Source organism: Streptomyces sp. DSM 120436, from assembly GCF_055778765.1.
Genome location: NZ_JBSKBS010000001.1, coordinates 741,786 through 798,566 on the forward strand (window position 1 = coordinate 741,786; position 56,781 = coordinate 798,566).

A 56,781-nucleotide genomic window follows, 5' to 3' on the forward strand; every position below is an offset into this window, starting at 1 on the left:
CAGCCCGGCCGCGCGTTCCGCCTCCTCCCGGGCGACCTCGTCCAGCCGCCGCGCCTGCGCCCTGGCCTCCTCGGCGAGCAGCTCCGAGGTGCGCTCCCGCGCCCGCCGCACCTGGGCCAGCGCCTCGGCACGCCGCTCCTTCACCTCCAGCCGCGCCTCGATGCGGATCTCGTCGGCCTCCTCGCGCGCCGCGGCCAGCCGGTCACGGGCGTACGCGTCGGCGACGGCGCGCAGCGCGGCCGCGTAGGCCCGTGCGGCCTCCTCCACCTCGGCGGCGTCGTCCCGCGCCAGGTCGGTCAGGTCCTGCGCGTACTGCCGCGCCGACTCCCGTACGGCCGTGACCTCCTCCAGCGCCAGCAGGAACAGCCGCCGGGGGCCGTCCCCCAGCGACTCGTACGTCTGCTCGGGCAGCCCGGCCACCCGCACCCGCAGCCGCTCCAGCTCCTCCTCCATCTCACGGGCCAGCACGGTGAGCCGCGCCGCGCGCTCCCAGGCGGCGTCTCGGTCGTCCGACAGCGCCTCGACGTACGCGATCACCTGCAGCGGGCGGTACCCGCGCCCCCTGACGACCTCGAAACCCCGTGACGACACCGATGCGCTGCTCACCCTGGAACCCCTTCCACCGACGGACATGAAGCCCAGCACGACGACCGAGCACAAAAAGGGATGAATCGCGCACATCTTGATCGATGGCAAGGAAGTGTTCATAACGCGACACTCCGCCGGTGGGCGCGAAGGCGGCCGACAGACGTGAGCCGGGCCCGGTCGTCGCACGACCGGGCCCGGCTCACGGGTCACGCCTTCAGCGGCGGCGGCTCACAGCAGACCGTCCCACATCTGCTCCAGCAGCACCGACCACCAGGTCTCCGGCGACCCCAGCGCCGCCGGGTCGAGGGCGGCCAGCTGCGCCTGGAAGTCGACGGTCCAGCGGCCCGCCTGCTCCTGGTTCAGCCCGAACCGCAGCCGCCACATCCGGCCCAGCAGCGCCAGACACCGCGCGAACTCCGGCAGCCCGGTGTTCACGAACTGCGGCGCCACCGCCGTACCGCCCGGACCGGCCTCCACCGGCACCGCGACGATGTTCGCCGTGCCGTACTGCACACAGACCGCCTTGCCGAAGTCGCTGCCCATCACCAGGTACGAGCCCGCGTCCGGCGCCGGCCGCACACCCCGCTCCACGGCCAGCTCCGCCAGCGTCGGCACCGGACGGCCCGGCTGCGCCTGCGCCCAGAAGAACGGGCCCATGTCCAACGGCAGGCCCGCCACGACCAGCGTGTGCGCCACGATCGGCGGCACGCCCTGCCGGGACACCGCCGCCTGCTCGAACCGGAACACACCCGGCCCGAACGCGGCCGCCAGCTCCTGCCCGATCGCCTCCGGCGGGATCGGCGGGGCCGGCGGCACCGGCGGGATCGGCGCCCGCACCGGAGCCGGACGCGCGGGACCGTCCGCCACCTGGTGCAGCTCGCCCTGGTGGGCGAGGAGCTGCCGCATGCCCTGCTGCCGGCTCGCGTGGTCCGTGCCGTACGGCGCGATCGACGTGATCCGCGCCTGCGGCCACTGCTCGCGGATCATCCGCGCGCAGTACGCGCCCGGCAGCTCGCACGACTCCAGCTCCGTGTGCAGCTCCAGCACCTGGTTCGGCGGCACGTTCATCGCGCGCAGCTCGTGGAAGATCTGCCACTCCGGGTGCGGGGTGCCCGGCGCGGAACGCCGGATCAGCTGCTGCTCGGAGCCGTCCTGCGCGCGGTAGCGCAGCACGGCCTGGTAACCGGGGCCGACGGTCGGCTGACCGGGCGGCTGCTGCGGATAGCCGTACGCCGGCGGCTGCCCCGGCGCGGGGACACCCGGCGGGGGCGTACCCGGAGGCATGGCGCCGGGAGCCATCGGCGGCGGGCCGGGCGGCCCCGGCGGCGGAGGCGTGCCCGGACCGCCGACCGGCGGCGCGGCCAGCACCGTCTCCGCGTGGTGCACCTGCGGAGCGCCGGGGGCGCCGGGGGCGCCAGGCGGCCCCGGCGGCGTGCCGGGCGCTCCAGAGGCACCGGGCTGACCGGAAGCACCAGGGGCGCCCGGCTGACCGGGCGGCTGGGGCACGCCGGACACACCCGGAGCACCCGGCTGCCCCGGAGCACCCGGCTGACCGGGCGCACCCGGGGCGGCCGGGGGCGGTCCCGGAGGCGTGGGCGCGCCGGCGCCCGAGCTGTCGGGGCCGGCGAGCATCGTCGCCGCGTGGTGCACCCCACCCGGCGGCGTGCCGGGCGGAGGCGGCGCCGGGGTCCCCGGAGCCGGTGTGCCCGGAGCCGGTGTGCCCGGAGCGGGCGTCCCCGGCGGGGGCGGCGTCTGCGAGCCGGAGGCGCCCTCCGGACCCAGCGACGACACCAGCTGCGTCGGCACGTAGCCGCTCGCCCCGCCCTGCGCGGGCGTGCCGCCCGGCCGCGCGCCCGGCGTGCCCGGGGCGCCCGGGGGCGGCGGGGTCGTCGGACCCTGGCCGCGCTTCGGCGGCGGCGTCGCCTTGCCGGTCGCCGCGTCGGCGATGTCACCGGCGTCCGGCGCGCCGCCCGGCGCGCCCGGAGCCGCCGGCGGCGGCACGGGAGCACCCGGCGCGGGAGTGCCCTGCGCCGGGGTACCGGGGACACCGGCCCGGGCCGAGGCCGACGGCGGCGTCGCGGGAGTCCCCGCCTGGGTCGGGGCCGGCGGTGCGGCCCGGCCCGGCCCGCCCTCCGGGACCGCGGGCGCGACCGCCGTCGGCGGCAGCACGCTGCCGCCCGACATCAACGTCGTCTTCGCGTCGGACGTCGCCGCGCCGTCCTCGCCCGGCTCCCTCACCTGCGGTGCGTACACGGTCTGCGGCAGCGGCACCGAACGGTCCTCACCGCCGTCCGCCGTGGTGTCCGTACCGGCCCACGGCGTCCCCTCGTCCGCACCGCCGCCGGCCGCCGGCCACGCCGACCCGCCACCGTCGGACGCGGAAGCCGCCGCACCCGGACTCGCGGACGTCTCCTCGGACCCGGACCCGGACCCGGACGCGTCGCCGCTCCGCCCCGCACCCGCCGCCGACGCCCAGCTCGCGTCCGGCGCGCCCGCCTGCCCCGGCACCGCACCCGACGCCGCCCCGGCACCAGCACCAGCACCAGCACCAGCACCAGCACCGGCGGACGCCCCCGAGGCCACCCCGCCGGCACCCCCCGACGTCGCCCCGCGCCGGTCCGGGATGCCCAGCCGGTCCGCCGCCTCCTGCAGCCACTCCGGCGGACTCAGCAGGAACGACGTCTGGTTCAGGTCCACCCGCGCCGCGGGCGCCGGCGCCGGCTCCTCCGCCGCCGCCTCGTCCCGCCCGTACTCCTCCTCGTACCGGCGGATCACCTCACCCACCGGCAGCGCCGGCCACAGCGTCGCGTCACCACTGTCCCGGGCGATCACCAGCCGCTGCCCGCCGCCGTCCGACCGCGGGCCCTCCGCACGGTCCTCCGCCCACACCACGAACCCGAGACCGAACTCCCGCACCCGCACCTCACGGTGCTGATACGCGGGCACGTCCCCGTTGACCCACTCCTCCGCGCGCTCCTGCGCCTGCGCGAACGTCACCATCGCTACGACTCACTCCCCCGCGGAAGAAACCGGAACGGCACGCGCGAACCCGCCGTCCACCATCAGATGCGCCACCGTCTCCAACTCCGGAGGAGACCCCGCGAGCCGCGACAGGAACACGTCGAAATCCTCACCGCACGAGAGCAGCAGCCGCTCCACCCGCTCCGCCTGCGACCACGACGGATCCACGTCCCGCACGTCGTCGTACGCGCAGAACCACACCGAACCCCGCCGCTCGCCCCTCACCTTCACGGCCAGCAGACCGCCCTGCACGAACGCCACGCACAGATAGTCCTTGGTCAGATGGTCCCGCAGGCACTTGTTCACATACACCAGGTCGTTGACCGCGGCCTCGTCCCGCACCGTGAAGAACGGCTGGTCCACCAGCAGACCCAGCTCCGCGTCCAACGCCGTCCCCACCGGCGCACAACCGCCCGCCGCCTTCAGGAACGACCGGTACGCACCCGGCAGCCGGTACCCCAGGTCCTCCTCGACCCCCAGCACCTGCGACTCCGTCACCGCCACACCCGACTTCGGCAGCCCGAAGTGCGCCGGCCGCGTCTCCTGCAACGGCCGCGTGCCCCGCTTGGCGTGGTCCACCACCGCCGTCGCCACACCACCGTGATGCCGCAGCAGCGCCTTCACCTCGACCGGCACCAGCTCCAGCCGCCGCGTCCCCGCCACGTGATGCCACGTCCACCCGTGCGGCGTCGCCACCGCGGGCACCGTGTCCCACCACTCGTGACCCGTCGCCGCCAGCGCCGCGTTCGCCGACACGTAATCCGTCAGCCGCAGCTCGTCGACACCGAAACCCTCCGGCGGGTCCGCGATCTCCACGGCCGCGCGCGCGTAGGGCGAGAAGTCGGGATAACCGCGCTCGTCCACCCGCACCCCCCTCGGGTGACGGGCCGCCCGCACCGGATCCGGGAAGTGCACGACCTGCCCGGCATAGGCCGCGTTCGGCGGCGCGGAAGTGCCCCCAGCCTGACGGCCGGGAGGTGCCCCCAGCCCGAGCCGACCTGTCGTCATGGCGGTTGCCCCCTGCGGCACTCTGTACGCCCCACCGCCCCTCCATCAGGACCGTCACGGAGCGTATTCGACTGTCACGTCTGCTTCACCCGTACGACCCCACGGCGCCCGCACACGGAACACCGCCGGATCGCGGTGCCGACAGCCTATGCGGTACACCACCGCCGGTCACCGGGCACCGCCCACCAGCCCCTCCGCTTCCGTGACCCCGCGTCACCCTCCCGTGACGGTCCGCCCCCGCCCTGGCGTGTCGCCCCGCCCCAGCTTTCCCACCCGCCACGCGATTTGGCACTCTGTGACCACCGGGGGGATGCTCGGGAGGGGATGACGATCATGAACGCGACGCAGACGGGGACGCACACCGGGCCGGCCGGCGCCCCCCGCTCCGACGACCCCCGCATCGGCTGGAGCACCACCGACACCACCCCCGCACCCCTCCTCCGGCACCGCCGCGACGGCATCCTCCCCACCATCGCCGCCGCCCTCTCCGTCCGCGGCACCACCCTCACCGGCACCCCCGCCCGCGGCGACACACCCCCCGCGCTCCACCCGCTCGTCCAGGACTTCCTCGACACCCTCACCAGCGACCAGCGCGACCGCTTCACCGGACGCTGCGCCGAAACCATCCTCATCTCCCGGCACATCGCCACCGCCGACGCCGCCCGCAGCAAACGCGCCGCCCGCAGACCCATGACCAACGGCGAAGCCCGCAAAGCCCTCAAACACGCCAAACTCACCACCCGCCGCATCCGCGAGGACGGCGACCCCCTCCACGGCAGCTACGCCACCCCCTGCCGCGCCTGCGCCGCCCTCACCGCCCACTTCGGCGTCCGCCTGGTCGACCCCGCCGCCCGCACCAGCGGCTGAACCACCCCCGCACCACCACACGACCTAGACGAACGAAGGGCAGATGCACACCGACCGCACCTCGACCACTCGGTTCGCCGTCCCCGTCGACGCCGCACTGCGCGCCGCCGGATGGCAACCCGGACGCTGGGACATCCGACAGGCCGAGATCTGGGCCGACACCCTCCGCGACCACACCTCACCCGCCGGACACCGCCACACCGTCTTCCCCGCCGCCGTCGAAGCCTGGGCCGAATTCGGCGGACTCCACGTCCGACCCGGCGGACCCGGCCGACAGATCGCCCCCACCACCCTCCACCTCGACCCCCTCCACGGCCTCCACCTCGCCCGCACCCTCAACGACCTCGGCCGCGCCCTCGGCACCGAGGTCTGCCCCCTCGGCGCCGAGACCGACACCCAGGCGCTCCTCGCCATCGACGCGCCAGGCCGCGTCTACGCCCTCGACCACACCGGCGACTGGTACCTCGGCCCCGACATCGACCACGCCCTCACCACCCTGATCACCGGCGTCCAGCCCCAACGCCTCACCGCCGGCTGACCCGCCCCCCACAGCGCCCTACGACGCCGGAATCACCGCCGACACCCGGAAACCCCCCGCATCCGTCGGCCCCGACACGAACACCCCGCCCAGCGCCGACACCCGCTCCCGCATCCCCACCAGACCATTGCCCCCCGACGGCAACCCCGCCGCCGACCCCGCACCCGACGGCGGCTCGTTCTCCACCTGCATCGCGATCTCCGACACCCGGTGCGCCAGACGCACATACGTCTTCGCACCCGCCGCGTGCTTGTGGACGTTCGTCAACGCCTCCTGCACCACCCGGTACGCCGTCGCCTCCACCTCCGGCGCATACGACCGGTACTCCCCCTCCACCGACAGATCGACCACCATCCCCGCGGCCGCCGACTGCCCCACCAACTCGTCGATCTCCGCCAGCGACGGCCCCTCGACCGCCTCCTCCTCCACCACCCGCGACGCCGCGGCAGCCGCCGCCGCACCCACCGCGGCCAACGGCACCGACCCCCCTGCCGCCCCGGACCGCACCGCGCCCGACCGCAGCACCCCCAGCATCTGACGCAACTCGGTCAACGCCTGCCGCCCCATGTCCCCCACCAGCGCGGCGTTCCTCACCGCCTTCTCCGGATCCTTCCGCGCCACCGCCTGCAACGCCGCCGCGTGCACCACCATCAGACTCACCCGGTGCGCCACCACGTCGTGCATCTCCCGCGCGATCCGCGTCCGCTCCTCGTTACGCGCCCACTCCGCACGCTCCTCCGCCCGCTCCGCGAGCAGCTGCAGCTCCCGCTCCAGACTGTCCGCCCGCTCCCGCAGACTCTCCATCAACCGCCGCCGCGCACCCACGTACAGACCCAGCAACAACGGCGGAGCCGTCACCCCCAGCGCCATCGTCACCGACGCGAACGGCACCAGCCAGTCACCGACCTCCACGTCCCCCCGCGCGACGTCCTGCCGCATCCGCACGAACATCACGATCAGCACGCCCACCAACTGCATCCCCGCCAGCGAACCGATGATCTGCCGCGGCAGATCCGATGCCGCCAGCGAATACAGCCCCACGACCCCCAGCAGGAACCCCATCGCCGCCGGCGTCACCGCGATCGCCACCAGCACCACCGCGATCGGCCACCGCCGCCGCACCAGCAGCACCGACCCCGCGGCCAGCCCGAACACCACCCCCACGGCCACCGGGAGCCCCGCCTCCCACGCGAACGGCACCCCCTCGATCCCGCACTCCAGCGCGGACACCACCGCGAGCCCCACATCGAGCACGGCACCGCGCCGCCGCTCCCACCACCACGGCCCTCCCCGGGCCGTCACATGATCTTCCCCCGCCGTGGTCATGCCTCCCAGCCTAAAGGCGCTCCCAGCCCGTTTTCCGAGGAGTTTTCACCTCGGCACCGGACCACACCGACCGACCGATCGGCCGCGGTACGCCCGAGATTCCCTCGAACTGCTGAATCGGACACCGTTCGAGGGGGAACCTGCCATTCCTCCCGGACGGTATGTCCATGGCACATCCGACCGGCAAGTACGCCGACTTCGAAGGCCTGCGCGAGCAGGCGGTCACCCTGCGACGCGCGGGACTGAGCCGACGCCAGATCCGCGACCGGCTCCACGTCGACAACAACGACCTCCTCAACCGCCTCCTCCAGGGCGAACCCGCCCCGGACTGGACACGGCGCCCCAACGCCAAGGACGACCTGCGGGCGAAGGCCCGCGAGCTACGCCTCCAGGGCTGGACCTACGACCGGATCCAGGTCGAGCTGGGGTGCTCCAAGGGCTCGATCTCGCTGTGGGTGCGAGATCTGCCCAAGCCTGAGCGGAAGCGCACCCGCGAGGAGGCCTCGGCGATCGCGAAGCGCGGCTGGGAGGCCACACTCCGGCGGCGCGAGGAGGAACGGCAGCAGACGAAGGCGGCCGCAGCCAGCGAGATCGGCACGCTGACCGATCGTGAACTGTTCGTCATCGGCGTGGCCCTGTACTGGGCCGAAGGCTCGAAGAGCAAGCCGTACAGCCGCCGGGAGCGGATCACCTTCGTCAACAGCGACCCGGACATGATCACACTCTTCCTGCGCTGGCTCGCACTCCTCGACGTGGACTCGACAACCCTCAGGTTCGCGGTACAGATCCACGAGACCGCCGATGTGGCAGCCGCGGAGGCGTTCTGGGCCCACCATGCAGGCATCGACACAGGCAGCCTCATGAAGACCACCCTCAAGAAGCACAACCCACTCACCAACCGGAAGAACACCGCTGACAGCTACCGCGGATGTCTTCGTGTCGACGTCCGGGACGGCGCCGAGCTGTACCGCCGTATCGAAGGGTGGTGGAGCGGTATCGTCGCGCACGCGCAAGCACGCCTCCGGTAAGGTCTGACGCGCGGTCCCCCGTGGTGTAACCCGGCAGCACACCAAGTTTTGGTCTTGGCAGGTCAAGGTTCGAATCCTTGCGGGGGAGCTCACAGCGCACAGCGTCCAGGTTCGGGTCCTGACCGGTAACCGGTCAGGACCCGCGCTCATGTCGCCCCGGAAACGCCCCGGTATCCTGCGGATGTCCATCCCCCACCTCCACACAGCCGAAGGGCATCCCGTGAGCGCCAACCGCCCGGCAGCCGTCGTCGTCCTCGCAGCGGGTGAGGGCACCCGTATGAAGTCGGCCACACCGAAGGTCCTGCACGACATCTGTGGCCGTTCCCTGGTGGGCCACGTCCTCGCCGCCGCCGGTGAGCTGGAGCCGGAGAACCTGGTCGTCGTCGTGGGTCACGCCCGCGAGCAGGTGACCGCCCATCTCGCCGAGGTCGCCCCCGCCGTCCGCACCGCCGTGCAGGAGGAGCAGAACGGCACGGGGCACGCCGTGCGGATGGGGCTGGAGGAGCTGGGCGGTTCCGTGGACGGGACCGTGGTGGTGGTGTGCGGTGACACTCCGCTGCTGACCGGTGAGACGTTGCGCCGGCTGTCGGAGACGCACGGGGCGGACGGCAACGCGGTGACGGTGCTGACGGCGGAGGTGCCGGACGCGACCGGGTACGGCCGGATCGTGCGGGACGGCTCCGGTGCGGTGACCGCGATCGTGGAGCACAAGGACGCCTCGGACGAGGTGCGGGCGATCCGGGAGATCAACTCGGGTGTGTTCGCGTTCGACGGGGCGTTGTTGGCGGATGCGTTGAAGAGGGTGCGTACGGACAACAGTCAGGGTGAGGAGTACCTGACGGATGTGCTGGGGATCCTGCGTGAGGCGGGGCACCGGGTGGGTGCGTCGGTGGCGGGGGATCACCGGGAGATCGCGGGGATCAACAACCGTGTGCAGTTGTCCCAGGCGCGGCGGATCCTGAACGAGCGGTTGCTGACGGCGGCGATGTTGTCGGGTGTGACGGTGGTGGACCCGGCGTCGACGTGGGTGGACGTGTCGGTGACGTTCGAGCGGGACGCGGTGGTGCATCCGGGGACGCAGTTGCACGGTGCGACGCACCTGGGTGAGGGCTGTGAGGTGGGTCCGAACACGCGGCTGACGGACACCCGGGTGGGTGCGGGGGCGCGGGTGGACAACACGGTGGCGGTGGGGGCCGAGGTGGGTCCTGAGGCGTCGGTGGGTCCGTTCGCGTATCTGCGTCCGGGGACGCGGTTGGCGCGCAAGGGCAAGATCGGCACGTACGTGGAGACGAAGAACGCGTCGATCGGCGAGGGGACGAAGATCCCGCATCTGTCGTATGTGGGGGATGCCACGATCGGCGAGTTTTCGAACATCGGTGCGGCAAGTGTGTTCGTCAATTACGACGGACAGGACAAACATCACACGACGGTCGGGTCGCACTGCCGGACGGGGTCGGACAACATGTTTGTGGCTCCTGTCACGATCGGCGACGGTGCTTACACGGCCGCGGGTTCGGTGATCACGAAGGATGTGCCGCCCGGTTCGCTGGCGGTGGCGCGCGGCCAGCAGCGGAACATCGAGGGCTGGGTGGCTCGTAAGCGGCCGGGGAGTGCCGCCGCGAAGGCCGCGGAGGCGGCGTCGCGGGAGCCGGCCGGCGAGGAGTGACCGGGAGAGCGTTCCGTTCGGGACGGCGTACCGTGAGGGGTGCAGTGTGCACCCCCACCAGCTGAGACACCTCTGAGGAGACAGTGCTGTGACCGGGATCAAGACGACCGGCGAGAAGAAGATGATGTTCTTCTCCGGCCGCGCCCACCCCGAGCTTGCCGAGGAGGTCGCCCAGCAGTTGGGTGTCGGGGTCGTCCCGACGAAGGCCTTCGACTTCGCGAACGGTGAGATCTATGTGCGGTATCAGGAGTCGGCGCGCGGCGCGGACTGTTTCCTGATCCAGAGCCACACGGCGCCGATCAACAAGTGGATCATGGAGCAGTTGATCATGATCGACGCGTTGAAGCGTGCGTCGGCCCGTTCGATCACGGTGATCGTGCCGTTCTACGGGTACGCCCGGCAGGACAAGAAGCACCGTGGGCGTGAGCCGATCTCGGCGCGTCTGATCGCGGATCTGATGAAGACGGCGGGTGCGGACCGGCTGTTGACGGTGGATCTGCACACGGACCAGATCCAGGGCTTCTTCGACGGTCCGGTGGATCACCTGTTCGCGCTGCCGCTGCTGGCGGACTACGTGGGTGCGAAGGTGGACCGGTCGAAGCTGACGGTGGTCTCTCCGGACGCGGGCCGGGTGCGGGTGGCGGACCGGTGGTGCGACCGGCTGGGCGCGCCGCTGGCGATCGTGCACAAGCGCCGGGACAAGGACGTGGCGAATCAGGTCACGGTGCACGAGGTGGTCGGTGAGGTGAAGGGCCGCGTGTGCGTGCTGGTGGACGACATGATCGACACGGGTGGCACGATCTGTGCGGCGGCGGACGCGTTGTTCGCGCACGGTGCGGAGGACGTGATCGTGACGGCGACGCACGGTGTGCTGTCGGGTCCGGCGGCGGACCGGCTGAAGAATTCGAAGGTGAGCGAGTTCGTGTTCACGAACACGCTGCCGACGCCGATCGAGCTGAGTGAGAGCCTGGACAAGATCACGGTGCTGTCGATCGCGCCGACGATCGCGCGTGCGGCGCGTGAGGTGTTCCAGGACGGGTCTGTGACCAGCCTGTTCGACGAGCAGTAAGGGTTCTGCGCTCCGACGTCCGTTCGGATGCCGGTGATCGTTTTGGGTGCGGCCTTCCGGTCCGGGTAAACTGCTCGAGTTGCTCGGCGAGGGAGGCCGTACCGCTTTTTCGGAGGCTGGTGCGGCGGTCCGTAATCGACGCGCTCTTCGTAGCAGGCCGTTCGTGGCCGGGTGACCACGTCCGTTTCTGTTTTCGAGGAGTGTTCATGTCCGAGGTGAAGATCGCCGCCGAGACGCGCACCGAGTTCGGCAAGGGTGCCGCGCGTCGTATCCGTCGTGAGAACAAGGTTCCCGGCGTGGTGTACGAGCACGGCCTGGAGCCGCTGCACCTGACGCTGCCGGGTCACGAGCTGCTGCTGGCGCTGCGTACGCCGAACGTGCTGATCGAGCTGGTCATCGACGGTGAGAAGACCCAGCTGGCGATCCCGAAGGCCGTGCAGCGTGACCCGCTGAAGGGCTTCCTGGAGCACGTGGACCTGCTGATGGTGAAGCGCGGCGAGACCGTCACGGTGGAGATCCCGGTCCTCACCGAGGGCGAGCTGGCCCCGGGCGGCAACCTGCTGGAGCACGTGCTGGGCACCCTGACGGTCGAGGCCGAGGCCACCCACATCCCCGAGTCCGTCACCGTGTCCGTCGAGGGCCTGGCGGCCGGTGCCTCCATCCTCGCCAAGGACATCGCCCTTCCGAAGGGCGCCAAGCTGGCCGTAGACGAGGACGCGGTCGTCATCCAGGTCCTGGCCGCGCAGGCCGAGGAGGCGCCGGAGGGCGAAGAGGGCGACGAGGCCTGAGTCCTTCGGTACCGGTCACGGTGCCAGTCGTTCGTCGGCCGCTGCTCCCGTGCGGGGCGGCGGCCGACGCGTATGTGTGGGAGGAAGCGTGGGCGTGACGGAGGACGCGGCGGGTCCGTGGCTGGTCGCCGGGCTGGGCAATCCGGGGCCGGGGTACGCGATGAACCGGCACAACGTGGGGTTCATGGTGGCGGATCTGCTGGCGGAGCGGATGGGCGGCCGGTTCAAGCGGGCGGCGAAGGCTCAGGCGCAGGTGGTGGAGGGCCGGATCGGTCCGCCGGGGCCGGGCAGCCGGCGGGTGGTGCTGGTGAAGCCGGTGTCGTACATGAATCTGTCGGGCGGGCCGGTGAACGCGTTGCGGGAGTTCTACAAGGTGCCGCCGCAGCGGGTGGTGGCGGTCCACGACGAGCTGGACATCGACTACGGGACGCTGCGGCTGAAGCTGGGCGGCGGGGACAACGGGCACAACGGTCTGAAGTCGCTGACGGGGGCGTTCGGCCGGGACTACCACCGGGTGCGGTTCGGGATCGGGCGGCCGCCGGGGCGGATGCCGGTGGCGGACTTCGTGCTGAGGGACTTCTCGTCGGGGGAGCGCAAGGAGCTGGACTATCTCGTGGACCGGGCGGCGGACGCGGTGGAGTGCCTGGTGACGGAGGGTCTGGAGCGGGCGCAGAGCGCGTACAACTCCTGACGTGGCGACGGTGGTGACGTGGGCCGGCATGTCGTCCGGTGCCGCCCTGCGGAGTTGACCGGGCGCGAGGTCATGGCCAAGGATCGCGGCCATGCCTTCTGCGGTCCGTTCCTCACGCGGTTCCTCGCGCGGTTCCTCACGCGGTTCCTCCGCGCTGCGCTTCGGCCGGTTCGCGGTGATGGGGACGGTCACCGTGCTGATCCTGGTCGCCGGTGTGTGGGCGTCGTGGGGGACGGCGCAGCACGTGATGCTGACCAAGGGGCGCGAGCGCGGCACGGTGGAGGTGACGCGGTGCGCCGAGGACGCCTGCGAGGGTCCGTACGCGCCGTCGTCGCCGGGGTCGCAGCCGCGCGCCGGGGTGGTGCTGGACGACACGGTGGCGGTGGAGACGGGCCGCACGTACACGGTGGTGCTGAAGCCGGGCGGTGCGGAGGCGGTGCGCTCGGGTCCGGCGGGGGTGCTGTACGCGTGGGTGCCGCTGGGGGGCGCCTTGCTGCTGGCGTCGGTGGTGGTGGCGGGCGGCCTGCTGCGGACGCGTGCGGCGTGGGTGCTGGCGCTGGCGGGCGCGGGACTGCTGACGGCGGCGTTCGTGGCGCTGTAGGCCTCCCGGGCCGTGGACCTCCCGGGACGGGAAAGGGGCGGTGCCCTCCGGTGTGTACGAACCGGAGGGCACCGCCCCTTTGTGCGTCCGGTGGTCAGCCGGTGTTGCGCAGGCCCGCGGCGACGCCGTTGACGGTGAGCAGCAGGGCGCGGGAGAGCAGCGGGTCGGGCTGGTCGCCGGCGGCGGCCGCGTCGCGCTGGCGCTTGAGGAGGGCGACCTGGAGGTAGGAGATCGGGTCCAGGTAGGCGTCGCGGATGGCGAAGGTCTGCTTGAGGACGGGGTCGGCGTCGAGCAGTTCCTGTTCGCCGGTGACGCGGAGCACCTCGCGGACGGTCAGGTCGTGCTCGGCCCTGATGGTGTCGAAGACGTGCTTGAGCTCGTCGGGCACGAGGGTGTCGACGTAGTGCTGGGCGATCCGCAGGTCGGTCTTGGCGAGGGTCATCTCGACGTTGGAGATGAAGTTGCGGAAGAAGTGCCACCGCTCGTACATCTCGTCGAGCACGGTGTCGAGGCCGGCCTCGCGCAGGGCCTTGAGGCCGGAGCCGACGCCGAACCAGCCGGGGACGATCTGCCGGGACTGGGTCCAGCCGAACACCCACGGGATGGCGCGCAGGCCGTCGAGGGAGACGCCGGAGCCGGGGCGGCGGGAGGGCCGGGAGCCGAGGTGCAGCTCGGCGAGCTGGTCGACGGGGGTGGAGGCGAGGAAGTACGTCGGCAGGTCGGGGTCCTCGACGAAGGCGCGGTAGGCGGCGTGGGCGGCGTCGGAGACGACGTCCATGGCGGCGTCCCAGCGGGCGAGGGCCTCGACGGACTGGCGGGGCGCGGTGTGCAGGGCGGAGGCCTGCAGGGTGGCGGCGACGGTCAGCTCGAGGTTCTCGCGGGCGAGGGACGGGATGAGGTACTTGTCGGAGATGACCTCGCCCTGCTCGGTGACCTTGATCTCGCCTTCGAGGGTGCCCCAGGGCTGGGCGAGGATCGCGTCGTGGGTGGGGCCGCCGCCGCGGCCGACGGTGCCGCCGCGGCCGTGGAAGAGGCGCAGGCGGACGCCGTAGCGGTGGGCGACGTCGCGCAGGCGTCGCTGGGCGCGGTGGATCTCCCACTGGCTGGTGGTGATGCCGCCGAACTTGGAGGAGTCGGAGTAGCCGAGCATGACCTCCTGGACGTCGCCCCGGAGCGCGACGAGGCGCCGGTAGGACGGGTCGGAGAGCATGTCCTCGAGGATGGTGTCGGCGGCCTTGAGCTCGTCGGTGGTCTCCAGGAGCGGCACGATGCCGATCTTGGCCCAGCCGGCGTGCAGGTCGATGAGGCCGGCCTCGCGGGCGAGGACGGCGGCGGCGAAGACGTCGTCGGCGCCCTGGCACATGGAGATGATGTAGGACTCGACGACCTCGGGGCCGAAGACCTCCAGGGCGCGCCTGACGGTCTGGAAGACGCCGAGGGTCTTCTCGCCGGCCGCGTCGACGGGTGCCGGGCTGGGCGCGAGGGGCCGGCGGGAGCGCAGTTCCTTGGCGAGGAGCTTGGCGCGGTACTCGCGGGGCATGTCGGCGTAGCGCCAGGATTCCTCGCCGAGCCGGTCGAAGAGCTGGCCGAGGGCGTGGTGGTGGGCGTCGGCGTGTTCGCGGACGTCCATGGTGGCGAGCTGGAGGCCGAAGGCGGCGAGGGTGCGGATGGTGCGGGCGAGGCGTCCGTCGGCGAAGAGGCCGCCGCGGTGTTCGCGCAGGGATGCCTGGATGATCCGCAGGTCGGTGATCAGTTCGCTGGTGCCGAGGTAGTCGCGGCCGGGCTCGTGGGGGGTGCCCTTGGCGAGGCGGAGCTTGGTGTTCTCCAGCTTCTGCCGGATGCAGGTGGCCTTGAGCCGGTAGGGCTCCTCGGCGTTGAGGCGCTTGTAGCGGGGGCTGATCTCGGGGAGGGCCTCGAGGTCGGCCTGGAGGGAGGCGAGCAGTTCCTCGGTGGCTCCGGTGTAGCGGATGGAGTTGGAGAGGAAGCCGCGCAGTTCGTCGATCATCTCCAGGGCGTCGTTGATGCCGTGTTCGTGCTGGAGGATGAGGACGTCCCAGGTGACCTGGGGGGTGACGTTGGGGTTGCCGTCGCGGTCGCCGCCGATCCAGGTGCCGAAGGTGAGGGGGCGGGTGTCGTCGGGGAGGCGGACGCCGACGCGCTCGAGTTCGGCGGTGAGGTCCTCCAGGACGTCGCCGACGGCGCCGGCGTGGAGTTCGTCGAGGTAGTAGATGGCGTTGCGGGCCTCGTCGGCGGGCTCGGGGCGCACCACGCGCAGTTCGTCGGTCTGCCAGACGAGGTCGATGTTCTCCGCCAGGCGGGTGTCGAGGCGGCGCCGGTCGGAGGCGAGGACCGGGGTCTCCAGGAGGGCGGCGATGCGGCGGAGCTTGTTGAGGACGGAGCGGCGGGCGGCCTCGGTGGGGTGGGCGGTGAAGACGGGCCGTACGTTGAGGTGGCGGACGGTCTCCCGCAGGTGCTCGGGGTCGGCGTCCTTGAGGCGGTCGGCGGTGCGGGAGAGCAGGCCGCCCTCGGCGGCGCGGCGGGCGGCCAGTTCGCGTCCGCGGTGCACCTGTTCGGTGACGTTGGCCAGGTGGAAGTACGTGGAGAAGGCGCGCACCAGCTTGGCGGCCGTCTCCAGTTCGGTGCCGCGCAGCAGTTCGGCGGCGGCCTCGCCGTCCTCGCGGGTGAGGCGGCGGACCTTCTCGACGAGTTCGAGGAGCTCCGGGCCCTCCTGCCGGACGAGGGTCTCTCCGAGGAGGTCGCCCAGTCGGCGGATGTCGGCACGCAGTTCGGCGCTCGTCGTGGTGGTCTGGTCGTCGGCACTGCTCACAGGTGCGGCTCCTTGCAGTGATCGAAGGCGGGTGTCGCGCCAGCGACTCCTTGGAAGGGCGGTGGCGGGCGACGGGTAGGGATCGTCTGGAGGGGAACCCGGAGGAGCGTCTCGCACGGCGTGCGCCGCTGCGGGCCGGACGTCCGGGAAGAAATCAGAGCGGACCGCGCTGTCCGACCGACTTCCAAGGATAGGTGTCGAGCCGGACGCGCTGGTCCACGGGCTCTTGCCGCGGGGCGACGCACTGCCATACTTACGATGCCGTAGGTTACGGGACCGTAGGAAAGCGATGCGGTTCCGGCGGCCCGGCACCTTCCTCAAGTCCACATACCCCACAGGGGAACGCATGACCTCAACCTCCGATGTGCTCGACGAAGCCTCGAAGCGGTCCCGGCCCGACGACACCGCGTCCTCCGCCACGCTGGGCGGGGAGCGGAAACGGTCCATCGAGCAGATCACGCTGCTGCTCTTCATCGTGGTCCCCTTCCTCGCGCTGGTGGCGGCGGTGCCGCTGGCGTGGGGATGGGGGGTGAGCTGGCTGGACCTCGGCCTGCTGGTCTTCTTCTACTTCCTGGGGTGCCACGGCATCACCATCGGCTTCCACCGTCACTTCACGCACGGTTCGTTCAAGGCGAAGCGGCCGCTGAAGATCGCGCTGGCCATCGCCGGTTCGATGGCGGTCGAGGGGCCGCTGGTGCGCTGGGTGGCCGACCACCGCAAGCATCACAAGTTCTCCGACGCGGAGGGTGACCCGCACTCGCCGTGGCGGTACGGGGAGACGATCCCGGCGCTGCTCAAGGGCCTGTGGTGGGCACACATCGGATGGATGTTCGACGAGGAGCAGACGCCGCAGGACAAGTACGCGCCGGACCTGATCAAGGACCCCGCGATGCGGGCGATCTCCCGGCAGTTCGTGCTGTGGACGGCGGTGTCGCTGGCGCTGCCCGCGCTGATCGGCGGCCTGGTGACCATGTCGTGGTGGGGCGCGTTCACCGCCTTCTTCTGGGGTTCACTCGTCCGGGTGGCTCTGCTGCACCACGTGACGTGGTCGATCAACTCGATCTGCCACGCGGTGGGCAAGCGCCCCTTCAAGTCGCGGGACCGTTCGGGCAACGTGTGGTGGCTGGCGGTGCTGTCGTGCGGTGAGTCCTGGCACAACCTGCACCACGCCGACCCGACGTCGGCGCGCCACGGCGTGGAGCGCTGGCAGGTGGACTCCTCGGCCCGGCTGATCCGCTGGTTCGAGCAGCTCGGCTGGGCGTACGACGTGCGGTGGCCGTCACGCTCGCGTATCGATTCGCGCCGTATCGCCTCCGATGGCGCCGCCCGGCGGGGGAAGGAACCTGCCGAGGCGGCATGATGGTCGCCGTGGCGACCGACTCCAGCAGCACCCCCAGCAATGACAAGCCGCGGCGTGCGCGCCGCACCCGGATGACCGGTGCCGAGCGCCGCCAGCAGCTGCTGGAGATCGGCCGCACCCTCTTCGCGGCGAAGGGGTTCGAGGGCACGTCGGTGGAGGAGATCGCGGCGAAGGCCGGGGTCTCCAAACCCGTGGTGTACGAACACTTCGGCGGCAAGGAGGGCCTGTACGCGGTCGTGGTGGACCGTGAGATGCGGCGGCTGCTGGACATGGTGACCGGCTCGCTGACCGCCGGTCACCCCCGGGAGCTGTGCGAGCAGGCCGCGTTCGCGCTGCTGGACTACATCGAGGAGTACACGGACGGGTTCCGCATCCTGGTCCGTGACTCCCCCATCCCCCAGTCGACGGGGTCGTTCGCCTCGCTGATCTCGGACATCGCCACCCAGGTGGAGGACATCCTGGGCCGCGAGTTCAAGAGCCGCGGCTTCGACCCGAAGCTGGCCCCGCTGTACGCGCAGGCGCTGGTCGGCATGGTGGCGCTGACCGGCCAGTGGTGGCTGGACGTGCGCAAGCCGAAGAAGGCGGAGGTCGCGGCCCACCTGGTGAACCTCGCCTGGCACGGCCTGGACGGCCTGGAGCCGAAGCCGCGGCTGATAGGCCACCGCAAGTCCTAGGCGGGGTCCGGCTCCAGGAGCTCCAGGCGGTCGCCGACGGGGTCCTCGCTGAAGAAGCGGCGGCGCCCGGGGAGCAGGCCGTCCCAGGTGACGGGGGCGCCGTGACCGGCCGGGCGGCGAACGCGTCGATGCCGGTGACCCGCGGGCCGGGGTGGGCCTTGCGGGCGGGCCGGAAGTCCCGCTCGATCCCGAGGCGGAGGCGTACGCCGCCGGTCTCGGACCAGCAGCCGCCGCGCGCGGCCAGGGCGGGCGGTCCGGACGCCTCGGCCGTGCCGAGGGCGTCCACGGGGGGAGGCGCGCAGCCGGGCGGGGCCGCGAGCCGTGCACGGCCGACGGCGGTCGGCGGGGCTGTTTTCAGCCGTTCTTGACGGCGACGGCGAAGACGCGGCGGAAGCGGAACGGGGTGCCGTGCGCGGTGGCCGGGTAGGCCGCGCGCAGGGCGGTGCGGTACTCGGCGAGGAACGCCTCCCGCGCCTCCGGGTCGCCGTCGAGGGCGGTGAGGACGGGCCGCAGCCCGGCCCCCTTCACCCAGTCGAGCACGGCGTCCTCCCCCGCCAGCAGATGGACGTACGCGGTCTCCCAGGCGTCGGTCGCGCAGCCGAGGGCGGTCAGGCGGTCCAGGTACTCCTCGGGCGGCAGGACGGCGTCCTCGTGGCGCAGCACGCCGGACAGCCGGTCGCGCCACCGCGGGGAGGCGGCGAGGTCCCGCATCAGGGTGTGGCTGGGCGCGTCGAAGTTGCCGGGCACCTGGAGGGCGAGGACGCCGCCGGGCACCAGTCCGTCGATCCAGTCGCCGAACCGCTCCACGTGCCCGGGCACCCACTGCAGGGTGGCGTTGCTGACGATCAGGTCGTACGGCTCCTCCGGCGCCCACGTGCCGGCGTCGGCGTGGGCGAAGTCGAGGCGGCCGCCCCCTCCGGTGGGGCCCTCGTGGCCGGCGCGGGCCTTCTCGAGCATCTCGGGGGCGTTGTCGTAGCCGGTGACGCGGGCGGCGGGCCAGCGCTCGGCGAGGAGGGCGGTGACGTTGCCGGCGCCGCAGCCGAGGTCGGCGATGCGGGGCGGGTCGCCGGGCAGGGCGGGGATGCGGGCGAGCAGGTCGGTGAAGGGCCGGGTGCGGTGCCCGGCGTGACGCAGGTACTGGGCGGGGTCCCAGACGGGACGGGCGGCGGCAGCGGACACGGGACCTCCCGGCTCACGGATCGGCGTGACCCCAGCGTCACCCATCCATCCTCTCGGCGTCAAGATGCTTGATATCAAGAGACTTCACATCGACACAACCACTACACTGATCCTTATGGAGGACGAGGTCGATCGGCTGGTCGCAGCGTGGCGCCGGGAGCGCCCGGACCTCGACGTGGAACCGCTCGAGGTGCTCAGCCGGGTCAGCAGACTGGCCCGGCACCTGGACCGGGCGCGCCGCCTCGCCTTCGCCGAGCACGGCCTGGAGTCCTGGGAGTTCGACGTGCTGACCGCGCTGCGCCGCGCGGGCACCCCGTACCAGCTCTCTCCCGGGCAGCTCCTCACCCAGACGCTCGTCACCTCGGGCACGATGACCAACCGCATCGACCGGCTCACCAAGAAGGGCCTGGTGGAGCGGCTGCCGGACCCCAGCGACCGGCGCGGTGTGCTGGTGCGGCTGACCGAGGAGGGCAGGGACCGCGCCGACCAGGCGCTGGCCGGGCTGCTCGCCCAGGAGCGGGCCATCCTCGGGGAGCTCACCCGCGCCCAGCGGATGGAACTGGCCGGACTGCTACGCCAGTTGACCGCCCCGTTCGACAACATCCCCGGATAGGTCCACCGGCCCGACGCCCGCCCGCCGGGCGAGAGCCACCGCGGCCAGCGTGGAGTGCACGCCCAGCTTGCCGAGGACGTTCTGCATGTGGGTGCGCACGGTGTGCGGGGACAGGTACAGGCGCTCGGCGACCGCCTTGCGCCCCAGGCCCGCGACCATGCAGCGCAGCACCTCCCGCTCGCGCGGGGTCAGCGACTCCACGAGCCGCTCGCTCTCCGTGCGGTGCCGCCGGGCGGCGGTCAACTCCCGCAGGACGCCGGTCAGCAGGGCGGGAGGAAGGTGGGTCTCGTCGCGCAGCACACCGCGGATGACGGTGAGCAGCCGGCTCAGTGAGCAGTCCTTGGCGACCCAGCCGGAGGCGCCCGCCTGCAGGGCGAGGGCGGCGCGGGCCGGGTCGTCCTTCTCGGCGAGCACGACGACCCGCGCCTGCGGCTGGGCCGAACGCACCTCGCCCACCAGGGAGATGCCGTCCACGGAGCCGTCCTCGCCGACCGCCTGCACGGGCCCGGCCGGGCGTCCGTCCGGCACCGGGACGCCCAGGTCGGCGTCGACGAGCAGCACGTCGAACCGGCGCCCCTCGGCGGCCGCCCGCTCCAGACAGCGCAGCGCCGCCGGGCCGCTGCCCGCCGCGGACACCTCGACGTCGGGCTCCGCGGCCAGCGCCGCGGCCAGCGACTCGGCGAAGATCCGATGGTCGTCGACGACCAGGACTCGAACGCGAACCACGTAACCCCCTTCCCCGTGCTCTTCCCAAGAGCAGGGGACTACCCCGTCGCCTGTGGACGACACCGGCGCGGACACGGCGCCGAGGCCCCCGCGGCTTTCCCTCACCGGAGCGGGACGGGCCGGCGCCGTCCGCACGACCACCGCCGCGCGCCGGCCGCCACCCCCGCCCGGACACCGTGCCCGGCTGCCTCGCCCCCTGAACACGCGCCGACCCCCACCGGCGCTGCTCATCAGAGTACGGACGGGAGCCCGGAGCGGAAGCCGATTTGCAGAACTTGCGGCCTTGCGCGTTTATGGTGTGCCGCATGTTCCGTCTTGAGACAGAAGTCGACAAGGCCCGACGCGATCTGCTCCACAAACGGCTCCGGGACACCAACACGGCGGCCTCCCCCGTCCTGCGCGCCCTGCGCGGCACCCCCGCCGAGCGACAATCCCCTTTGCATGTGTGGGCGTCGGACGCGAACGGCGAACTCGCGGGCGGCCTGGTCGGCCACACCTGGACGACCTGGCTGCACGTGACCTACCTGTGGGTCGACGCCCCCCACCGCGGCGCGGGCCTCGGCTCCGCCCTCCTCGCCGAGGCGGAACGCCTGGCCGCCGCCGGACGCGCCTGCACGCACTCCCGCGTGGAGACCTGGGACTTCCAGGCCCCGGACTTCTACAGGAAGCAGGGCTACGAGGTGGTGTGCGTGATCCCGGACTATCCGCCGGGGATCACGGAGTACACGCTGACGAAGCGGCTGGGGTGAGCGTCAAGGGGGTTTCTCCGCAGGGCGGTTCGCCCTGTCCCGCCGGGCCTTTCCTCCCGCGCGAGCGAGGCGGGGTACGGCCGCGCCGCAGGACTGGGGACGCTGTCGACGGGGGATGCCGGTGACGAACGGGGGGAGCGACCGCCCTGCGCACCGATGTGTGGGCGGGCGCTCTCCGGACGGCGGGGCGGGAGGGCGCCCGACGGCGCTCCGTCGCACCTTCTCCGCCCAGACCGCAAAACCCTGTGCCGTCACGTCATGGGCGTACCGGTCCGCATCGGCGAGGACCGCGAGCAGCGCGCGTCGGCTGGGCTCGGTGAGCTGTGCGGCTGACGTGCTTCCTGGCCTGAAGTCCAGGGATTGCGGCCCGGGGCGTGTGCCCCTTCCGGGGGCTTCCTGCTTCACCGCGCCGCGCGGGCACGGGTGTCCGTCCGACAGCCAGAGAACTGGCGTGGTCATGCTCGGCTTCTCCGTAGGATCGCCGCATGCCCGCTGACGAACGCGTAACCCGGTCCACGTTCTCCGGCCGCATCCGGCCGATGTCCGTTCCTCGACCGCTGCCGCAGGTGCCCCGGCGGATCTGGTCGGACGAGGACTGGGAGCGGCTCCAGCGCGGTTACGCGTCGCGGGACATGGACGAGAAGTGGGACGTCTTCACAGAGGGCGAGGTCGTCTTCCTGCACCGGAGCTGGACGGGGAGGGGGATCTTCGCGGCGACCTTCGCGCCCGTCGGTGACGGTGGCCGGCGCATCGCTCGTGCCGAGGTGGAACGCGACCCCGAGCGCTACCGGGGCACGGACGACGACTACGACTGCTTGATGCTGGAGTTGGTGCTCAGTGCCGTCGTGCTGGGTGAACCGGCGACCGATCTCCGCGCACGCCTGGTGGAGTTGACGCGCCGGAGGTCCGGCTCCGCCGACGCGCCCGCCGGACTCGTGCAGCACAGTGCGCTGGGGCTGCGCTCGGGGTCCTGAACGACCGTTCGGAGCGGCCGGGCGGGGGAATGCCCCGCCCGGCGACGGCCGTGGGCGGGGCGTCCGACGCGAGCGCGGCGCCTACCGCACCCGCCGTGCCCCCGCCGAAGGCACCGCCTCGAAGACGCGGGGCGTCTTGTGGTTCGCCGCGGCGAAGGCTTCCTCCACCGCCTTCGTGAGGGCCGGGACGTCCGCCTCCTCCGCCAGGACGATCGCCGAGCCGCCGAAGCCGCCGCCCGTCATGCGGGCGCCCAGGGCGCCTGCGGTGACCGCCGTGTCGACGGCCAGGTCGAGTTCGGGGCAGGAGACGCGGAAGTCGTCGCGCAGGGAGGCGTGGCCCTCGGTCAGGAGGGGGCCGATGGCGCGGGTGTCGCCGGACTCCAGGAGGGAGACGACCCGCTCGACGCGGTGGTCCTCGGTCACCACGTGGCGGACCAGGCGGCGGACCTCCTCCTCGTCGCCGAGCCGTTCCAGCGCCGCGTCCAGGTCGTCGAAGGGCACGTCCCGCAGGGCGTCGACGCCGAGGAGGGCGGCGCCCTTCTCGCAGCCCTCGCGGCGCTTGCCGTACTCGCCCTCGCTGTGGCTGTGCTTGACCCGGGTGTCGACGACGAGCAGGCGCATGCCCTCGGCGGCCAGGTCGAAGGGGATCTGGCGCTGGGACAGGTCGCGGGTGTCGAGGAACAGGGCGTGGCCCGCCTCGCAGCAGGCGGACGCCGTCTGGTCCATGATGCCGACCGGCGCGCCGACGTAGACGTTCTCCGCGCGCTGGGACAGGCGGGCGAGCTGCCGGCCGGGCAGACCGAGGCCGTACAGGTCGTTCAGGGCGAGGGCGACCACGACCTCGACGGCGGCCGAGGAGGACAGGCCCGCGCCCGCCGGGACGGTGGACGCCAGGTGGACGTCCGCGCCGGTGACCGCGTGCCCGGCCTCGCGCAGCGCCCACACCACGCCCGCCGGGTAGGCGGTCCAGCGCTTGTCGGACCCGGGGGCGAGGTCGTCCGCCCGGAGTTCCGCGACCGGGCCGCCGATGTCGGCGGAGTGCAGGCGCAGCACGCCGTCGTCGCGCCGGGACACCGCCGCGACCGCGGTGTGCGGCAGGGCGAACGGCATGACGAAGCCGTCGTTGTAGTCGGTGTGCTCGCCGATGAGGTTGACCCGGCCGGGCGCCGCCCACACCCCGTCGGGCGCGCTCCCGTACAGCTCCTCGAACCGTTCGGCGACGGCTTCCGCGGCGGCCGCGCTGGACTCGCTCATGCCCTGGACCCCTGACCCTTCGTTTCCTTCCGGTCCTTCCGGTCGCCGTGCCGCTGCGCGAACTGCCACGCGTCCGCCACGATCCCCTCGAGGTCCGCGCGGGACGGGTTCCAGCCGAGCTTCTCGCGGGCCGTGGCGGCGGACGCCACCAGGACCGCGGGGTCGCCGCCCCGGCGGGGCGCGACGACCTCGGGGACCGGGTGCCCGGTGACCTTGCGGACGGTCTCGATGACCTCGCGGACGGAGAAGCCGTTGCCGTTGCCGAGGTTGCACACCAGGTGCTCACCGGGCGTGGCCGCCTTCAGCGCGAGCAGGTGGGCCTCGGCCAGGTCGGCGACGTGGATGTAGTCGCGGACGCAGGTGCCGTCGGGTGTCGGGTAGTCGTCGCCGTAGACGGAGATCGCCTCGCGCCGGCCCTGGGCCACCTGGAGGACGAGCGGGATGAGGTGCGACTCGGGGTCGTGGCGCTCGCCGTGGGCGCCGTGGGCGCCGGCGACGTTGAAGTAGCGCAGGGAGACCGCGCCGAGTCCGTGGGCCCGCGCCTCGCCGGTGATCATGTGGTCGACGGCGAGCTTGGAGGCCCCGTAGGGGCTGGTGGGGCGGGTGGGGGCGGTCTCCGGGATCGGGACCTGCTCGGGCTCGCCGTACGTGGCGGCCGTGGAGGAGAACACCAGGCGGCGCACGTCGGCCTCGCGCATCGCGCCGAGCAGCGCCATGGTGCCGCCGACGTTGTTGTCCCAGTACTTCTCGGGCTTCTGCACGGACTCGCCGACCTGGGAGAAGGCGGCGAAGTGCAGCACGCCGTCGTAGGAGGGGTCCAGCCACTTGGCCGCGTCGCGGATGTCGCCCTCGATGAAGGCGGCGTCCGCGGGGACGCCCTCGCGGAACCCGGTGGAGAGGTTGTCGAGCACGACGACCTCGTGACCGGCCTCGACCAGATGCTGGGCGACGACGCTGCCGACGTAACCGGCGCCCCCGGTGACCAGGTACTTCCCGCTCATGAACTCGCTACCTCCCGCAGTCGCTCGGCCGCGCGCTCCGGCGGCACGTCGTTGATGAACACGTTCATGCCGGACTCGGAGCCGGCGAGGAACTTCAGCTTGCCGGACGTACGGCGGATGGTGAAAAGCTCCAGGTGCAGGGCGAAGTCGTCGCGCGTGACGCCGACGGACTCCGCCGGCGGGCCGAACGGCGCCTGGTGCCAGGCGGCGATGTACGGCGTGGGCGGCTCGTTCTCCCCGAAGATCCGGTCGAAGCGCCTCAGCAGTTCCAGGTACATCCGGGGGAACTCCGCGCGCGCCGCCTCGTCGAGTCCCAGCAGGTCGGGCACCCTGCGCTTGGGGTACAGGTGGACCTCGTACGGCCAGTGCGCCGCGTACGGCACGAACGCCACCCAGTGTTCACCCTCAAGGACGACACGCTCGCCGGCGCGTTCCCGCTCGACCACGGCGTCGAACAGGTTCTCTCCGCCGGTCGCCTCCTTGTGTGCCGCCACTTGGCGCAGCATCAGGGCGGTGCGGGGGGTGGTGAAGGGGTAGGCGTAGATCTGCCCGTGCGGGTGCTGGAGGGTGACCCCGATCTCGGCCCCCCGGTTCTCGAAGCAGAACACCTGTTCAACGGAGGGCAGATGCGACAGCTCGGCCGTGCGGTCCGTCCAGGCGTCCAGCACCAGTCGCGCCTGCCGTTCGCTCAGACCGGCGAAGGAGGCGTGGTGGTCGGAGGTGAAGCACACGACCTCGCAGCGGCCGGAGTCACCGGCGAGCGAGGGGAAGCGGTTCTCGAAGACCACCACGTCGTACGAGGCGTCGGGGATCTCGCTCAGCCGGTCGCCCTCCGACGGGCACAGGGGGCACTCGTCGGCCGGCGGGTGGTACGTACGGCCCTGCCGGTGCGAGGCGATGGCGACGCAGTCGCCCAGCAGCTCGTCACGGCGGATCTCGGACGTGGTCACGGTGGCGTCCAGCGGACGGCGGTCGACCGCGTCGCGCACCGTGTCGTCGGCCAGGTCGTAGTAGATGAGCTCCCGTCCGTCGGCCAGCCGGGTCGAGGTCTTCTTCATGTGGCACTCCTCCGCACCCGCCAGTCACCCAACACAATCGAACATAACACATCACAACCCACCAGCAAGCGGTCTCATCACGAACGAACAAAGAACGTGCAGGAACGTGTTCGGTTATTGAACACGGAGGCGTAACTTCCGCATCGGATCAGTTCGCGAACGAAGCGAGTGCGTATGCATACCCCCACATACCTGGCCGCGGAGCTTCGGCTCCCCACCAACTGGCTGGACTACACGATCCTCGGGATCTACTTCGTCGTCGTGCTGGGCATCGGCTTCGCCGCCCGCCGCTCGGTCAAGACCAGCCTGGACTTCTTCCTCTCCGGCCGCTCCCTGCCCGCCTGGATCACCGGGCTCGCGTTCATCGCCGCCAACCTGGGCGCCACCGAGATCCTCGGCATGGCCGCGAACAGCGCGCAGTACGGCGTCTACACCACGCACTGGTACTGGATCGGCGCCATCCCCGCCATGGTCTTCCTGGGCCTGGTGATGATGCCCTTCTACTACGGCAGCAAGGTCCGCTCGGTCCCCGAGTTCCTGCTGCTGCGCTTCGACAAGGCGGCCCACCTGCTCAGCGCGGCCCTCTTCGCGGCCGCCGCCATCCTGATCGCCGGGGTGAACCTCTACGCGCTCGCCATCGTCGTCGAGGCCCTGCTGGGCTGGCCCCAGTGGGTGTCCATCGTCGTCGCCGGCTTCTTCGTCCTCGCCTACATCACCCTCGGCGGCCTCTCCTCGGCCATCTACAACGAGGTCCTGCAGTTCTTCGTCATCCTCGCCGCGCTCATCCCGATCACCGTGCTCGGCCTGAAGAGCGTCGGCGGCTGGGACGGCCTGTCCGACTCCCTCACCGCCTCACGCGGCGACAACTTCATGACCTCCTGGGGCGGCACCGGCATCGGCAGCGACAACCCGCTCGGCGCCAACTGGCTGACCATCGTCCTCGGCCTCGGCTTCGTGCTCTCCTTCGGCTACTGGACGACCAACTTCGCCGAGGTGCAGCGCGCGCTGTCCGCGAAGAACCTCTCGGCGGCCCAGCGCACCCCGCTGATCGCCGCGTTCCCGAAGATCTTCATCGTCTTCCTGGTGATGATCCCCGGCCTGGTCGCCGCCGTGCTGGTCCCCCGGATCGGCACCGCCGACTCGGACCTGCAGTACAACGACGCGATCCCCTACCTGATGCAGCAGCTCCTGCCCAACGGCGTGCTCGGCATCGCCGTGACCGGTCTGCTGGCCGCGTTCATGGCGGGCATGGCGGCGAACGTCTCCTCCTTCAACACCGTCTTCACCTCCGACATCTGGGCGAAGTACGTGGTGAAGGGCCGCGAGGACGCGTACTACGTCCGCTTCGGCCGCCTGATCACCGCGATCGGCGTCCTGGCCTCGATCGGCACGGCGTTCCTGGCCAGCTCCTTCTCCAACATCATGGCCTACCTCCAGACGCTGTTCTCCTTCTTCAACGTGCCGATGTTCGTCGTCTTCATCATCGGCATGTTCTGGAAGCGCGCGTCCATGAAGTCCGGCTTCTGGGGCCTGCTCGCCGGCACCACCGCCGCGATGGTCAACTACTTCGTCATCTACGAACAGGGCGTCATCGACATCCCCACCGACCAGGGCGCCAACTTCGTCTCCGCGATCGCGGGCTTCGTGGCGGGCGCGGTGGTCATGGTCGCGGTGTCGCTGTTCACGGCGCCCAAGCCGCAGGCCGAGCTGCAGGGCCTGGTGTACGGCACCCGCTCGCCCGGCATGGCCGAGCCGCCCGCGGAGGGCGACGACGCGTGGTACCGCAAGCCGGCGCTGCTGGGCTGGGGCGCGGTGATCCTGGCCGCCGCCTGCTACATCCCGTTCTCGTTCTGACCGCGGGAGGATGGAGAGAACATGTCCGATCACTACTCCGAGGCCGATCTCCAGAAGGAGATCACCGAGCTGGAGACCAAGTCCGCGACGGCCGCCCGGTTGTTCGACATCCGGCGGATCATCGGTGGGTTGTTCGTGCTGTACGGGGTGATCGTGATGATCGCCGGGTTCACCGCGTCGGACGCCGACATCGACAAGGCGGAGGGGGTCAACATCAACCTCTGAACGGGGCTGGGGATGCTGATCCTCGGCCTCCTGTTCCTCCTGTGGCTCTGGCTCCGCCCCACGGCACCGCCGCCCCCGGACACGGTCCCGGACGACCAGGACACGTCCGCCCCCTGACCCGCCCTTCTTCTCCACACGGGGTGTGCGCCCTCGACCTACGGGGGCGCACGCCCCGCGGGCACCCGCACCACCTGGTGCGGGTGCCCGCCAACGAACGTGTGCTGCACACCTTGGAGCCCCGAACCACCCGGCGTGGGTGCGGGCGCCGGGGGGTGTTCGCGCAACCCGGCGTTCACGGGGCGCCTCCCCCAGAGGGGGTGCCCCCAGCGCCCGCCCCCCGTGGGCGCTACGCCCGCCCCCCGCCCCCACCGGACGGCAGCCCCGCCCCCACAAGCGTCAGCGCCCCCTCACGGCCCCGACGCCGCACGATCAAGAAGCCCCGTCCGAGCGGCCAGCGCCGCCGCCTCCAGCCTCGAGCCCACGCCCAGTTTCATCAGCACCCGCTGCACATGCGTCCGAGCCGTGGACGGCGCGATCCCCATCCCCGCCGCGATCAGCCGCGTGTCCTCCCCCTCCGCGACCCGCACCAGCACCTCCACCTCCCTCGGCGTCAGCATCCGCAACAACCGCGCCCCCTCGTCGTCCGGCTGAGCCACCGGATTCAGCAGCTCCCCGAACGCCCCCTGCAGCAGCGCCGGCGCCACCGCCGCCTCCCCCGCCCGCGCCTTCAGCATCGCCCGCTCGACGCCCTCGATCCGCTCGTCGTGCCGGACGTACCCCGACGCCCCCGCCGCGAACGCCGCCGCGATCCCCCGCGGCGACGGCACCGGCCCCAGCACCACGACCGCCACCTGCGGCCGCTCCCGCTTGATCTTCACGACCGGATCGAACGTCCCGGCCTCGGCCGGCGCCGCCGTCCCCAGCAGACAGACCTCCGGCGCCCTGCTGATCACCAGATCCGCGGCCCCCGCCGCGGGCGCCGCCGCGGCCAGCACTCTGTGCCCTCGCAGCTTCAGCGCCGAGGCCAGCGCCTCGGCGAGCAGTCGGTGGTCGTCGACCACCATCAGCCGCACTCCCATCGGACAACCATCCCCCCAGACAACGCGCCCCCGGATGCCGCACCCCCGGATGCCCCCGGAAGCTACACGCTTGTTCGACGTCGCGCTCCCCCTACCGGCGAGAATCGCCCGGGAACACCGAAATTCTCGTGTTCGATGGCGAAGAGCACGTGATGAGCGGTACGCGAACGGCCCCGCCCCTGAGCAGGGGCGGGGCCGGGGCCGGAACCGCGGTCGTGTCAGCCCGTACCGAACGCGATCACCGAGTACTCCTTGTCGCGGCTCGTGAAGTCGCTCGCGTACACGGAGGACATGTACAGCCCTCCCTGCCCGAAGAGGATCTCCGCGTAGTCCGGGGACATGCGCGACTCCACGTCCCGCACCGCCTCCGTCGACGGGTTCTCCATGAGGAGCGTCTGCTCGAAGGAGTCGCCGTCGATGCTGACGATCTGCCCGCCCTTGTCGTACGGCGGCCGCTTGTACGCGATCACGTCGGGGCCGTCCATGCGCAGCGGGTAGATCTCGTAGTCGTCGCCGGCGTCGGCGCGCTGTCCGGTCTGCTTGCCGGTGGACAGGTCGAAGGCCACGATCTCGTTGGTCCGGCTGTACGACTCGCCGCCGCTGTCGCGCTCCTCGGTCGCGATGTACAGCCGGTCGTTGCCGACCGTGACGCCCGAGCAGTTCTCCAGCTGGTAGATGCCGTCGCAGCGGGCGGCGAACTCGTCGCCCGGCGCGGCGATGCGGGCGCGCAGCTTGCCGGTCTTGTTGTCGACGGAGAAGAAGTCGGAGATGCCGCTGCCGTCACCGGCGCTGTCGCCGACGTCGGCGGCCACGACCAGCGGGTCGGTGGAGACGACGGCCGCGTACTCGATGCCCTTGTCCATCGCGTACTCGGTGAGGACGTCACCCGACGCGGGGTCGACGACCTGGATGTGCAGCTGGCGCTCGTCGTACGTGCCGCACCGGCGGACCGCGACGAGCTTGGCGCCGCCGCCGTACCCGGAGTCGTAGCAGGCGTCGGAGGTCTTCGGCGCCCACCGCTCCTGGCCGGTGGCGATGTCCCAGGCGGCGCCGCCGCCGGTGCTGCCGGCCGCGACGGTGCCGCCGCTGAGCGTCACGTTGTTGAAGCTGACCGGCATGGTGCCGGACTTGGCGGTCTTCGACCACACCTTCTTGCCGGCCTCGAGGTCGATCAGCGTGACCTGCGTGCAGGACTGGGGGTTCTGCTTGGTCGGCATGGCCGGCTTGTGGACGATCGCCGTCTTGTCGTCCTCGGTGAGGTGCGGGGTCGCCGTGCACACCGGGCCGGGCAGGTCCAGCGTCCACTTCTCGGCGCCGGTCCCGCGGTCGTAGCCGGTGATCTCCGACAGCCCGCTCTTGGCGTAGACGGTGTCGGTCAGCCAGGAGCCGGAGGTGGGGATGCTCGAGACGCCCTTGGGCACCTTGGGCGCGGGCACCTGGAACAGCACCTTGGACTTCGGGTCGGCCGGCGCCTTCTCCTCGGCCTCGCCGGAGGTGGCGCCCCCGCCGCCGGAGCCGCCGTCGTCCTTGCCGTCGCCCTCCTTCTCGCCCTTGCCGTCGCCGCCCTCGGCGGTGGTCTGCTTGTCGTCGTCCTTGCCGGACGAGGACGAGTACCAGACGCCGGCGCCGACGATCAGGGCGATCGCCACGACGGCCGACACGATGATGGCCACCTGGGCGTTGATCTTGCGCCCGCCGCTCTGCTGTCCGGCCTGCGCCTGCATCGGCACGGTCGGCTGCGCGTGGACGTACGGGGACTGTTGTCCGTACGGTCCCGGCTGCTGCGGCTGACCATAGGGGCCGGGCTGGCCGTAGGGTCCGGGCTGACCGTACGGGCCGGGCTGTCCGTACGGTCCCGGCTGCTGGGCCGGGTAGCCGTAACCGGCGGGCGGCGGCTGCTGCGGGTAGCCGTAACCGGGCCCCTGCGGGGGCGTCGGCGCCCCCGCGGGCGGCGGCGTCCCCGGCGCCTGCGGGTAGCCGTAGCCGGGCTGCGGCGCCTTGGTCAGATCGGGCCCGGCGGGCGGCTGCTGCGGCGGCTGCTGCGGCGGCTGCCCGGAAGGCGCCTGCGGAGCGGGCGGTGTGGCGGGCGCCGGGGGCGTCGGCTGCTGCGGCTCCGACGGTTCCTGCGGCGGCCCGAACCCCGGCTGCTGCGGGGGCTGGTTGGGCGGCGGGGGCGGCTGGGTCATGACGTGGGTACCTCGGGGAAGGGGACGGCGGGCGGCGGGGAAGTGACCTGGGCGGCGCTCACGGCCTCACTTGCCGTAGGCGAGCATCAACTTCTCCTTCGCGTCGTCATTGCCGTTCAGCCGGGTGGTCGACAGGTAGAAGCGGCCGTCGACCCAGTCGATCGCCTTGCTGAAGAAGCCGTTCTCGATGTCGGCGAGCGCCTGCGGGTTCTGCATCAGCACGGCCGGCTTGTGGCTCGCTCCGCTGACCGGCAGGGCGACGACGCGGCCGCCGGCGTCGTAGGACGGCTCGACGTACGCGATCAGCTTGCCGTTCTCCACCTTCATCGGGACCATCGGCTCCTCCACGGGGGAGGACTCGCGCCACAGCTCCTTGCCGTCGGCGAGGCTGACGGCGACCAGCTCGTTGGCCCCGGTGGTCGCGGCGGTCGGCAGGTAGAGGGTGTCGCCCTCGACGACGACGCCGTCGCAGCCCTGAAGGTCACGCGCGAGGAAGGCCCAGCCGCAGCCGGGGTCGAACTTCTCGTCGACGGAGACCTGCGAGCGCAGCTTGCCGGCGGCGGTGAAGGCGGCGATGTTCCACGACTTCTTGTCGCTGCCCTCCTCCTGCTTGGTGGCGTAGAGGACCAGCGGGTCGACGGAGAAGGCGCGCTCGACCCTCCAGCCCTTGGCGTACCGGTAGGTCCACTTGACCTTGCCGGTCGCGGGGTCGAGCTCACGGACCTCGTCGTGGGCGTTGGTGCCGCCGGCGCCGCAGGACGCGACCTGGATCAGTCGCTTCCCGCCCGCGAACGCGGCCGGGAAGCAGGGGGCGTCGCCGTACCGCTTGGAGTCGAACAGCTTCTTGCCGGAGCGCACGTCGTACGCCGTGCCGGACTGGGAGCGGCCCACCATCAGCGTGTTGCCGGTGAGGGACAGCTCGATGGACACCACGGTGTCGAACAGCTCGCCGTCGGGGACCTCCTGCGTCCAGCCCTTCTCGCCGGTGGCGAGGTCGACGAGCTGGAGCTGGTTGCACTTGGCGCGGTCGCCGCTGCTGCTCATGTGCGCGACGACGATCTTGTCGTCGGCCGTCTTCTGCGGGGTGACCGCGCAGATCTTGTGCGGGAAGGTGAGGGTGTCCCAGGCGGGCCTGCCGTCGGTGACGTTGTACCCGTAGAGGTCCTTGTAGGCCGCCTTGGCCGCGGTCTCGTCGGTGACCCACAGGCCGGGGGCCTCGGCGCCGGAACCGGGGGCGTCGGGCGCCTCCTTGTACCAGAGCACCTTGGACTCGCCCGCCTGGCGGCCCTCGTTGAGGTCCTGCGGGTCCTCGCCGCCGTCGCCGCTGCCGTCGCCCGGGTTGACCGGGGCGCCGCTGGGCTCGCCCGGCTCGGGATCGTCGGTCTTCTGGGCGACCGGCTCCTTCTTCCCGTCGTCGCCGGAGACGGCCCACACCGTGCCGCCGACGATCAGCGCGACCGCCACCGCGGCGGCGGCGACGAGCAGCGGCTTGCCCTTGAACGGGTTGCGGGAGCCGCCGCCGGGCGGGGTGCCGGGCGCGCCGGGGGACGGGGGCTGCTGCGGGTAGCCGTACCCGGGCTGCGGGCCGTACGGGCCCGGTTGCTGCGGCGGGCCGTACGGGCCGGGTTGCTGCGGCTGACCGTACGGCCCGGAGGCGTAGGGGCCGGGCTGCTGCGGAGGCTGCTGCGGGTGGCCGTACCCGGGCTGCGGGGCGCCGGACGGCGGGGGCTGCGGCGGTCCGAAACCACCGCCCGGCGGCGGATCCTGCGGCGGGCCGAAGCCGCCCTGAGGCGGCTGGTTGGGCGGCTGAGTCATCAGCGCGTTCCCCCTTGCTCACTGATTTTTAGCCACGCCCTGAGGTACGTGATGACCCAGAGTCGTCGTCGGTCGCTTACCAGACGGCTCTTTCTATCACCCGGTACCGACACGCCACCGGGCCGCGTCCTCCCCTGTTCCCAAGGGAGGACCGGCCTGTGATGTGTCCGTTACGTGCCTCCACGCCCTCTTCACGCGGCGCACGCTCCCCGCGCGCAGGCGCGTGACGCGGCTTTCGCGCCGGTCAGGCGTCCTCGGCGAGTTCCAGCCAACGCAGCTCCAGCTCGTCGCGCTGACCGGCCAGGTCCCGCAGCTCGGCGTCCAGTTCGGCCACCTTCGCGAAGTCCGTGGCGTGCTCGGCGATGGCGGCGTGGAGGGCGGTCTCCCTGGCCGAGACCTTGTCGAGCTGGCGCTCGATCCGCTGGAGTTCCTTCTTCGCGGCCCGCTGGTCGGCGGCGCTCTTCTCGGGCGCCGCGCTCCGGGCCGGAGCGGCGGCCGGGGCGGAGGCGGCGGCCTCCTCCATGCGCTTGCGGCGCTCCAGGTACTCGTCGACGCCGCGCGGCAGCATCCGCAGGGCGCCGTCGCCGAGCAGGGCGAAGACGCGGTCGGTGGTGCGCTCGACGAAGAACCGGTCGTGGGAGATGACGATCATGGAGCCGGGCCAGCCGTCGAGGAGGTCCTCGAGCTGGGTGAGGGTCTCGATGTCGAGGTCGTTGGTGGGCTCGTCGAGGAAGAGCACGTTGGGCTCGTCCATCAGCAGCCGCAGCAGCTGGAGGCGGCGGCGCTCACCGCCGGACAGGTCCCCGACCGGCGTCCACTGCTTCTCCTTGCCGAAGCCGAAGGTCTCGCAGAGCTGGCCGGCGGTCATCTCGCGGCCCTTGCCGAGGTCGACGCGCTCCCGCACCTGCTGCACGGCCTGCAGCACCCGCCACTCGGGGTCCAGTTCGGCGACCTCCTGCGACAGGTAGGCCAGCTTGACCGTCCTCCCGACGCGGATCCGCCCCTCGGCGGGCTGCGCCTCGCCCTCGCTGCGGGCGGCCTCGGCGAGCGCCCGCAGCAGGGACGTCTTGCCGGCGCCGTTGACGCCGACCAGGCCGATGCGGTCGCCGGGGCCGAGCTGCCAGGTCACGTGCTTCAGCAGCACCTTCGGCCCGGCCTGGACGGTCACGTCCTCCAGGTCGAACACCGTCTTGCCCAGCCGCGAGGAGGCGAACTTCATCAGCTCGCTGCTGTCGCGCGGCGGCGGCACGTCCCTGATCAGCTCGTTGGCGGCCTCGACGCGGAAACGCGGCTTGGAGGTGCGGGCGGGGGCGCCGCGCCGCAGCCAGGCCAGCTCCTTGCGGACCAGGTTCTGCCGCTTGGCCTCCTCGGTGGCGGCGATCCGCTCGCGCTCGGCACGGGCGAAGACGTAGTCGGAGTAACCGCCCTCGTACTCGTGGACGGTGCCGCGCTGCACGTCCCACATGCGGGTGCAGACCTGGTCGAGGAACCACCGGTCGTGGGTGACGCAGACGAGCGCGGAGCGGCGGTCGCGCAGGTGTCCGGCGAGCCAGGCGATGCCCTCGACGTCGAGGTGGTTGGTCGGCTCGTCCAGGACGATCAGGTCCTGCTCCTCGATGAGCAGCTTGGCGAGCGCGATCCGGCGCCGCTCGCCACCGGACAGCGGCCCGATGACGGTGTCGAGTCCCTTGGGGAAGCCGGGCAGGTCGAGCCCGCCGAACAGCCCGGTGAGCACGTCGCGGACCTTGGCGTTCCCGGCCCACTCGTGGTCGGCCATGTCGCCGATGACCTCGTGCCGGACGGTCGCCCCGGGGTCGAGCGAGTCGTGCTGCGTGAGCACGCCGAGCCGCAGCCCGCCGGAGTGCGTGACGCGCCCGCTGTCCGCCTCCTCGAGCCGGGCCAGCATGCGGATCAGCGTGGTCTTGCCGTCCCCGTTGCGCCCCACGACCCCGATCCGGTCGCCCTCGGAGACGCCGAGGGAGATCCCGTCCAGCAGCGCACGCGTGCCGTACACCTTGCTGACGTTCTCGACATTGACCAGATTGACGGCCATTTCTCTCCTGCCCGGTGGATCGATCAGCTTTCCAGCGTAGGCCCTGCCGGAGGGCGCCCGTGACGCGAGGAGACGGTCACCCTTTGTGATGACGTGATCGGAACCGGACGACTACCGTGGTGGCCAGGCAGCAGGATCCCGTCCAGGGGAGGACTCATGACCGCCGAGCCCGCAGAGCACCGCCGCTGGCCGGTGCCGCCCCCGGACGGCTACACCGTGGACGACCTGTTCACCCTGCCTGATCTCCCGCCGCACACCGAGCTGATCGACGGGAGTCTCGTCACCGTGAGTCCGCAGCGCAATTTCCACGCAGATGTGATCGACCTGCTGGTGGGTGGCCTGCGGCGGAGCGTGCCGAAGAAGTACCGGGTGAAGCGCGAGATGACCATCGTCCTGGACCGGCGCAACGGGCCGGAGCCCGATGTGAGCGTGGTCCACGCCGACGCGGTCCGCGGCCCGGACCAGACGAGCTATCAGGCGCAGGACGTCGTGCTGGCCGTCGAGGTCGTGTCCCCGGACTCGGAGTCCCGCGACCGCACGACCAAGCCGTACAAGTACGGCGCCGCCGGCATCCCCCACTTCTGGAGGGTCGAGCGGGACGGCAGCGGCCGGACGCCGCTCATCCACGTCTACGAACTGGACCCGCTCACTCGTGCGTACGTGCACATGGGCATGCACCGCTACCGGATCAAGGTGGACAAGCCGTACGGCATCGACATCGACCTGACGGCCATCGACGAGCTCTGACCCGCCTCTCACACCACCGTCGCCCCCGGCACCGGCCCGGTCGCCGTGCGCACCGCGCGGCAGGCGGCCGAGGACCCCAGCGCCTCGGCGATCGCCTCCGCCTCCTCCTCGTCGCGGGCGAGGAAGGCCGTCGTCGGGCCCGAGCCGGAGACCAGGGCGGCGAGGGCGCCTGCCGCGCGGCCTGCCGCGAGGGTGTCCGACAGTTCCGGGAACAGGGACAGGGCGGCCGGCTGGAGGTCGTTGGTGACGGTGGCGGCGAGGGCGTCCGGGTCGCCCTTGGCGAGGGCGTCGAGCAGCGGCTGGGACGCGACCGGCTCCGGGATGTCGCGCCCCTCGCCGAGCCGGTCGAACGCGCGGAAGACCGCCGGCGTGGACAGTCCCCGGGTGGCCATGGCGAACACCCAGTGGAAGGCGCCCCCGACCTCCAGCCCGGTCAGCCTCTCGCCCCGCCCGGTGCCGAGCGCCGCCCCGCCGACCAGGCTGAACGGCACGTCGCTGCCCAGCTCGGCGCAGATGTCGAGCAGTTCCTCACGGCTCGCGCCGGTGCCCCACAGCGCGTCGCAGGCGAGCAGGGCGCCCGCGCCGTCCGCGCTGCCGCCGGCCATGCCGCCCGCGACGGGGATGTCCTTGGCGATGTGCAGATGGACGTCCGGCGTCCGGCCGTACCGCTCGGCGAGGGCCAGGGCGGCGCGGGCGGCGAGGTTGGTGCGGTCGAGGGGGACCTGGGCGGCGTCGGGTCCGTCGCAGGTGATCCGCAGTCCGCCCGGCGACGGGGTGGCGGTCACCTCGTCGTACAGGCCGACCGCGAGGAAGACGTTGGCCAGCTCGTGGAAGCCGTCGGGGCGGGCCGCGCCGACCGCGAGCTGGACGTTGACCTTGGCGGGTACGCGGACGGTGACGCTCATGGGTGACCGGGCTCCTTGTCGGACGCGTGCCGCGGCGCGTGCTCCGGCGCGTGCCGCGGTCCGTGCTCGGCGATACGGGCGAACTCCTCGACGGTCAGCGACTCGCCCCGCGCCTGCGGCGAGACGCCCGCCGCGACCAGCGCGGCCTCGGCCGCGGCCGCCGAGCCCGCCCATCCGGCGAGGGCGGCGCGCAGCGTCTTGCGGCGCTGGGCGAAGGCCGCGTCGACGACGGCGAACACCTCGCGCCGGGTCGCGGTGGTCTTCAGCGGCTCCGCGCGCCGCACCAGCGACACCAGGCCGCTGTCGACGTTCGGCGCGGGCCAGAAGACGGTGCGGCCGATGGCCCCGGCCCGCTTCACCTCGGCGTACCAGTTGGCCTTGACCGAGGGGACGCCGTACACCTTCGAGCCGGGGGCGGCGGCGAGCCGGTCGGCGACCTCGGCCTGGACCATCACCAGGGTGCGCTCGATGCTCGGGAAGGTCTCGAGCATGTGCAGCAGCACCGGGACGGCGACGTTGTAGGGGAGGTTCGCGACCAGCGCGGTCGGGGCCGGGCCGGGCAGCTCGGTGACGTGCATGGCGTCGGAGTGGACCAGCGCGAACCGGTCGGCGCGCTCCGGCATGCGGGCGGCGACGGTGGCGGGCAGCGCGCCGGCCAGCACGTCGTCGATCTCCACCGCGGTGACCCGGTCGGCGGCCTCCAGCAGCGCCAGCGTGAGCGAGCCGAGCCCGGGGCCGACCTCGACGACCACGTCGTCGGGGCGGACCTCGGCGGTGCGCACGATACGGCGGACCGTGTTGGCGTCGATGACGAAGTTCTGGCCGCGCTGCTTGGTGGGCCGTACGCCGAGGGCGGCCGCCAGTTCACGGACGTCGGCGGGGCCCAGGAGGGCGTCGGGGGTGGGGCTGGTCACGGGACAAGGGTACGGGGCGGCCGGGCCCGCCCCGGTCACCGCGGGTGCCGTCGTCCGCGCGGCCGCTCCCCGCGGTGCGGCCACCTCCGGGACGGCGGCGGGGCGAGCGTGGGGCGGGGCGAGCGGCGGGGCGGGGCGGGGCGAGCGGCGGGGCGGGGCGAGCGCGGTACCCGCCTCGTGGATCCCGCCGCACACGGCGTGCGCCGGACACGTCTTCCGGCGCGTCTCGAACCGCGGGGCGGCGTTCGCGCCGGCACGCTCCGGGGCCGGCCGCCGGAAACCCCCGAAGGAGCTCCCGGAACCCGGCCGAGCGCCGGTCGCCCTCCCCGGCGGCACGACCACGGAGCGCGGCACACGGCCGGGCCCTCAGTAGCCGAAGGCGCGGGCGGTGTTGGCGCCGAGCGCGGTGGCCAGGGCGTCCTCGTCGATGCCGCGCACGGCGGCCATGGCGCGCACGGTGACCGGCACCAGGTAGGGGGCGTTGGGCCGCCCGCGGTAGGGGACCGGGGTGAGGAACGGCGCGTCGGTCTCCACCAGCACCAGCTCCAGCGGGGCGACGGCCAGCGCGTCCCGCAGGTTCTGCGCGTTCTTGAAGGTGACGTTGCCGGCGAACGACATGTAGTAACCGGCGCGGGCGCAGATCTCCGCCATCTCCGCGTCCCCGGAGTAGCAGTGGAAGACGGTGCGCTCGGGGGCGCCCTCCTCCTTCAGCACGCGCAGCACGTCGGCGTGGGCGTCGCGGTCGTGGATCACCAGCGTCTTGCCGTGCCGCTTGGCGATCTCGATGTGGGCGCGGAAGGACCGCTCCTGCGCCTGCCTGCCCTCCTCGCCGGTGCGGAAGTGATCGAGGCCGGTCTCGCCGACGCCCTTGACCTGCGGCAGCGCGGCCAGCCGGTCGATCTCGGCGAGCGCGTCGTCCAGCGCCGCGTCCCCGCCGGGCTCACGGGCGGCCTGCCGCGGTCCCCCTCCCCCCGGGTCGCCGAGCACGATGCGGGGCGCCTCGTTGGGGTGCAGCGCGACCGTCGCGTGCACGGCGTCGTACGCCGCCGCCGTCTCGGCCGCCCACCGGGACCCCTTGAGGTCACAGCCGACCTGCACCACGGTCGTCACCCCCACCGACGCGGCCCTGGCGAGGGCCTCCTCGACCGTGCCGGACTGCATGTCGAGGTGCGTGTGGGAGTCCGCGACCGGCACCCGCAGGGGCTCCGGGAGCGGCGGCGCGGCGTTCTTGTCTCGGTCGTCGGCAGGCATGCTCCCGATCCTACGGAAGCGGCGCGCGCACCCCTCCGGCGGAAGCCCCCGGCTCCTACGGCGACCCTGTCCTACGGTCCCTGCCGCAGCCCTCCCGCGTTCTCGGCCGCCCCCGCCCTACCGCAACTCCCCCGCGTTCTCGGCCGCCCCCGCCCTACCGCAGCTCCCCCGCGTTCTCGGCCGCCCCCGCCCTACCGCAACTCCCCCGCGTTCCCGGCCGCCCCCGCCCTACCGCAACTCCCCCGCGTTCTTGGCCGCCACCACCGCGTCGAACACCTGCCGCTTCGGCAGCCCGGCCTCCGCCGCGACCGCCGCGATGGCCTCCTTGCGCCGCTCGCCCGCCTCCTCGCGCACCCGCACCCGGCGCACCAGCTCGGCGTCGTCGGTCTCCCCGGGGCCCTTCTCGGGTGCGCCCTCGACGACCACGGTGATCTCTCCGCGCACGCCCTCGGCCGCCCACGCGGCCAGCTCGGCCAGCGGGCCGCGCCGGACCTCCTCGTACGTCTTCGTCAGCTCGCGGCAGACGGCGGCGCGGCGCTCGGCGCCGAACACCTCGGCCATCGCGGCGAGGGTGTCGTCGAGGCGGTGCGGGGCCTCGAAGTAGACGAGGGTGCGGCGCTCGTCCGCGACCTCCCGCAGCCGGCCCAGCCGCTCGCCCGCCTTGCGGGGCAGGAACCCCTCGAAGCAGAACCGGTCGACGGGCAGCCCGGACAGGGCGAGCGCGGTGAGCACGGCGGACGGCCCCGGCACCGCGGTGACCCGGACGCCCCGTTCGACGGCCGCGGCGACCAGCCGGTAGCCGGGGTCGGACACGGACGGCATGCCGGCGTCGGTGACGAGCAGCACCCGCGCGCCGCCCGCCAGTTCCTCGACCAGTTCGGGCGTGCGGGCGGTCTCGTTGCCCTCGAAGTACGACACCACCCGTCCCTTGGGGGTGACCCCGAGCGCCTGGGTCAGCCGGCGCAGCCGCCGCGTGTCCTCGGCGGCGACGACGTCGGCTCCGGCGAGTTCCTCGGCGAGCCGGGGCGGCGCGTCGGAGATGTCGCCGATGGGGGTGCCTGCGAGTACGAGGGTTCCGGTCACGTGGTCATCCTCCCAGGAACGGACGGAGGCGGGGCATACCGGCCATGCGCGGGACTCACACCGCGCTGTTCCCTACGATGGCGCGGTGACCAGTACCGCGTCCTCCACGGACACCCTCCAGGAGCAGTCGTCGCTCGGGCAGCGGCAGACGTGGCAGCACCGGCTGCGGCGTTTCGGCCACCGGACGTCCACCGCCGGAGGGGATGTCCGCGACCGCCTGGTCCCGCCGTACACCGAACCGTCGGGCCGGCTGTGGAAGACGCTCGGCGTGCCCCCGGTCCTGGCCGACCGGCTCGTCCGCTGGTCGGCGTGGGGAGGCCCGCTGCTGGTGACGCTGGTGGCGGGGGTGCTGCGGTTCTGGAACCTGGGCAGCCCCAGAACGGTGATGTTCGACGAGACGTACTACGCGAAGGACGCGTGGGCGCTCGTCCACCGCGGGTTCGAGGTCAACTGGGACAAGGAGGTCAACCGGCTCATCCTGGACTCGGGCGGCGACGTCCCGATCCCCACGGACGCGGCGTACGTGGTCCATCCGCCGGTCGGCAAGTACGTCATCGGGCTGGGCGAGCTGCTGTTCGGCTTCGACCCGTTCGGCTGGCGGTTCATGACGGCGCTGCTCGGCACGCTGTCGGTGCTGATGCTGTGCCGGATCGGGCGGCGACTGTTCCGCTCCACGTTCCTCGGCTGCCTCGCGGGCGCGCTGATGGCGGTGGACGGGCTGCACTTCGTGATGAGCCGCACCGCGCTGCTCGACGGCGTGCTGATGTTCTTCGTGCTGGCCGCCTTCGGCTGCCTGCTGCTCGACCGGGACAGGGCCCGCGCCGAACTGGCCGCCGCGCTGCCGGTGGACGCGGACGGGCGCGCCCGCCCGGACGTGGACGTCGCCGAGAACACCCGGATCGGGTTCCGCCCCTGGCGGCTGGCGGCGGGCCTGATGCTGGGCCTCGCGGCCGGCACCAAGTGGAACGGCCTGTACATCATGGCCGCGTTCTGCGTGATGTCCGTGCTGTGGGACGTCGGCGCGCGCCGGGTCGCGGGCGCGGTCCGGCCCCGGCGGGCGGTGCTGAGGCGGGATCTGGGCTGGGCGTTCCTGTCGACGGTGCCGGTGGCGGTGGTCACCTACTTCGCGTCCTGGATCGGCTGGATCCTCTCCGCCACCGACGGCAGCGGCGGCTACTACCGCGACTGGGCCACCCGCGACGGCCGGCAGAGCGACTGGTCGTGGCTGTTCCCCGACTGGTGGCGCAGCCTGTGGCACTACGAGACCCAGGTGTACGACTTCCACGTCGGTCTCTCCTCGCCGCACACGTACGAGTCCAACCCGTGGAGCTGGATCGTCCTCGGCCGGCCGGTGTCGTACTTCTACGAGTCGCCCGCGCCGGGCGTGGACGGCTGCCCGGCGGACGCGGGCGAGAAGTGCGCGCAGGAGGTCCTGGCCCTCGGCACGCCGATGCTGTGGTGGGTGGGCTGCCTCGCCCTGGTGTACGTGCTGTGGCGCTGGTTCTTCCGCCGCGACTGGCGCGCGGGCGCGATCGCCTGCGGCATCGCCGCCGGCTACGCCCCCTGGTTCCTCTACCAGGAACGGACGATCTTCTACTTCTACGCGATCGTCTTCCTGCCGTTCCTGTGCCTGGCGGTGGCGATGTTCCTGGGCGCGGTCGTCGGTCCGCCCCGCTCCACCGACACCCGCCGCGTGGCGGGCGCGACGGCGGCGGGCGTGGTGACCCTCCTGATCGTCTGGAACTTCATCTACTTCTGGCCGATCTACACCGGCACCCCGATCCCGATCGAGGACTGGCGGTCGCGGATGTGGCTGGACACGTGGGTCTAGCGAGGCGGACGTAACAGGCACCAAGACGGCGCCGCAGTGTCGTCGTGGTCGCCACTGTTCGTCGGCGGCCGTCGTTGGTCCCGTCCGGACGGCCCCGAACCGGCCCAGTCCCTTGAGTCACAGGGAAACGAAGCGACTACATGAGGCATGTTCCGTGGCTAGGATCGCAATGCCGATCAAGCGGGAGGGGGATCGAGCATCTTGAGCTGCTTGCCCAGCCTTGACCCTGTGACAGGGCTGTTGCCGCCGGGCCGTTACGCGGCGTCCATGGACGAGTTGTACAGCGCGCTCGTTGCATCCACAGGGTCTGCGATCCGGCGTGAGATCTGGGAAGAATGGTCTACGCACCGCATCATGGTGGAGACGCAGGCAGGGGAGATCAGTCGCATGTGGGTCGGAGGGAGCTTTGTGAGCAGCAAGCCCGACCCCAGCGATGTGGACGTGACCTACTTGGTCAGCGCCCACTACTACGACACACTCGATCGCGACACACTGGCTGATCTCAATGATCTTACCGATGCCGGCTGGTGCGCGGAGACGGGCTTGCGCGTCGATGCCTTGATCCTGCGCCTTCCCAAGAGGCTGCCGGTATCCCAGATGGCGCCCAGCCTCCTCGACCGCGAAACGAGCGAGTCCTTTCGCGACCTCGGCCTCTGCGATGAGGTGTGCCAAGCCGTCAAGCCCACATCGGTCCACTCAGTGCCGAGTGAACTCCGCCGAGGCTACGTAGAGGTGCTGCTATGACATCACGCGCACCCATGCCTGACCCGTCGGACAAGGACGCCCTCCGGCAGTGGATGAGGCAAATCCGGAATAGCCGCGCTCATGGCGCCCCTGAGGCGCCCGCGACGCGAGCGGAATTCGCTACGGTTCAGCGCAGAAGGCTCCTGAAAGCCGTTGGAGCCCCGCTTGATGAGTCTGAGCGACGGCGACTCGATGTGGCCCTCACCGGGGCACCGACAACTCAGCACACGGTCCCCGTTTCAACACTCGGGGCTTTTCTGACACATCTTCAGGACTCCGTCTCCGCTGTTGCGCAAGCTGTCTATGGACGCCCGACCAGCTTCGCTTCTATTCCACGAGACATTCGTGACGCCACCACCCTGAGCGCCGCCGCCACCTATCCATCCTCGTTTGGCGTGGCAATGTACGGGCCGTCGATCGAGGCAGACCAGTACGACCTGTTCGGCGAGCTCCATGGGCGTCTGGACACGGTTCTAGATGAAGCCATTGACAAAGTGCTGGACATCGTCGACCTTTCGGAAGGCACTACCTCCTCCAACGATCTCCTGACGGAACAGCTCGCTCCGCTCGGCCAGAGAGCCATGAAGCACATCGGCGCTCTGACCACTGACCTTACGGACGCCGACATAGGCGTACGAGTAACCTGGCGCACCCACGGAGGAGTCGTCAGGCGTAGCAACTGGACGCCCTCAGGAGCGCTGCGGGTTCGCCAGCTCTGCGAGGAAAGCGAATTCACGGACGCCGAGCGCATCACCGTGACGGGATGGCTCGGCACAGCCAGCTCTTTCCGCGGGAAGGTCGAAATCCGAACCGACAGTGGCGAGATCATCCGTGCCAGCACCGACGAAGAGATCACTGGGCAACTAGGCATGTATTTCAACAGGCGAGTCTCGACCGAGATGGAGGTAACGAAGGTCGTATTCGCCGGCGGACGGGAACGAAATATTTATTCGGTCCTGAACATTCGAAACACGGACAGCACCGAGTCCTGACTCAGCTGATCCCCGCCTGCGAGGTCGAACTTTTCGGAAGGGGTGATTCTCGGCGCGAGTCAGCGACTCGAGGCCGAGCATGCCGACGGCGGCCTGCACGGCCTCTTCCCTCGTGTTCCGACGCCAGTCCGCCGTTGGTTTCTCAGCCGTGGGAGGACCCTGCCGAGTGGGTCAAACAGTGGTGCGGGGCTCGGGGACGCCGCGCGGGACGGGACGTGGCCGCGGTCGCGGCCGCGGCCGCCGGTCCCGAAGGGACCTGAGGACCGCCCCGCACGGGTCTCTTTGGGACAACGATCCGGAACTAGGGCCCCGTCGGGCGCGGGCAGCGCATAGAGTTCGGCACGTGCCGGGGCTTTTGAACGCGTTCAGAAGACGCGGGGCCCGACCGGGGGAGGGATCGGCCGATGGGCAGGGGGGTCAAGGTCGCCGTCATAGGCGGCGTGTTCGCCGTGATGGTCGGCGGGGCCGGGTACGGGGCGTACAACATCGTCTCGGCCGTCGGCAGCGGGGGCGGCGGTTCCGCCGCGTCGGACACGCCGAGGTCGGGGCCGCCGGACCGGGACGAGGTGCGGGAGACGACCGAGGCGTTCTTCGGCGCCTGGGAGACGGGGCGGGCCGCCGAGGCCGCGTCGTACACGAACGACGCGCAGGACGCCGGCGCGCTGCTGACCGCGTACGGCGAGGAGGCGCGGATCGGCCGGGTCGACATCACGCCGGGCGCCCCGCGCGGCGCCACCGTGCCGTTCACGGTGAGGGCGACCGTCTCCTTCGACGGCGTCTCCAAACCCCTGCGCTACGCCAGCACCCTGACCGTCGTGCGCGGCGAGACCACCGGCCGCGCGCTGGTCGACTGGGCGCCGTCCGTCGTGCACCCGGACCTGGAGGACGGCGACACCCTCGTCACCGGCGAGTCCGCGCAGCCGCCCATCGAGGCGGTGGACCGTGACGGCGCCGTGCTCACGAAGGAGAAGTACCCCTCCCTCGGCCCGGTCCTGGACACGCTGCGGCAGAAGTACGGCGACCAGGCGGGCGGCAGCCCGGCCGTCGAGCTGTCGGTCCGGCACGCGACCGAGGAGGCGGACACCCCGCTGCTCACCCTCGCCGCGGGCGAGCCGGGCACGCTGCGCACCACGCTCAGCGCCGGGGTGCAGGCGGCCGCCGAGAAGGCGGTGCGGGCGTACCCCGAGTCGTCGGTGGTGGCGCTGAAGCCCAGCACCGGCGAGGTGCTGGCGGTGGCCAACCACCGCGGTGACGGCTTCAACGCGGCCTTCCAGGGCCAGGTCGCCCCCGGCTCCACCATGAAGATCGTCACCGCCGCGATGCTCATCGACAACGGCGTGGCCTCCATGAACGGACCCGCGCCCTGCACGGACACCGCGGTCTGGAAGAGCCAGACCTTCAAGAACCTCACCGGCATGGCGCCGAACGAGGGCGCCACCCTCGCCGACAGCTTCCTGCGCTCCTGCAACACGGCCTTCATCAAGCTGATCGACGAGGAGCCGCTCACCGACGCCTCGCTCACCCAGGAGGCGCAGGAGCGGTTCGGGCTCGGCCGGGACGACTGGAAGACCGGCATCGCCTCCTTCGACGGCAGCGTGCCGGCCTCCGGCGGCCCGGACCGGGCGGCGAACGCCATCGGCCAGGGCCAGGTGCAGATGAACCCGCTGACCGTGGCCTCCGTGACGGCCACCGCCGTCACCGGCGCCTTCCGCCAGCCGTACCTGGTCTCCCCCGAGCTGGACGGCCGGCAGCTCGCGCAGGCGAAGGGCCTGCCGGCGGACACGGCCGCCCAGCTCAAGGAGATGATGCGGCTCACCGCCACCCGGGGCACCGCGCAGCGGGCGATGTCCGGCCTGGGCGGTGACATCGGCGCGAAGACCGGTTCCGCGGAGGTCGACGGCAACGCCACGTCGGACAGCTGGTTCACCGGTTTCCGCGACGACGTCGCGGCGGCGGCCATGGCGCAGCAGGGCGGCCACGGCGGCGACGCGGCGGGGCCGATTGTCGCAGCCGTGCTACGAGCGGGCGGCTGAGCGCACGGCCCGTCCGGCGGGACTTTAGGGTGGGGGCCGTCGTCGGCGCAGCAGCGCCGACGGGGCCTTGACTCGATCGAGAGCCACGCGGGCCGCGGGGGGCCGGGGCGGGGCGACGGAGGAACGGACAGCAGTGGGGAACAGAGGGCGCGCCGGGGACCGGCGGAGTGTCAGGCCGGTCGTGATCGGCGTGGCGATGGCCGTGGTCATGGGCGGTGCCGGCTACGGCGCGTACGCACTCGTCGGCGGCGCCGGCCGGGACGGCGGGGACACCAGCACGCGGGCGGAGACCGTGAAGTCGGGGCCGTTGTCGGCCGACGAGGTCGCCGCCGCCGCCGAGCGGTTCCTGACCGCCTGGCAGTCCGGCCAGATCGCCGAGGCCGCCGCCGCGACCGACGACCCGGCGGCCGCCAGGGCGGCGCTCACCTCGTACGTCAAGGACGCCCGCGTCCGCGGCCTCGCCCTCACCCCGGGCGCCCCCGCCCAGGACACGGTCACCTTCTCCGTCAAGGGCACGGTGTCGTACGAGCGGTTGTCGAAGCCGCTGGCGTACGACAGCACGCTGCACGTGGTGCGCCGGGCCGGGGACGGGGAGCCGCGCGTCGACTGGCGGCCGTCCGTGCTGCACCCGGAGCTCAGGGAGGGCGACAGGCTGGTCACCGGTGAGGCGGGCACCCCGCCGGTGAAGGCGCTGGACCGCGACGGCGGCGAGCTGACCACGGCGGCGTACCCGTCCCTCGGGTCCGTGCTGGACGGGCTGCGCACGAAGTACGGCGAGAAGGCGGGCGGCCGGGCCGGCGTGGAGCTGCGCGTGGTGCGCGGCGAGGAGTCGAAGAAGGCGGAGCTGTCCGACACGACCCTGCTGGAGCTGAGCGAGGGCACGCCGGGCACGGTGAGGACCACGCTGAACCCGTCCCTGCAGGCGGTCGCCGAGGCCGAGGTGGCGAAGCGGAAGCGGGCGTCGGTGGTGGTGCTGCGGCCGTCGACCGGCGAGATACTCGCGGTGGCGAACTCCTCGCGCGGCTTCAACGTCGCCTTCCAGGGGTCGCTGGCGCCGGGCTCCACCATGAAGGTGGTCACCTCCTCGATGCTGATCGAGAAGGGCCTCGCGTCCATGGACAAGAAGCACCCGTGCCCCAAGTACTTCAGCTACGGCGGCTGGAAGTTCCAGAACCTCGACAAGTTCCAGATCAAGGACGGCACGTTCCGCGCGAGCTTCGCCCGCTCCTGCAACACCGCCTTCATCAGCCAGGCCCCGGAGCTGGAGGACGACGACCTCACCGAGCACGCCCGGGACTACTACGGCCTCGGCCGGAACGACTGGCAGGTCGGTGTGTCCACCTTCGACGGCTCGGTGCCCGTGCAGTCGAAGGCCCCGATGGCCGCGTCGCTGATAGGCCAGGGCGGGGTGCGGATGAACCCGCTGAACATGGCGTCGGTGTCGGCGACGGTGAAGGCGGGGGTGTTCCACCAGCCGTACCTGGTGTCGCCGGAGGTGGACGGGCGGCAGCTCGCGAAGGCGCCGCGCACGCTGTCCGCCGAAACGCTGGCGCAGGTACGGGAGCTGATGGCGTACACCGCGACCAGCGGCACCGCCGCGGAGGCGATGGCCGGGGTGGACGGTGAGCGGGGCGCCAAGACGGGGTCGGCCGAGGTGGACGGTCAGAAGAAGCCCAACGGCTGGTTCACCGCCTACCGCGGCGACCTGGCGGCGGCGGCCGTCGTCCAGTCCGCCGGCCACGGCGGCTCCACGGCGGGCCCGATCGTGGCGACCCTGCTGAAGGCGGGCGGCTGAGGGAGCCGGACGGTGTGGGTCCCGGTGGGGAACCGGCCGGTCAGTGGGGGACCGGCTGGGCCGCCGGCACGCGGGTGAGGCGGAGGAAGCGGGTCAGGGTCCTGGTGTCGAACTCGACGACCGAGTGGCCCCGGCCGCTGTGGAACTCCACGACCGTCTGCGCCCGGCCGCACGGCCACACCCGTGTGCCGCCGCGGTCCACGGGCGCGGTGAGGCCGCTTTCCAGCAGGTCCCGTTCGACGACCCACTCGCGGGGCACCGCCCCGGGCAGGGCGACCCGCACCTGACGGGGGTCGGCCTCGGGGTCGTACCGCAGCACCACGGGGATGGCCCTGTGGCTCTCCGGCAGGGGGGCCGCGTCCGTCACGATGTGGACGCGCGCGTACTGCTCGATCACGGACATCGGTGGGCCCCTTACGCTGCGTCGTGCGCCCGTCAAGGCTCCCCGGGCTTACCGGTTCGCCTACCCGCCCCCGTCCATCGTGCACCCAAACCGGAATTTGTGCTTCCGAGCGGCGTACCGGTGCCGTCCGCCCGTGGGTGACGAGCGCGCCGCGCCCTGGAATCGCAGGCGCGGCGGCGTGGTTGCACCCACTGTCGCAGGCGAGTGGAAGGAACGACCGTACGTGGAAGACACGGACGTCGACGTGCACGGCACGGTGGCCGACGGGTACGAACCGGTCCGGGAGGCGTTCGCCCGGAACTTCGAGCGGCTCGGGGAGCGGGGGGCGGCGCTCGCCGTGTACCGGGACGGGCACCGGGTCGTGGACCTGTGGGCCGGGACCAAGGACGTCGACGGCGACGGACCCTGGCGGCGGGACACCGCCCAGGTCGTCCGGTCGGCCACCAAGGGCGTCGCGGCCGCCGCGCTGCTGATGCTGCACGAGCGCGGGCTGCTGGACCTGGACGCGCCGGTCGGCCGGTACTGGCCGGAGTTCAAGGCGCACGGCAAGGAGGGCGTGCTGGTCCGGCACGTCCTCGGGCACCGGGCGGGACTGCCGGTGCTGGACCGTCCGCTGAGCCTCGCCGAGGCGGCCGACCCGCGGCGCGCCGCCCTGGCGGTCGCCGCGCAGGCCCCGGTGTGGGAGCCGGGCACGGACCACGGCTACCACGCGCTGACGTACGGCTGGCTGGTGGACGAGCTGGTGCGCCGGGTGACGGGCCGGGGCGCCGGCGACTGGACGGCGACCGAGATCGCCGCCCCGCTGGGCCTCGATCTGTGGGTCGGTCTCCCGGACGCCGAGGCGCACCGCGTCGGCCGGGTCGGCAGGATCGAGGCGCCCGAGCCGTCAGGGGCGCTGCGCGCCCGGCCCAAGCGGTCGGTCACCGCCGCCTACGCCGACCCGGCCTCCCTCACCCGCCGCGCCTTCGCCGCGATCGAACCGTCCCCGGACCAGAACGACCCGGCGTTCCACGCGGCCGCCCTGCCCGCCGCGAACGGCATCGCGACGGCGGACGGGCTGGCCCGCTTCTACGCGTCGCTCGTCGGTCCGGTCGACGGCGTGCGCCTGCTCGCCCCGGCCACGGTGGAGCGCGCCCGCGCCGAGGAGTCCGCGGGCCCCGACCGGGTCCTGGTGGTGGGCACCCGCTTCGGGCTCGGCTACATGCTGCACGGCACCGCCTCCCCCTTCCTGGCCCCGGGCTCCTTCGGCCACCCCGGCCGCGGCGGCTCCCTCGGCTTCGCCGACCCGGAGTCCGGCGTCGCCTTCGGCTACGTCACCAACGGCTTCCGCAGGACGGTGACGGCGGACCCCAGGGCCCAGGCGCTGATCCGCGCGGTGCGGGGGTGCGTCGCGCGTTCCTAGACGCGCGTTCCTAGACGTGGATCGGGTGGGAGACGCGGCCGGACGCGTCGTCGATCTCGCGGTGCGCCTTGTCGAGCATCTGCATGGCGAGCTCGTTCAGGGCCCGGGCGCCGGCGATCTCCTCCCCGACCCGCGGCTGATTGGCGTCGGTGTAGTGCCGGGACGCGTGCCCGTGGGCGCGCACCTCGGACCCGTCGGGCAGCCGGACCATCGCGGCCGCGCGGGTGTGCTGGTCGTCCTCCATGAACTCCAGCTCCACGTGCCATCCCACTGCGGTGTGCATCATGACGGATCACCTCCGGTTTTCCTCTGGTTCCAGGGTGCGCCCTCCGCCCGCGTGCCGCACGCGCCCTCCCCCGCGCCCGCGGCGTCACAGCTCGCGTTCGCGCACGGCCACGGCCCGAAGGGGGCACGCGGCCGATGGCGCGGCCCGCGGCCGGCCCGCGACCTCGTCCCGTGCGGCGGACGGAACGAGGAAGCCGGTGAGGGCGCCCCGTCCCCACGGAGCCCTCACCGGCTGGTCGTGACCGTCCGTGCCGTCAGGCGCGGACGAGTTCCTTGTCCTCGTCGTCCTTGCCCGCCGCGCCGTCGTGCGCGGCGAGGCTCTCGCCCTCGACGTCCACGTTGGGCAGGGCGCGGTCCATCCACTTCGGCAGCCACCAGGCCTTGTCGCCGAGCAGCGCCAGGACGGCCGGGACGATGGCCATGCGGACCACGAACGCGTCGAAGAGGACGGCGGTCGCGAGGCCGAAGCCGATCATCTTGACCATGGAGTCGCTGGACCCGATGAACCCGGAGAACACCGCGATCATGATGATCGCCGCGGCGGTCACCACCCGGGCGCTGTACCGGAATCCGGTGACCACCGCCTGGCTCGGCTTCTCGCCGTGGATGTGGGCCTCGCGGATGCGGGTCACGAGGAAGACCTCGTAGTCCATGGCCAGTCCGAAGACCACGCCGACCATGAAGAGCGGCATCATCGACATGATCGGGCCGGTCTCCTCGACGCCCATCAGGCCGGACAGCCAGCCCCACTGGTAGACCGCGACGACCGCGCCGAGGGCCCCCAGCACGGAGAGCAGGAAGCCGAGGGCCGCCTTCAGCGGGACCAGGATCGAACGGAACACCACGATCAGCAGCAGGAACGCGAGCCCGACCACCAGCACCAGGTACGGCACCAGCGCGTCGTTGAGCTTCTGCGAGACGTCGATGTTCATCGCCGTGGCGCCGGTGACGAGGACCTCGGCGCCGCTGTCGGCCTTGAGGTCGGCGCCCGCGGCACGGATGTCGTGCACCAGGTCCTCGGTGGTGACCGAGGACGGCTTGGCGTCCGGGATCACGGTGATCGTCGCGGTGTCGCCGGCCTTGTTGGGGGCCGCCGGGGCGACGGTCACGACGTTGTCGAGGGCCTTGATGTCCTCGCCGGCCTGCTGGAACACGGCCTGCGGGTCGTCGCTGCCCTTGGCGTCGACCACGACCATCAGCGGGCCGTTGAAGCCGGGGCCGAAGCCCTCGGAGAGCAGGTCGTAGGCGCGGCGCTGGGTGGTGGACGTCGGCTGGGAGCCGTCGTCGGGCAGGCCCAGCTCCAGGGAGCCGGCCGGGACCGCGGCGGCGCCGAGGCCGACCACGCCGAGCAGCAGCACGGCCAGCGGACGGCGGACGACGAAGCTCGCCCAGCGGGTGCCCATGTTGGGGCGGTCCGCCTTGTCCCCGGCGCGGCCGCCGCCGAGCAGCTTGCTCTTCTCGCCCGCGGGGCGGATGCGGCGGCCCGCGTAGCCGAGCACGGCGGGGATGAGGGTGAGGGCGATGAGGACCGCGACGGCGACCGTGCCGGCGGCGGCGATGCCCATCTTCGTCAGCATCGGGATGTTGACGACGGTCAGGCCCACCAGGGCGATGATGACGGTCAGGCCGGCGAAGACCACCGCGGAGCCGGCGGTGCCCACGGCGCGTCCGGCCGCCTCCTCGCGCCCGCGTCCCTCGGCCAGTTCGGCGCGGTAGCGGGAGACCACGAACAGGGCGTAGTCGATGCCGACCGCGAGACCGATCATCGAGGCCAGGATGGAGGTGGTGGAGCCCAGGTCGAGCGTGCTGGCCAGCGCGGTGATGGTGGCCACGCCGATGCCGACGCCGACGATGGCGGTGAGCAGCGGCAGCCCGGCGGCGAGCAGCGAGCCGAGGGTGATGACCAGCACGACCGCGGCGACGCCGATGCCGATGATCTCCGCGGTGCCGGTCTCGGGTATGGCCTGGAGGGCGTCGCCGCCGATCTCGACGGTCAGCCCGGAGTCACGGGCGTCCTCCCCGGCGGCCTTCAGCGCCTCGCGGGACGACTCCTCCAGCTCCATGCCGGAGACCTCGTAGGTCACCGAGGTGTAGGCGATCGTGCCGTCCCGGCTGACGCCGCCGGTCCGGTACGGGTCGGTGACCTGGGCGACCTCGGCGCCGTCGGACAGTGTGCCGACGGTCTCCTGGACCGCCGCCTTGTTGTCGGGGTCGGTCACCTTCTCGCCGTCGGGCGCCTTGAAGACGACACGGGCGGTGGCTCCGTCGGCGTTGGCGCCGGGGAAGCGTTCCTCCAGCAGGTCGAAGGCCTTCTGGGCCTCGGTGCCGGGGATGGAGAAGGAGGAGGTGCCGGCCGCGGGCGCGCCGGCCGCGCCGACGCCCGCGAGCGCCAGCAGCGCCACCCAGAAGAGGGCGACGAAGTGCCGTTTCCGGAAGGAGAACCGGCCGAGTCGGTAGAGGAATGTGGCCACGAGGGCGTACTCCCGGTCAGTCGTGGTTGCTTCAGGGCAGGACGGTTCAGCCCGACGACGCTGGGGGTACCACCCATGCCCTACGGGCTATGGGGGAGGTGACGTCAGGTGGTGGCTGGCGGTGGGGCGGTCAGTGGGGTGGGGCGACTCCGAGGGCGGGGAGTACCACGGCGTCGATGTACGAGGTGAGGAACGCCTGCGTGGGCGGCTGCTCGTCGATCAGCGTCCGCGTGGCGAACGCGCCGACGAGCATGTGCACGGTGTAGTCCAGCGCCGGATTGTCCGCGCGGACCTCGCCCCGTTCGATCGCGCGGTCGACGATCCGGCGGAACTCCTCGATCTCCGGCTCCACCAGCAGCTCGCGGAACGCCCGAAGGAGGTCGTCGTTCTGGTGCACCGCCATGGCGAGGGCCCGCATGAGGGCGACGTTCTGCGCCATGACGCAGTCGTCCTCGCGGCCGATGATGGTGTGCAGGTCACTTCTCAGGGACCCGGTGTCCACGTCGGCGGTGCTGCCCGGTTTCTGGCTGCGCATCGCCCGGACGACCAGTTCGGCCTTGCCGCCCCACTGGCGGTAGAGCGTGGCCTTGCTGGACCGGGTGCGGGCGGCCACGGCGTCCATGGTGAGGGCGTCGTAGCCGACCTCACGGAGCAGGTCGAGCACGGCCCGGTACAGGCCGGCCTCGCGCTCGGGGGTGATCCGGCTGCGACGTGACGTCGCGATGTCGCTCATGCCGGCCACCTTTCCGCTCGGTCCCGCCGCGTCAAAGAAACGACACGGTTTCGTACAAGAAGAAGGTACCCCGATCCGCTAACGAAACGGCACGGTTTCGTTCGTGTTCTGCGTCACGGTTGTCGGTCCCGCATAAGTTGCTGCGGTCCGTCCCCCGGAAAAGCATGGGGAGGGTGACTTATCTGCGTCTGCCGCACCTCAAGGACGACCTGCTGTGCTTCGTGGCGGAGGACGACCTCTGGCTCGCCCCGCTGGACGGGCCGGGCCGCGCCTGGCGGCTCACCGCCGACCGCACCAAGCTCGGCCACCCCCGCTTCTCCCCCGACGGCCGCCACCTCGCGTACACGAGCTGGCGCACCCTGGACCCCGAGGTGCACCTGGTGCCGGTGGACGGCGGACCCGGCCGGCGGCTGACGTACTGGGGCAGCTCCGACACCCGGGTCTGCGGCTGGGCCCCGCCCGACGAGCAGGGGCACGCCGCGATCCTCGCCGTCACCTCGCACGGCGAGCCCTTCTCCTACTTCACCTGGGCCTACAAGCTGGGCCTCGACGGCAGCCCCGGACGCAAGCTGCCCTGGGGGCCGGTCTCCGACATCCAGGTCGCCGACCTCGCGGGCGAGCGCAGGTCGCTGCTGCTCACCGGCGCCCCGCCGCACGAACCGGCGTCCTGGAAGCGCTACCGGGGCGGCGCCACCGGCCGGCTGTGGCTGCACGGGCACCGCCTGCTGGAGGGGATCGACGGCCATCTCCACTCCCCCGTGTTCGCCGGCGGCCGGATCGCCTTCCTCTCCGACCACGAGGGCATCGGCAACCTCTACTCCTGCGCGTACGACGGCACCGACCTGCGCCGCCACACCGACCACGACGCCTTCTACGCCCGGCACGCGTCCACCGACGGCACCCGGATCGTCTACCAGTGCGCCGGCGACCTGTGGATCGTGGACGACCTGTCCCCCGGATCGAAGCCGCGCCGCCTCGACGTGCGGCTGAGCGGCCCGCGCTCCGGCCGCCGCCCGTACCAGGTGCCCGCCGCCCAGCACCTGGACGGCCTGTCCGTCGACGAGACCGGCCGCGCCAGCGCCGTCGTCGTGCGCGGCAGCCTGTACTGGCTCACCCACCGCGACGGCCCCGCCCGCGCCCTGACCGACACCCCGGGCGTGCGGGTGCGGCTGCCGGAGATGCTCGGCGCGGGCGGCCAGGTCGCCTACGTCACGGACGCCGAGGGCGAGGACGCCGTGGAGATCGCCTCGCTGCCCCGGGCGACCGGCCACCGCCCGCACCGGCGGCTGGCCGCCGGGAAACTGGGCCGGGTGCTGGAGACGGCCGCCGACCCCGAGGGGCGGCGGCTCGCGGTCGCCACGCACGACGGGCGGCTGCTGCTGGTGGACACCGACGAGGCGACGGACGGGACGGCCGAGGAGGTCACCGAGCTGATCCACTCCGGCAACGGCCCGGCGCGCGACCTCGCCTTCTCCCCCGACGGGGCCTGGCTGGCCTGGTCCCACCCGGTGATCGGGCGGTCGCTGCGGCAGATCAAACTCGCCCGGATCAAGGACCGGCTGGTCCTCGACGTCACCGACGGCCGCTTCGAGGACGAGAACCCGGTCTTCACCCGCGACGGCCGCTATCTGGCGTTCCTGTCCTGGCGCGGCTTCGACCCGGTGTACGACGTGCACACCGGCGACCTGTCCTTCCCGCTGGGCTGCCGCCCGTACCTGGTGCCGCTGTCCTCGGCGACGCCCTCGCCGTTCGCGCTGAACCCCGAGGGCCGTCCGGCCGCCGGGGGCCTGGACCCGGTGGAGCAGGAGGAGACCGAGGAGGGCGGCACGGTCACCGTGGAGGCGGAGGGCCTGGAGAGCAGGGTGACGCCCTTCCCGGTGGCCGCCTCCAAGTACTCGGGGCTGTACCCGGTCGCGGGCTGCGGGCTGGTGTGGCTGCGCTGGCCGATCTCGGGCGCGCTCGGCGAGACGTTCGCCCACCCCGACGACACCACCGGCCGGCCCACCCTGGAGTACTTCGACATCCCCCGGGCCAAGAGGTCCGACCTCGTCACCCACCTCGACTTCTTCGCGGTGAGCGGCGACGGCACCCGGCTGGTCGTGGCCGACGAGGGCGAGCTGCGCGCGGTGCCCGCCACCGAGCCGGGCGACGGCGACTCCACCGTGTGGATCGACCTGCGCCGCATCAAGCACGAGGCCGACCCGGCGGCCGAGTGGCGCCAGGCGTACGCGGAGGCGGGGCGGCTGATCCGCGCCTACTTCTGGGACCCGGGCATGTGCGGCATCGACTGGGACGGCGTGCTGGAGCAGTACCGTCCGCTGGTCGAACGGGTCGCCTCCCCCGACGAGTTCGCCGACCTGCTGCGCGAGGTCCTCGGCGAACTGGGCACCTCGCACGCCTACGTCACCGCCGCCCGCCGCAACGAGGGCCCCCCGCACTACCAGCGCCGCCAGGGGCTGCTCGGCGCCGATCTGGTGCCGCGCGAGGCGGGATGGACGGTGAAGCGGATCCTGCCCGGCGACTCCTCCGACTCCCGCGCCCGCTCCCCGCTGGCCGGCGCCGGCGTCCGCGAGGGCGCGGTCCTCACCCATGTCGACGGCCGCCCGGTGGACCCGGTCACCGGCCCCTACCCGCTGCTCGCGGCGGCGGGCGGCACGACCGTGGAGCTGACCTTCGTCCCGCCCGGCACCCACCGCCCTCCCGAGGAAGGCCCTTCGGGTCCCTCCTCTTCGGGCGAGGGCCCGCCCCGGCGGGTGGCGGTCGTCCCGCTGGCCGACGAGACACCCCTGCGCTACCAGTACTGGGTCGCCAAACGACGCGCCGTCGTGCGGGAGTTGAGCGGTGGTCGCTGCGGGTACCTGCACATCCCCGACATGGGCGGATCCGGCTGGGCGCAGTTCAACCGGGACGTGCGCAGGGAGATGTCCCGGCCCGCGCTCATCGTGGACGTGCGCGGCAACGCGGGCGGGCACATCAGCGAACTCGTGGTGGAGAAGCTGACCCGCACCATCATCGGCTGGGACCTCACCCGCGACGCCCAGCCCGTGTCGTACGCCTCCCACGCGCCGCGCGGACCGGTCGTCGCGCTGGCGGACGAGGCGACCAGTTCCGACGGCGACATGATCACCGCTGCGTTCAAACTGCTGAGGCTGGGGCCCGTGGTGGGGCAGCGCACCTGGGGCGGGGTGGTCGGCATGACCGGCCGGCACCGGCTCGGCGACGGCACGGTGATCACGGTGCCGATGAACGCGGCCTGGTTCGACGCGTACGGCTGGTCCGTGGAGAACCGGGGCGTCGACCCCGACCTGGAGGCGCTGCGCACCCCGCTGGACTGGGCCGAGGGCCGGCACGCGGTCCTGGACGACGCCGTACGGCTCGCCCTGGAGGCGCTGGAGGCCGAACCACCCGCCTCGCCGCCCGGATACGGCGACGTGCCCGACCGGTCCCGTCCCGCGCTGCCGCCGCGGAGCGGCTGAGGACAGGAGAAAGGGGGTGCCCCCTTCGCCAGGGGCACCCCCTCCTACGGCACGTCACTGTCCGGGTGCGCGAGCGTCAGACCTCGCGGTCCTGGTCGAAACGCTCCTCGGACTCGCGGCGGCGCTGCGGGTCCGTCTCGTCGTCCCGACGGCGGCCGCGGTTCTGCAGCTGCTCCTTGCCCTGCTGGGCGCGCTGCTTGGCCTGCTGCTGGAACTGCCCGGCCTTCTCCTGCATCTGGTCCTTCATACCCATGTGGGTTCACTCCCGTTGTGGGTGGGGAACTTGCCCGACCAGATTCACACGGGGGGTCACCCTGCGCATGTCGATCAGTCACGGACCGTAGCGCGGTGCTGTTCGTCGGCGTTGCCGCCCGCTCCGACCAGCCCGATGCGCAGACCGTCGAGCCGGCCCGCGAACCGCTTCATCTCCCGTTGTCCCACGGTGCCTATGAGGGCGGGCAGGTAGCCGCGGACGCCCTGCATGCCGCGCAGCCAGCCCTGTCCGTAGACGTGTCCGGCGCGCCGCTCGATGCCGGCGACCAGCCGGTCCACGGCGGGCCCCAGCGGGTAGGTCTTGTTGGCCGGCCACGGCAGCCGCTGCCTCAACTCCCGCATGACGTCGTCCTGGTCGGCGCCGCGCACCATGTCGGTGTCCGTCCACGACAGGTAGCCGACGCCCACCTTCACGCCCTGGTGCCCCACTTCGGCGCGCAGCGCGTGCGCGTACGCCTCCACACCGGACTTGGAGGCGCAGTAGGCCGTCATCATCGGCGCCGGGGTGATCGCGGCGAGGGAAGCGATCTGCAGCAGGTAGCCGCGGGTCTCGGTGAGCAGCGGCAGGAACGCCCGCGCGGTGACGGCGGACCCGACGAGGTTGACCTCGATCACCCGCCGCCAG

General features: G+C 72.3%; 46 protein-coding genes, 1 tRNA gene and 2 pseudogenes (2 of these 49 running past the window's edge). 24 read left to right on the plus strand and 25 right to left on the minus strand.

Annotated elements, in window-relative coordinates; all coding sequences use genetic code 11:
• From ACWH4W_RS03250 to ACWH4W_RS03260, 3 genes are all read right to left on the minus strand, one after another.
• Positions 1 to 633, minus strand: partial view of a cellulose-binding protein gene (locus tag ACWH4W_RS03250; RefSeq protein WP_473074339.1) — the 5' portion only. It extends 279 nt beyond the left edge of the window; the window shows 633 of its 912 coding nt (coding positions 1-633); the start codon lies at positions 631 to 633; the stop codon falls past the left edge of the window.
• Between the two features lie 183 nt (positions 634 to 816).
• Entirely contained in the window at positions 817 to 3,588 is a 2,772-nt protein-coding gene (locus tag ACWH4W_RS03255) for an SUKH-4 family immunity protein (RefSeq protein ID WP_473074340.1), read from the minus strand.
• A 9-nt stretch (positions 3,589 to 3,597) separates the two neighbouring features.
• Positions 3,598 to 4,617: an SMI1/KNR4 family protein gene (locus ACWH4W_RS03260; protein ID WP_473074341.1), complete on the minus strand. Its 1,020-nt coding sequence runs from the start codon at positions 4,615 to 4,617 to the stop codon at positions 3,598 to 3,600.
• Positions 4,618 to 4,950: 333 nt separating this feature from the next.
• On the opposite strand from ACWH4W_RS03260, the gene ACWH4W_RS03265 reads away from it, so the two are divergent.
• Together ACWH4W_RS03265 and ACWH4W_RS03270 are read left to right on the plus strand one after the other, a co-directional pair.
• Complete coding sequence (locus ACWH4W_RS03265) at positions 4,951 to 5,484, plus strand: YwqJ-related putative deaminase (protein ID WP_473074342.1); 534 nt, start codon at positions 4,951 to 4,953, stop codon at positions 5,482 to 5,484.
• 43 nt (positions 5,485 to 5,527) lie between these two features.
• Positions 5,528 to 6,022 carry an SUKH-3 domain-containing protein gene (locus tag ACWH4W_RS03270; RefSeq protein ID WP_473074343.1) on the plus strand — a complete coding sequence of 165 codons (495 nt, stop codon included), beginning with the start codon at positions 5,528 to 5,530 and terminating at the stop codon, positions 6,020 to 6,022.
• An 18-nt stretch (positions 6,023 to 6,040) separates the two neighbouring features.
• On the opposite strand, the gene ACWH4W_RS03275 is transcribed toward ACWH4W_RS03270, so the two are convergent.
• The gene (locus ACWH4W_RS03275) at positions 6,041 to 7,348 is read right to left on the minus strand and encodes a sensor histidine kinase (protein WP_473074344.1); all 1,308 of its coding nucleotides are present in this window, start codon (positions 7,346 to 7,348) and stop codon (positions 6,041 to 6,043) included.
• 167 nt (positions 7,349 to 7,515) lie between these two features.
• Between ACWH4W_RS03275 and ACWH4W_RS03280 the strand changes: the two genes are divergently transcribed.
• From ACWH4W_RS03280 to ACWH4W_RS03310, 7 genes are all read left to right on the plus strand, one after another.
• Positions 7,516 to 8,376 (plus strand): hypothetical protein, encoded by an 861-nt coding sequence (locus tag ACWH4W_RS03280; protein WP_473074345.1) that lies wholly within the window; start codon positions 7,516 to 7,518, stop codon positions 8,374 to 8,376.
• Positions 8,377 to 8,390: 14 nt separating this feature from the next.
• Positions 8,391 to 8,464: transfer RNA gene (locus ACWH4W_RS03285), tRNA-Gln, on the plus strand.
• Positions 8,465 to 8,596: 132 nt separating this feature from the next.
• Complete coding sequence (glmU, locus tag ACWH4W_RS03290) at positions 8,597 to 10,042, plus strand: bifunctional UDP-N-acetylglucosamine diphosphorylase/glucosamine-1-phosphate N-acetyltransferase GlmU (RefSeq protein WP_473074346.1); 1,446 nt, start codon at positions 8,597 to 8,599, stop codon at positions 10,040 to 10,042.
• Positions 10,043 to 10,130: 88 nt separating this feature from the next.
• Entirely contained in the window at positions 10,131 to 11,111 is a 981-nt protein-coding gene (locus tag ACWH4W_RS03295; RefSeq protein ID WP_473074347.1) for a ribose-phosphate diphosphokinase, read from the plus strand.
• Positions 11,112 to 11,317: 206 nt separating this feature from the next.
• Positions 11,318 to 11,899, plus strand: a complete 582-nt coding sequence (locus ACWH4W_RS03300; RefSeq protein WP_473074348.1) for a 50S ribosomal protein L25/general stress protein Ctc — start codon at positions 11,318 to 11,320, stop codon at positions 11,897 to 11,899.
• Between the two features lie 88 nt (positions 11,900 to 11,987).
• A complete protein-coding gene (pth, locus tag ACWH4W_RS03305; protein WP_473074349.1) occupies positions 11,988 to 12,590 on the plus strand; it encodes an aminoacyl-tRNA hydrolase in 603 nt (200 codons plus the stop codon).
• A 91-nt stretch (positions 12,591 to 12,681) separates the two neighbouring features.
• The gene (locus ACWH4W_RS03310; RefSeq protein WP_473074350.1) at positions 12,682 to 13,191 is read left to right on the plus strand and encodes a hypothetical protein; all 510 of its coding nucleotides are present in this window, start codon (positions 12,682 to 12,684) and stop codon (positions 13,189 to 13,191) included.
• A 94-nt stretch (positions 13,192 to 13,285) separates the two neighbouring features.
• On the opposite strand, the gene ppc is transcribed toward ACWH4W_RS03310, so the two are convergent.
• Positions 13,286 to 16,018 carry a phosphoenolpyruvate carboxylase gene (gene ppc / locus ACWH4W_RS03315; protein ID WP_473074351.1) on the minus strand — a complete coding sequence of 911 codons (2,733 nt, stop codon included), beginning with the start codon at positions 16,016 to 16,018 and terminating at the stop codon, positions 13,286 to 13,288.
• Positions 16,019 to 16,364: 346 nt separating this feature from the next.
• Here ppc and ACWH4W_RS03320 point away from each other — a divergent pair, with 346 nt between their 5' ends.
• Entirely contained in the window at positions 16,365 to 17,378 is a 1,014-nt protein-coding gene (locus ACWH4W_RS03320) for an acyl-CoA desaturase (RefSeq protein WP_473074352.1), read from the plus strand.
• Positions 17,375 to 18,052: a TetR/AcrR family transcriptional regulator gene (locus tag ACWH4W_RS03325; protein WP_030870343.1), complete on the plus strand. Its 678-nt coding sequence runs from the start codon at positions 17,375 to 17,377 to the stop codon at positions 18,050 to 18,052. The genes ACWH4W_RS03320 and ACWH4W_RS03325 overlap by 4 nt, the downstream gene beginning before the upstream one ends.
• Here the strand turns inward: ACWH4W_RS03325 and ACWH4W_RS03330 are convergent.
• Together ACWH4W_RS03330 and ACWH4W_RS03335 are read right to left on the minus strand one after the other, a co-directional pair.
• Positions 18,049 to 18,410 (minus strand): annotated as a pseudogene (locus ACWH4W_RS03330) (VOC family protein). The gene ACWH4W_RS03325 and the pseudogene ACWH4W_RS03330 sit on opposite strands and share 4 nt — an antisense overlap.
• On the minus strand, positions 18,407 to 19,276 hold the full coding sequence (locus ACWH4W_RS03335) for a trans-aconitate 2-methyltransferase (RefSeq protein WP_473074353.1): 870 nt from the start codon (positions 19,274 to 19,276) through the stop codon (positions 18,407 to 18,409). The pseudogene ACWH4W_RS03330 and the gene ACWH4W_RS03335 overlap by 4 nt, the downstream one beginning before the upstream one ends.
• A 70-nt stretch (positions 19,277 to 19,346) precedes the next feature.
• On the opposite strand from ACWH4W_RS03335, the gene tamR reads away from it, so the two are divergent.
• Positions 19,347 to 19,844 carry a MarR family transcriptional regulator TamR gene (gene tamR / locus ACWH4W_RS03340; RefSeq protein ID WP_473074354.1) on the plus strand — a complete coding sequence of 166 codons (498 nt, stop codon included), beginning with the start codon at positions 19,347 to 19,349 and terminating at the stop codon, positions 19,842 to 19,844.
• On the opposite strand, the gene ACWH4W_RS03345 is transcribed toward tamR, so the two are convergent.
• Entirely contained in the window at positions 19,803 to 20,570 is a 768-nt protein-coding gene (locus ACWH4W_RS03345; RefSeq protein ID WP_473074355.1) for a LuxR C-terminal-related transcriptional regulator, read from the minus strand. The genes tamR and ACWH4W_RS03345 overlap by 42 nt on opposite strands.
• Before the next feature lie 293 nt (positions 20,571 to 20,863).
• On the opposite strand from ACWH4W_RS03345, the gene ACWH4W_RS03350 reads away from it, so the two are divergent.
• Both ACWH4W_RS03350 and ACWH4W_RS03355 read left to right on the plus strand, forming a co-directional pair.
• Positions 20,864 to 21,319: a GNAT family N-acetyltransferase gene (locus ACWH4W_RS03350; protein ID WP_473074356.1), complete on the plus strand. Its 456-nt coding sequence runs from the start codon at positions 20,864 to 20,866 to the stop codon at positions 21,317 to 21,319.
• Positions 21,320 to 21,876: 557 nt separating this feature from the next.
• Positions 21,877 to 22,293, plus strand: coding sequence for a hypothetical protein (locus ACWH4W_RS03355; RefSeq protein WP_473077400.1), 417 nt, complete (start codon positions 21,877 to 21,879; stop codon positions 22,291 to 22,293).
• Between the two features lie 81 nt (positions 22,294 to 22,374).
• Here the strand turns inward: ACWH4W_RS03355 and galK are convergent, their stop codons facing one another.
• From galK to galT, 3 genes are read right to left on the minus strand one after another with little or no spacing between them, the layout of a single operon-like run.
• Positions 22,375 to 23,547, minus strand: a complete 1,173-nt coding sequence (gene galK / locus ACWH4W_RS03360) for a galactokinase (RefSeq protein ID WP_473074357.1) — start codon at positions 23,545 to 23,547, stop codon at positions 22,375 to 22,377.
• Positions 23,544 to 24,548 (minus strand): UDP-glucose 4-epimerase GalE, encoded by a 1,005-nt coding sequence (gene galE, locus ACWH4W_RS03365; RefSeq protein ID WP_473074358.1) that lies wholly within the window; start codon positions 24,546 to 24,548, stop codon positions 23,544 to 23,546. Before galE ends, galK begins: the two co-directional genes overlap by 4 nt.
• Positions 24,545 to 25,606, minus strand: coding sequence for a galactose-1-phosphate uridylyltransferase (gene galT / locus ACWH4W_RS03370; RefSeq protein ID WP_473074359.1), 1,062 nt, complete (start codon positions 25,604 to 25,606; stop codon positions 24,545 to 24,547). Before galT ends, galE begins: the two co-directional genes overlap by 4 nt.
• Positions 25,607 to 25,780: 174 nt before the next feature.
• On the opposite strand from galT, the gene ACWH4W_RS03375 reads away from it, so the two are divergent.
• Positions 25,781 to 27,460 carry a sodium:solute symporter family protein gene (locus ACWH4W_RS03375; protein WP_473074360.1) on the plus strand — a complete coding sequence of 560 codons (1,680 nt, stop codon included), beginning with the start codon at positions 25,781 to 25,783 and terminating at the stop codon, positions 27,458 to 27,460.
• A gap of 21 nt (positions 27,461 to 27,481) precedes the next feature.
• Positions 27,482 to 27,802: pseudogene (locus ACWH4W_RS03380) on the plus strand (hypothetical protein).
• A gap of 290 nt (positions 27,803 to 28,092) precedes the next feature.
• Here ACWH4W_RS03380 and ACWH4W_RS03385 read toward each other — a convergent pair.
• The 4 genes from ACWH4W_RS03385 to ACWH4W_RS03400 all read right to left on the minus strand — a co-directional run bounded on the left by ACWH4W_RS03385 (position 28,093) and on the right by ACWH4W_RS03400 (position 34,818).
• The gene (locus ACWH4W_RS03385) at positions 28,093 to 28,764 is read right to left on the minus strand and encodes a helix-turn-helix transcriptional regulator (protein WP_473074361.1); all 672 of its coding nucleotides are present in this window, start codon (positions 28,762 to 28,764) and stop codon (positions 28,093 to 28,095) included.
• Between the two features lie 218 nt (positions 28,765 to 28,982).
• Positions 28,983 to 30,950 (minus strand): outer membrane protein assembly factor BamB family protein, encoded by a 1,968-nt coding sequence (locus ACWH4W_RS03390; protein ID WP_473074362.1) that lies wholly within the window; start codon positions 30,948 to 30,950, stop codon positions 28,983 to 28,985.
• A 66-nt stretch (positions 30,951 to 31,016) separates the two neighbouring features.
• Positions 31,017 to 32,765, minus strand: a complete 1,749-nt coding sequence (locus ACWH4W_RS03395) for an outer membrane protein assembly factor BamB family protein (RefSeq protein ID WP_473074363.1) — start codon at positions 32,763 to 32,765, stop codon at positions 31,017 to 31,019.
• A 244-nt stretch (positions 32,766 to 33,009) separates the two neighbouring features.
• Positions 33,010 to 34,818: an ABC-F family ATP-binding cassette domain-containing protein gene (locus tag ACWH4W_RS03400; protein ID WP_473074364.1), complete on the minus strand. Its 1,809-nt coding sequence runs from the start codon at positions 34,816 to 34,818 to the stop codon at positions 33,010 to 33,012.
• 156 nt (positions 34,819 to 34,974) lie between these two features.
• Here ACWH4W_RS03400 and ACWH4W_RS03405 point away from each other — a divergent pair, with 156 nt between their 5' ends.
• Positions 34,975 to 35,565 carry a Uma2 family endonuclease gene (locus ACWH4W_RS03405; protein WP_473074365.1) on the plus strand — a complete coding sequence of 197 codons (591 nt, stop codon included), beginning with the start codon at positions 34,975 to 34,977 and terminating at the stop codon, positions 35,563 to 35,565.
• An 8-nt stretch (positions 35,566 to 35,573) separates the two neighbouring features.
• Here ACWH4W_RS03405 and ACWH4W_RS03410 read toward each other — a convergent pair whose 3' ends face one another.
• The 4 genes from ACWH4W_RS03410 to rsmI form a co-directional block, all read right to left on the minus strand.
• Complete coding sequence (locus tag ACWH4W_RS03410; protein WP_473074366.1) at positions 35,574 to 36,470, minus strand: 4-(cytidine 5'-diphospho)-2-C-methyl-D-erythritol kinase; 897 nt, start codon at positions 36,468 to 36,470, stop codon at positions 35,574 to 35,576.
• On the minus strand, positions 36,467 to 37,384 hold the full coding sequence (rsmA, locus tag ACWH4W_RS03415) for a 16S rRNA (adenine(1518)-N(6)/adenine(1519)-N(6))-dimethyltransferase RsmA (protein WP_473074367.1): 918 nt from the start codon (positions 37,382 to 37,384) through the stop codon (positions 36,467 to 36,469). Before rsmA ends, ACWH4W_RS03410 begins: the two co-directional genes overlap by 4 nt.
• 366 nt (positions 37,385 to 37,750) lie before the next feature.
• Complete coding sequence (locus tag ACWH4W_RS03420) at positions 37,751 to 38,635, minus strand: TatD family hydrolase (protein ID WP_473074368.1); 885 nt, start codon at positions 38,633 to 38,635, stop codon at positions 37,751 to 37,753.
• Positions 38,636 to 38,863: 228 nt separating this feature from the next.
• Positions 38,864 to 39,718 (minus strand): 16S rRNA (cytidine(1402)-2'-O)-methyltransferase, encoded by an 855-nt coding sequence (rsmI, locus tag ACWH4W_RS03425; protein WP_473074369.1) that lies wholly within the window; start codon positions 39,716 to 39,718, stop codon positions 38,864 to 38,866.
• 85 nt (positions 39,719 to 39,803) lie between these two features.
• On the opposite strand from rsmI, the gene ACWH4W_RS03430 reads away from it, so the two are divergent.
• From ACWH4W_RS03430 to ACWH4W_RS03450, 5 genes are all read left to right on the plus strand, one after another.
• On the plus strand, positions 39,804 to 41,549 hold the full coding sequence (locus ACWH4W_RS03430; protein WP_473074370.1) for a dolichyl-phosphate-mannose--protein mannosyltransferase: 1,746 nt from the start codon (positions 39,804 to 39,806) through the stop codon (positions 41,547 to 41,549).
• A 228-nt stretch (positions 41,550 to 41,777) separates the two neighbouring features.
• On the plus strand, positions 41,778 to 42,293 hold the full coding sequence (locus ACWH4W_RS03435) for a DUF6932 family protein (RefSeq protein WP_473077401.1): 516 nt from the start codon (positions 41,778 to 41,780) through the stop codon (positions 42,291 to 42,293).
• A gap of 194 nt (positions 42,294 to 42,487) precedes the next feature.
• Positions 42,488 to 43,285, plus strand: a complete 798-nt coding sequence (locus ACWH4W_RS03440) for a hypothetical protein (protein WP_473074371.1) — start codon at positions 42,488 to 42,490, stop codon at positions 43,283 to 43,285.
• A 404-nt stretch (positions 43,286 to 43,689) separates the two neighbouring features.
• Positions 43,690 to 45,318, plus strand: coding sequence for a penicillin-binding transpeptidase domain-containing protein (locus ACWH4W_RS03445; protein WP_473074372.1), 1,629 nt, complete (start codon positions 43,690 to 43,692; stop codon positions 45,316 to 45,318).
• Positions 45,319 to 45,451: 133 nt separating this feature from the next.
• On the plus strand, positions 45,452 to 47,113 hold the full coding sequence (locus ACWH4W_RS03450) for a penicillin-binding transpeptidase domain-containing protein (protein WP_473074373.1): 1,662 nt from the start codon (positions 45,452 to 45,454) through the stop codon (positions 47,111 to 47,113).
• A gap of 40 nt (positions 47,114 to 47,153) precedes the next feature.
• Here ACWH4W_RS03450 and ACWH4W_RS03455 read toward each other — a convergent pair whose 3' ends face one another.
• The gene (locus ACWH4W_RS03455) at positions 47,154 to 47,516 is read right to left on the minus strand and encodes an SsgA family sporulation/cell division regulator (protein ID WP_473074374.1); all 363 of its coding nucleotides are present in this window, start codon (positions 47,514 to 47,516) and stop codon (positions 47,154 to 47,156) included.
• Positions 47,517 to 47,739: 223 nt separating this feature from the next.
• Here ACWH4W_RS03455 and ACWH4W_RS03460 point away from each other — a divergent pair, with 223 nt between their 5' ends.
• A complete protein-coding gene (locus tag ACWH4W_RS03460; protein ID WP_473074375.1) occupies positions 47,740 to 48,918 on the plus strand; it encodes a serine hydrolase domain-containing protein in 1,179 nt (392 codons plus the stop codon).
• Positions 48,919 to 48,928: 10 nt separating this feature from the next.
• On the opposite strand, the gene ACWH4W_RS03465 is transcribed toward ACWH4W_RS03460, so the two are convergent.
• From ACWH4W_RS03465 to ACWH4W_RS03475, 3 genes are all read right to left on the minus strand, one after another.
• Positions 48,929 to 49,204 (minus strand): DUF1876 domain-containing protein, encoded by a 276-nt coding sequence (locus ACWH4W_RS03465; RefSeq protein ID WP_106413814.1) that lies wholly within the window; start codon positions 49,202 to 49,204, stop codon positions 48,929 to 48,931.
• Positions 49,205 to 49,457: 253 nt separating this feature from the next.
• On the minus strand, positions 49,458 to 51,674 hold the full coding sequence (locus tag ACWH4W_RS03470; protein WP_473074376.1) for an MMPL family transporter: 2,217 nt from the start codon (positions 51,672 to 51,674) through the stop codon (positions 49,458 to 49,460).
• A 130-nt stretch (positions 51,675 to 51,804) separates the two neighbouring features.
• Positions 51,805 to 52,407, minus strand: a complete 603-nt coding sequence (locus ACWH4W_RS03475) for a TetR/AcrR family transcriptional regulator (RefSeq protein WP_473074377.1) — start codon at positions 52,405 to 52,407, stop codon at positions 51,805 to 51,807.
• Positions 52,408 to 52,580: 173 nt separating this feature from the next.
• Between ACWH4W_RS03475 and ACWH4W_RS03480 the strand changes: the two genes are divergently transcribed.
• Positions 52,581 to 55,883 (plus strand): S41 family peptidase, encoded by a 3,303-nt coding sequence (locus tag ACWH4W_RS03480; protein ID WP_473074378.1) that lies wholly within the window; start codon positions 52,581 to 52,583, stop codon positions 55,881 to 55,883.
• 76 nt (positions 55,884 to 55,959) lie between these two features.
• Here ACWH4W_RS03480 and ACWH4W_RS03485 read toward each other — a convergent pair whose 3' ends face one another.
• Both ACWH4W_RS03485 and ACWH4W_RS03490 read right to left on the minus strand, forming a co-directional pair.
• The gene (locus ACWH4W_RS03485) at positions 55,960 to 56,136 is read right to left on the minus strand and encodes a hypothetical protein (RefSeq protein WP_167743360.1); all 177 of its coding nucleotides are present in this window, start codon (positions 56,134 to 56,136) and stop codon (positions 55,960 to 55,962) included.
• 74 nt (positions 56,137 to 56,210) lie between these two features.
• Positions 56,211 to 56,781, minus strand: the 3' portion of a protein-coding gene (locus ACWH4W_RS03490) for an SDR family oxidoreductase (RefSeq protein ID WP_473074379.1). Its footprint extends 314 nt past the window's final position; 571 of the gene's 885 nt are visible here — the last part of the coding sequence; the start codon falls outside the window, past its right edge; the stop codon is at positions 56,211 to 56,213.

What these genes read in the sequence shown, in the direction of transcription:
- ACWH4W_RS03320 (WP_473074352.1), top strand. Translation starts at nt 16,365, where the DNA reads ATGACCTCAACCTCCGATGTGCTCGACGAAGCCTCGAAGCGGTCCCGG.
- ACWH4W_RS03475 (WP_473074377.1), bottom strand. Translation starts at nt 52,407, where the DNA reads ATGAGCGACATCGCGACGTCACGTCGCAGCCGGATCACCCCCGAGCGC.
- ACWH4W_RS03260 (WP_473074341.1), bottom strand. Translation starts at nt 4,617, where the DNA reads ATGACGACAGGTCGGCTCGGGCTGGGGGCACCTCCCGGCCGTCAGGCT.
- ACWH4W_RS03410 (WP_473074366.1), bottom strand. Translation starts at nt 36,470, where the DNA reads ATGAGCGTCACCGTCCGCGTACCCGCCAAGGTCAACGTCCAGCTCGCG.
- ACWH4W_RS03405 (WP_473074365.1), top strand. Translation starts at nt 34,975, where the DNA reads ATGACCGCCGAGCCCGCAGAGCACCGCCGCTGGCCGGTGCCGCCCCCG.
- ACWH4W_RS03465 (WP_106413814.1), bottom strand. Translation starts at nt 49,204, where the DNA reads ATGATGCACACCGCAGTGGGATGGCACGTGGAGCTGGAGTTCATGGAG.
- ACWH4W_RS03445 (WP_473074372.1), top strand. Translation starts at nt 43,690, where the DNA reads ATGGGCAGGGGGGTCAAGGTCGCCGTCATAGGCGGCGTGTTCGCCGTG.
- galK (WP_473074357.1), bottom strand. Translation starts at nt 23,547, where the DNA reads ATGAGCGAGTCCAGCGCGGCCGCCGCGGAAGCCGTCGCCGAACGGTTC.
- ACWH4W_RS03270 (WP_473074343.1), top strand. Translation starts at nt 5,528, where the DNA reads ATGCACACCGACCGCACCTCGACCACTCGGTTCGCCGTCCCCGTCGAC.
- ACWH4W_RS03310 (WP_473074350.1), top strand. Translation starts at nt 12,682, where the DNA reads ATGCCTTCTGCGGTCCGTTCCTCACGCGGTTCCTCGCGCGGTTCCTCA.
- tamR (WP_473074354.1), top strand. Translation starts at nt 19,347, where the DNA reads ATGGAGGACGAGGTCGATCGGCTGGTCGCAGCGTGGCGCCGGGAGCGC.
- ACWH4W_RS03400 (WP_473074364.1), bottom strand. Translation starts at nt 34,818, where the DNA reads ATGGCCGTCAATCTGGTCAATGTCGAGAACGTCAGCAAGGTGTACGGC.
- ACWH4W_RS03265 (WP_473074342.1), top strand. Translation starts at nt 4,951, where the DNA reads ATGAACGCGACGCAGACGGGGACGCACACCGGGCCGGCCGGCGCCCCC.
- ACWH4W_RS03275 (WP_473074344.1), bottom strand. Translation starts at nt 7,348, where the DNA reads ATGACCACGGCGGGGGAAGATCATGTGACGGCCCGGGGAGGGCCGTGG.
- ACWH4W_RS03255 (WP_473074340.1), bottom strand. Translation starts at nt 3,588, where the DNA reads ATGGTGACGTTCGCGCAGGCGCAGGAGCGCGCGGAGGAGTGGGTCAAC.
- galE (WP_473074358.1), bottom strand. Translation starts at nt 24,548, where the DNA reads ATGAGCGGGAAGTACCTGGTCACCGGGGGCGCCGGTTACGTCGGCAGC.
- ACWH4W_RS03390 (WP_473074362.1), bottom strand. Translation starts at nt 30,950, where the DNA reads ATGACCCAGCCGCCCCCGCCGCCCAACCAGCCCCCGCAGCAGCCGGGG.
- ACWH4W_RS03300 (WP_473074348.1), top strand. Translation starts at nt 11,318, where the DNA reads ATGTCCGAGGTGAAGATCGCCGCCGAGACGCGCACCGAGTTCGGCAAG.
- ACWH4W_RS03350 (WP_473074356.1), top strand. Translation starts at nt 20,864, where the DNA reads ATGGTGTGCCGCATGTTCCGTCTTGAGACAGAAGTCGACAAGGCCCGA.
- ACWH4W_RS03335 (WP_473074353.1), bottom strand. Translation starts at nt 19,276, where the DNA reads ATGGGTGACGCTGGGGTCACGCCGATCCGTGAGCCGGGAGGTCCCGTG.
- ACWH4W_RS03455 (WP_473074374.1), bottom strand. Translation starts at nt 47,516, where the DNA reads ATGTCCGTGATCGAGCAGTACGCGCGCGTCCACATCGTGACGGACGCG.
- ACWH4W_RS03420 (WP_473074368.1), bottom strand. Translation starts at nt 38,635, where the DNA reads ATGCCTGCCGACGACCGAGACAAGAACGCCGCGCCGCCGCTCCCGGAG.
- galT (WP_473074359.1), bottom strand. Translation starts at nt 25,606, where the DNA reads ATGAAGAAGACCTCGACCCGGCTGGCCGACGGACGGGAGCTCATCTAC.
- ACWH4W_RS03485 (WP_167743360.1), bottom strand. Translation starts at nt 56,136, where the DNA reads ATGGGTATGAAGGACCAGATGCAGGAGAAGGCCGGGCAGTTCCAGCAG.
- ACWH4W_RS03280 (WP_473074345.1), top strand. Translation starts at nt 7,516, where the DNA reads ATGGCACATCCGACCGGCAAGTACGCCGACTTCGAAGGCCTGCGCGAG.
- ACWH4W_RS03395 (WP_473074363.1), bottom strand. Translation starts at nt 32,765, where the DNA reads ATGACTCAGCCGCCCAACCAGCCGCCTCAGGGCGGCTTCGGCCCGCCG.
- ACWH4W_RS03375 (WP_473074360.1), top strand. Translation starts at nt 25,781, where the DNA reads ATGCATACCCCCACATACCTGGCCGCGGAGCTTCGGCTCCCCACCAAC.
- ACWH4W_RS03325 (WP_030870343.1), top strand. Translation starts at nt 17,375, where the DNA reads ATGATGGTCGCCGTGGCGACCGACTCCAGCAGCACCCCCAGCAATGAC.
- ACWH4W_RS03385 (WP_473074361.1), bottom strand. Translation starts at nt 28,764, where the DNA reads ATGGGAGTGCGGCTGATGGTGGTCGACGACCACCGACTGCTCGCCGAG.